This is a genomic window from Neisseria sp. 27098_8_139, from assembly GCF_041433195.1.
In the GTDB taxonomy this organism is placed as follows: Bacteria; Pseudomonadota; Gammaproteobacteria; order Burkholderiales; family Neisseriaceae; genus Neisseria; species Neisseria subflava.
Genome location: NZ_JAPWBA010000014.1, coordinates 1 through 40,523, shown reverse-complemented (window position 1 = coordinate 40,523; position 40,523 = coordinate 1). Strand labels below are relative to the sequence as shown.

Sequence of the window (40,523 nt, the reverse complement as noted above, 5' to 3'; positions counted from 1 at the left end):
ATTTTCTACACCTTAGCCGCATCGCTCAACATCAGCGTGCAGCGCAGAAACTACCGCGGCCCCGACATTTTCAATATCCAGCGCCGCGACACCGAATACTTCACCCGCCTGGCGCTGTCGCACAACCGCCTCTCCTGGAAAGGCTTCACCCCGCGCCTGAACTGGACCTGGTCGCACATCCGCAGCAACCATTTCTATTACCGCTATAACAACCATCGCGTGTTTTTGGATATATTCAAGCAGTTCTGATAAAAAAGCAGCCTGCACTTTGTCGGTTACAGTAAAATCAACAGGGTTGCAGGCTGGAAATATTAAGCGGCAGGTGGAAGATTTTGCCGAATGGGAAGTGTTAAAACGGTAGTTTCAGGTAGCCTGAAAAATTCAATCCTAAAAATTTTTGCTAGTAGAAAGCACCAAATGACCAAACAACCCAATGAAATCCGTAGTATTAGCGACTTAACTCAAATTCTTAAAGAATTGGGCGAGCCGACACATGGCACAACACGTTTCTTTCGCGGGCAAGCAAAAAATGGGAACTATTGCCCAGCATTTACCGCAAAGATAAACCTTATTTAATTGAAAACGAAGATAAAATTATTAAAGATGCGCTAACTAACTGCCCCGATGATTTTTCTCCCAATGACACTCTATTTGAGAAACTCGTTAAATTGCAGCATTATGGTTATGCTACGCGGCTTTTGGATTTGACAGCTAGCGCATTGGTTGCCTTGTATTTTGCTTGTTCTAATGAGAGCCATCATGATGAAAATGGCGAATTAATTATTTTGGATATTCCTGATACAGAAGTGAAATATTGGGATAGTGATACTGTGGCTATTTTGACTGCAATTAGTGCTCAAAATAAAAATTTTTCTTTATCCAATAGCTTAGATTCTGCTCAAACCAAATGCTCTTTAGCAAAAGCAAGCTATATATTAGAAAACTTGAATCAAGAAAAACTCAAATCAATTGAAAATTCCATAAATAATAAACTTCTTCCGTTTAAAAATATTGATGAATATGAAGAACTTATTAAAAAAGCAGCATCAGAAATTGGAGAATCTGCTTTCATATCATCATTTAATGAACAGCCACCTATTATTTCACTACTTCATGACATTCATACCGACAAACCCAGTTTCCGCCCGGTCATCAATCCAACAGACTTAGGCCGTGTCCTATGCGTTCGTGCCAAACTCAACAATGCTCGAATTTCTAGGCAACAAGGTTGCTTTTTGCTTTTCGGTATTAACAATGAAAAACGCAATCCTGCTGAAATTCCAGATGATTGGAAACGTCTTCCAACAAAAGGAAAAAGGTTTATCGTTAGAAATAAAAAACAAATCATACAGGAGCTCAAAGCATTCGGCATTAGCAGGCAAACCCTCTTCCCCGAACTGGAAAGCCAAGCTCAAGAAATCATGGCGCAATACAAGCCAAAAAAATAACTTTTCGGGCTACCTGAAAATTTAATTTCGTTCTAACCTGCGCCCCAAAAGCAGCCTGCACTTTTCAACTTCGTTAAAACTAACGCTTTCAGGCAGCCTGCACCCCATTCACACAAGGAACTTTATGAACATCACCCAAATCCTCTCTCAAGAACTCTCCGCCACCGCCGCCCAAATCACCGCCGCCGTCGAACTTTTGGACGACGGCGCGACCGTGCCGTTTATCGCCCGCTACCGCAAGGAGGCCACGGGCGGGCTGGATGATACGCAGCTGCGCCAGCTTGCCGAGCGGCTGCAATACCTGCGCGAGTTGGAAGAGCGCAAAGCCGTTGTTTTAAAAAGCATTGAAGAGCAAGGCAAGCTTTCAGACGACCTCAGGGCGCAAATCGAAGCCGCCGACAACAAAACTGCGCTGGAAGACCTGTATCTGCCCTACAAGCCCAAACGCCGCACCAAGGCGCAAATCGCGCGCGAACACGGTTTGCAGCCGCTGGCGGACGTGTTGCTTGCCGAGCAGCCGCAGGACGTTGAAGCCGCCGCGCAAGGCTACCTGAACGAAAACGTCCCCGACGCCAAAGCCGCGCTGGACGGCGCGCGCGCGATTCTGATGGAGCAATTTGCCGAAGACGCGGAACTCATCGGCACGCTGCGCGACAAGCTGTGGAACGAAGCCGAAATCCACGCGCAAGTCGTTGAAGGCAAAGAAACCGAAGGCGAAAAATTCAGCGATTATTTCGACCACCGCGAACCCGTGCGCGCCATGCCCAGCCACCGCGCGCTGGCGGTTTTGCGCGGCCGCAACGAAGGCGTGTTGAACATCGCGCTCAAATACCAGCCCGACGACACGCCGATTACGCAGCAAAGCGAATACGAGCAACTCATCGCCCGCCGCTTCAAGGTTTCAGACGACCACAAATGGCTGCGCGACACCGTGCGCCTGACTTGGCGCGCAAAAATCTTTTTGTCACTGGAACTCGAAGTCTTAGGTCGTCTGAAAGAAGCCGCCGATACCGATGCGATTACTGTGTTCGCCCGCAATCTCAAAGACTTGCTGCTCGCCGCGCCCGCCGGACGGCTGACCACTTTGGGTCTCGACCCCGGCTACCGCAACGGCGTGAAATGCGCCGTGGTGGACGACACGGGCAAGCTGCTGGATACCGTCATCGTCTATTTGCATCAAGAAAACAATATGTTGGCAACGCTATCGCGCCTGATTAAGCAGCACGGTGTGAAGCTCATCGCCATCGGCAACGGCACCGCCAGCCGCGAAACCGACAAAATCGCGGGCGAACTGGTGCGCGGAATGCCGGAAATGGGGCTGCACAAAATCGTCGTTTCCGAAGCCGGCGCGTCGATTTATTCCGCGTCCGAATTGGCGGCGCGCGAGTTCCCAGATTTGGACGTTTCCCTGCGCGGCGCGGTGTCCATCGCCCGCAGGCTGCAAGACCCGCTTGCCGAGTTGGTCAAAATCGACCCCAAATCTATCGGCGTGGGCCAGTATCAGCACGACGTGAACCAAAGCCAGCTCGCCAAATCGCTGGACGCGGTGGTCGAAGACTGCGTGAACGCCGTCGGCGTGGACGTGAATACCGCCTCCGCCCCGCTCTTGGCGCGGATTTCCGGTTTGAATCAAACCCTTGCCCAAAACATCGTCGCCTACCGCGATGAAAACGGCGCGTTCGACAGCCGCAAAAAATTGCTGAAAGTGCCGCGTTTGGGCGAAAAAACCTTCGAGCAGGCGGCGGGCTTTTTGCGGATTAACGGCGGCAAAGAGCCGCTGGACGCGAGCGCCGTCCACCCCGAAGCCTATCCCGTCGTCGCCAAAATGCTGGCGCAACAAGGCATTAGCGCCGCTGAACTCATCGGCAACCGCGAGCGCGTGAAGCAAATCAAAGCATCCGACTTCACCGACGAACGCTTCGGCCTGCCGACCATTCTGGACATCCTGTCCGAGCTGGAAAAACCCGGCCGCGACCCGCGCGGCGAGTTTCAGACGGCCTCATTCGCCGAAGGCATCCACGAAATCAGCGACTTGCAAGTCGGCATGATACTCGAAGGCGTGGTTTCCAACGTCGCCAACTTCGGCGCGTTCGTGGACATCGGCGTCCATCAAGACGGCTTGGTACACATCTCCGCCCTGTCCAACGAGTTCGTTCAAGACCCGCGCGAAGTGGTGAAAACCGGCGACGTGGTGAAAGTGAAAGTGCTGGAAGTCGATGCCGCCAGAAAACGCATCGCGCTCACCATGCGCTTGGATGACGAACCGGGCTGCGCAGCCAAAGGCAACAGGTCGTCTGAAACCCGACATCAGGAACGCCGCGACCGCAAACCCCAACGCAACGACCGCGCCCCAACCAATTCGGCGATGGCGGATGCGTTTGCGAAGTTGAAGCGGTAAGGTAGAAAACCAATTAAAGGCCGTCTGAAAAATGATGTTCAGACGGCCTTTATCGTATGGGGCGAATGAGATAATTGGTATTATGGATATAGTAATGCCCCGTTGAATGTTACCGATACATTTTGTAGTAGGTATATGCAAATAAGCGTATAGTTCCAAATATCACAAATCCATCATCACAACCTTAGGAGTTCAAACCATGAAACCTGTTTTGTTTGCCGCGCTGATTTCCTGTTTCTCCGTTGCTGCGTATGCGGCCTGTACCGACAGCCAGCAGCAGTGCGTGATTTATAAAAACGGCAATGTTGCGACAGAAGGCGGCTGTACGGTCAGCAAGTGTCAAAGTGCCGATGCACAAGTGTTGAAATGGAAGCTGAAAAACGGCAAAGGCGTAACCGTGGAAATCGGAAAAAACGGTAAGGTTTTGGTGAACAAGAAACCGGGTGCGAAAGCGAACAACAGCAATGCGTCAGGCATGGGTTTGACATGCTATGCCGCCGATGCGGACAAACGCGAACAGTTCTGCTCGACCAATTATTGATTGGATTGTTGCTTTGATTAAAGGCCGTCTGAAAAGTGTTTCAGACGGCCTTGATGTTTATCCTTCCGATATTTTTTCATTGAGAAAGTCGATAAAGCTGCGTACTTTCGCGCTGAGAAAGGCCCTGTCGACATAAGTGGCGTTCAGTTGGTCTGCCCAGATGGTGTAATCGGGCAGGAGTTGGATCAATGTGCCGTCCTTCAATTCCTGCTGAACTGCCCAAAGGGGCTGATAGCCTATGCCTGCGCCTGCTTTAATCAGCTCGCGGATCATCAATGTGTTGTCGCTGCGGATAACCGGGGAGAGATGGAGAATGGCTTTTTCTGCGGTAGCGCGGTGGGTAATTTCCTGGTCTTGTTGACTGGTATAGGAAGGCAGGATGGCTTGGTGCTGCATGACGGCTTCGGGTGTATCGGGTGTGCCGTGTCGGGCAAGATAGTCGGGGGCGGCAAGCAGAACGAACTCGATTTTGGCCAGCGGTTTGACGATCAGCGAAGGGGAGGGGGTTTTGGAAACGCGCAAGGCGAGATCGAAGCCTTCGGCGATAAGGTCGATATGGCGGTTGTCGAGGACGAGGTCGAGCGTGACTTTGGGATAACGCTGGCGGTATTCGGCCAACCATGCGCTCATATTACCGCCTGCAAACCACAGGGGCATGGTTACGCGCAACATACCTTGCGGCGTGTCGGCGCCGCCTGCCGCTTTTTGGGCGGCGGTGTCCAAGGTATCCAGCGCGTAGCTGCATTGGCGGTAGTATTCTTCGCCTGCCTCGGTCAGGTGGAGGTTGCGGCTGTTGCGGTGTAAGAGCTTGGCTTGAATGGTGTTTTCCAGATGGCTGACGTGTTTGCTGGCCATAGCGGTGGAGATGTCGAGCTGATCGGCGGCACGGGTAAAACTACCGCTTTGAACCACTTGGCGGAAAACTTTTAGGCTGAATAGGGTATCCATAATTTCTTATTAGGAAACGTTGTATCAATAATTTTAGTATATATCTCTTACTGGGAATTATCTATACTGCACTTATTGAAATTGCTCCCTACCTCTTTCAGGTAGCCATTAAAATAAGGATTATTAAGATGTCAGCCCTCAAATCATTCCAACCGGTTGTATTGTCTGTCTTGCGTATTGTTGCGGCGTATCTGTTTTTGCTGCATGGCACAGCCAAGTTTTTCAGTTTTCCGATGTCCATGGGCGGCGCACCTGAAGGCTTGATGCTGGTGGCCGGTATTTTGGAAATTGTCGGCGGTATCTTATTGATATTGGGCCTGTTCACCCGTCCGGCCGCGTTTATTTTGTCCGGTCAGATGGCTGCCGCCTATTTTATGGCACACGCGTCTTCTGGTAATGTTTTGTTCCCATTGGCCAATCAGGGCGAATCTGCCGTTTTGTTCTGCTTCGTATTCCTGTATCTGGCAGTAGCCGGTGGCGGAGCGTGGGCTTTGGATAATGTTTTTGGTAAAGATAAAGATTAATTTAAGGAAAAGATCATGACTTATTCTGTTTTGCAACAAGCTGCTGAAACCCGTCGTTCTATCTATGCATTGAACAACACCCTGCCTCTGTCCAATGAGGAAGTAACCAAAATCATCGAACACGCCGTTTTACATACGCCGTCTTCTTTCAATTCGCAATCTGCCCGAGTGGTCGTATTATTTGGCGAAGAACATGCCAAAGTGTGGCATTTTGTCGAAGAAGCGTTGCGTGCGGTTGTTCCTGCCGAGCAGTTTAAAGCCACCGCACAAAAACTGAACTTGTTTAAAGCAGGCGCGGCGACAGTTTTGTTCTTTGAAGATCAAGATGTTGTCAAAGGCTTGCAAGAGCAGTTCCCATCTTATGCGGCCAACTTCCCGATCTGGGCGGATCAGGCAAATGCCATGGTTCAATATGCTGTGTGGACAACATTGGCGGCTGCCGGTATCGGCGCCAATCTGCAACACTACAATCCGCTGCCTGATGCAGCCATTGCTAAAGAATGGAATCTGCCGGAAAGCTGGTTGTTGCGTGCGCAAATGGTGATTGGCGGTATCGCGGCTCCAGCCGGCGAAAAAGCCTTCCAACCAATCGAAGGCCGTCTGAAAGTATTCGGCGCATAAATGAAATGATGTTTTCAACCAAGGGCGCGATGTTTGCGCCCTTTTTGAAATAGCAAAATTAAAAAGGCCGTCTGAAAACAGTTTCAGACGGCCTTTTATCTATGCCATGAAATCAACCGCGGCGCCAGGTCGTGCCGCCGGCGTTGTCTTCCAGAATGATTTTGTGTTCGTTCAGAAGGTCGCGGATGCGGTCGGATTCCGCCCAGTTTTTATCCGCGCGCGCCTGTTTGCGGCGGGCGATCAAGTCGTCGATTTCCTCGTTGGACAGGCCGTCTGAAACGGCACCGCCTTGCAGGAACTCAATCGGATCACGTTGCAACAGGCCGATGATGCCGCCCAAAGCTTTCAGGCAGCCGGCGAGGTGCGCATCATTGGTTTTGTTCACTTCGCCTGCCAGTTCGAACAGTACGGCAACGGCTTCGACCGTACCGAAATCGTCGTTCATGGCGGCGTAGAAGCGGCTGGTGTAGTCGTTGGCATTTTCGGACAATTCGAACGCGGCGGCTGGGGTGTTTTTCAAAGTGGTGTACAGGCGGGTCAGTGCGCCTTTGGCGTCATCCAGATGCGCGTCGGAGTAGTTCAGCGGGCTGCGGTAGTGGGCGCGCAGGATGAAGAAACGCACGACTTCCGGGTCGTATTGTTTCAACACTTCGCGGATGGTGAAGAAGTTGCCCAACGATTTGGACATTTTTTCGCCGTCCACACGGATGAAGCCGTTGTGCAGCCAGTATTTGACATGGCTGGCAATGCTTTGACCGTGATGGGTTTGCGCGTGGTCATGGCCGCAGGTATGGCCTGTCGCGCCGACGCTTTGGGCAATTTCATTTTCATGGTGTGGGAACTGCAAGTCCGCACCGCCACCGTGAATATCGAAAGTATCGCCGAACAGGTTTTCACTCATTGCGGAGCATTCGATGTGCCAACCCGGACGGCCGTTGCCCCAAGGGCTTTCCCATGCCGGCTCGCCTGCTTTGGCCGCTTTCCACAATACAAAATCAAGCGGATCGCGTTTGAAACCATCGACTTGCACACGCTCCCCTGCGCGCAGGTCATCCAACGATTTGCCCGATAATTGTCCGTAAGCGGCAAACTCGCGCACGGCATAGTAAACGTCGCCGTTGGCGGCAAGATAAGCCTTGCCGTTTTGAATCAGGGTCTCAATCATGGCAATCATTTGCGGAATGTTTTCCGTTGCCTTCGGCTCAATATCCGGACGCAACACACCCAAGGCATCGGCATCTTCGTGCATAGCCTGAATGAAACGCGCAGTTAGCTCGCCGATGGTTTCGCCGTTTTCAGCCGCGCGGGCAATGATTTTGTCGTCGATGTCGGTAATATTGCGCACATAAGTGAGCGGATAACCGCACTCGCGCAACCAACGGGCAATCATGTCGAACACAACCATCACACGGGCATGACCTAAGTGGCAATAGTCGTAAACGGTCATACCGCAAACGTACATACGCACGTTTTTAGGATCGATGGGGGTGAAAGGTTCTTTTTGACGGGTAAGGGTGTTGTAGATGGTGGTCATGTTTAATTTTCTGTACTATTTAAATTAATGAATTTAGCCAAAAATGAAGGACGAGCATAAAATGCTCTGGATGTAGAACCATGTCCTGATCCTTTTGTTCTTGGTTGGATATATATACCCATCTTGCCTGTCAGGAAATTAAATCCTTTATTTGGGTCTAGAATGGTCTGACGTACTAAATTGTAATCAGCTTTTACTGATTCATATAAATCAGAACCTTCATTCAAATCAAATTCGACAATATCATAAACAAAACTAGGGTCATCAACAGTTCTCCCAACAGTTCTTGCAACAACGACTGCTTTTTTTAATTTTGATAGTAAGTGGCTATCTTCAAATTCTTTCTGACAAACATTGACAGGATCAATCATAGTAATAGCCATCGTTTCTTTGAATGCTAATCTACCATTTCTTAGGGTTTTTATTGGGATAGATTTTAATTCCCATGAACCGAAGTTGGGTGATTGGGCAGAATTTAACGGCAACTCCAAAAAACGTTCTACTACATGTCCCGCCCAACCTTTATTAACTTTTCCTGATGGAGCATAGACAGTAACATTATATTCTCTTGCTAAATCATGTAGGTTCTTTCCAAGTAAATCCTGCATTTTCACAATAGCCTCTCTACGTTCCATTAGTTATCCTTTTCTCTGCCAATTCAAAAAAATTTTGCTTCATCTCACATCCGCAAAATTTCCGTCCATTTTTTATAGCAGCAACGCCTGTTGTTCCACTGCCCATAAATGGGTCGAAAATCAAATCGCCAACATTAGATGCAGCTAATATACAGCGCTCTAGCAATGCTAGCGGTTTTTGCGTTGGGTGTTTACCGAACGTTTTTTCCGTTTTGTTTGGTGGCGGGAACACCCAGACACTTTTCATCTGTTTGCCATTGTTTTGTATTTTCATCATGTCGTAATGGAAAATATGCTTTGCCTTCTTATCTTTCTTTGCCCATAACAGTGTTTCGGTGGAATGGGTAAAAAATCGGCAGGACAAATTAGGTGGGGGATTAGGTTTTTCCCAGGTAATATTGTTCAGAATATGATACCCGATGGTCTGCATCAAGTAGCCGATCAGATAAATATTATGAAATGTGCCACATACCCAAATCGTGCCGTTCGGTTTTAGCAAGGCATAGCATAAGCGCAGCCATTCTTCGTAAAAAACTAAATCCGCCGCCATGCCTTTAGATTTATCCCAACTACCTTTATTGACGGAAACCATTTGCCCGTTTTGGCAGGTAAAGCCATCATTGGATAAAAAATAAGGAGGATCGGCAAAAATCATATCAAAACAGCCATCCGAGTGTTTGTCCAAGATACGGCGCATCACATGAAGAGAGTCTTCGTTATAAATAATGGAGTCGTCTGAAACCAGTTTTTTCAGACTGCGTCCATAATGTGCTACTTCTTCCGATAGTTTGTTAAATTCACTCATAAATTGCTAGTAATTCTCCGACTTTTTTCCTACTGCTTCCTTTGGCGGCAATACTGCGTTGAACTTCGACTGTTTTAATAACAGCACCACGGTAAATCTCACGGGTAAATGTGGTATCGTGATTGGAAATTAGAATACCGTGCGCCCGCCGTGCTGTTTGTTTGGCAGTTTCTGCCAAGCGTTTTTGTTCGTCCAAATCGAAACCGCTTTTGGAGTAGGAGGTAAAGGACGAGGTTTCGCTCAAAGGTGCATAAGGTGGGTCGCAATAAATGGTGTCGCCATCTTCCGCTGCATCTAATGCCGTCTGGAAATCGCTGCAGGTCAAATCTATCCGTTCGGATTTCTGTACAAAAGCCTGCATTTCGGTTTCGGGGAAATAAGGAGATTTGTAGCGTCCGAACGGTACGTTGAAACAGCCTTTGCTGTTGTAACGGCACAATCCGTTGAAGGCATGGCGGTTCAGATAAACAAACAGAGCTGCGCGCTCAATGGTGTCAGTACTGTGGTTAAATCTGTCACGTAAGTCATAATATTTTTTTTCGTTATTATTTTCAGGGATAAAGAAAGAATGTGCGTAGTCGATAAAACTATGTTTTTCTGTTTTTAAGTTTGAAAACAGAACAATCAAGTCAGTATTAATGTCATTGAGCAAATACCTCTCAAAATCCAAAGACAGTGATAAGGCAGCAGAGCCTGAAAACGGTTCAATCAGGCGTTTTCGTTTTTTTGTGGGGATGTGGGTTTCAATAAAGGGGACAAGTTTATACTTCCCTCCAGCCCATTTCAGAAAGGGTTTGGACATATCTTGCTCATAGCCGCCCGTAAGCGGCTATATCATATTTGGTTACTTAATAATCGCCCGTAGACGATTAGCTTGTTCGTGGTAGTTACGATTCTTTCTAAGAATACTTTGTTGAATTTCAGACGGCCTTTTACGTCATCAATAGGCCGTCTGAAATTTTTACTCCGGCTTAAATACGCCGGTATCCGTTTTAGGCTGCTGCTCGGCAATCTCGGTATTTACCGCTGCCTGCTCCGTTTCGGTTTTCTCGGCTTCGATGCGTTTTTTCTCGGTCAGGTATTGGTTGATTTGGTGTACCAATTCCTGTGTACCTTGATGAGTCAATGCGCTGATTTGGAAGAGGCGCGGGGTTTCCATATCGAATTGGAAGCGGTCGTCTGGTTTCGGATAGTCCCAGCCGATGGCTTCGAGGAAGGCGGCTGTACGCGCTTGGGCTTCTTCTTCATCGAGCATGTCGAGTTTGTTCAGCACCAGCCAGCGCGGTTTGTCGTAGAGCTCTTCATCGTATTTGCGCAATTCGTTGATGATGGCGAGGGCTTCTTCTGCTGGGTTGACGGCTTCGTCAAAGGGAGCCAAATCGACGACGTGCAACAGCAGGCCGGTGCGTGATAAGTGTTTAAGGAAGCGGTGGCCGAGGCCTGCGCCTTCTGCTGCGCCTTCAATCAGGCCGGGGATGTCGGCCATGACGAAGCTGTGGTTTTCATCGATGCGCACGACGCCCAAGTTTGGATGCAGGGTGGTGAAGGGGTAGTTGGCGATTTTGGGGCGTGCGGCGGATACGGCGGTAATCAGGGTGGATTTGCCGGCGTTGGGCATGCCTAATAAGCCGACATCGGCGAGGACTTTAAGCTCGAGTTGTAGGGAGCGGGTTTCGCCTTCTTCGCCGGGTGTGGATTGTTTCGGGGCGCGGTTGACGGACGATTTGAAGTGGATGTTTCCCAAGCCGCCTTTGCCGCCTTTGGCGAGGCAGACACGTTGGCCGTGATAAGTGAGGTCGGCAACGATTTCGTCAGTATCTAGGTCGCGGATAAGGGTGCCGACGGGCATTTTGAGGACGATGTCGTCTGCACCTGCGCCGTAGCGGTCGGAGCCGTGGCCTTTTTCGCCGTTTTTGGCTTGGTAGCGTTTGACGAAGCGGTATTCGACGAGGGTGTTGGTGTTTTCGTCGGCTTCTGCCCAAACGCTGCCACCTTTGCCACCATCGCCGCCGTCAGGGCCGCCGCGGGGTACGAATTTTTCGCGGCGGAAACTGGTTGCGCCATTACCGCCTTTGCCTGCGGCGACTTCGATTTTTGCTTCGTCGATAAATTTCATGATGTTCTCTTATGGGTATTCGGTTGTTTCAGACGGCCTTTGTTAATAGAGGAGCTTGGTGTCTGAACGGATAAAATGTTGCTTATTATAAAGGATATTTCGGTTTTAGGCCGTCTGAAATATGGTTTCAGACGGCCTTGGATTTATTGGGCGAGGGCTTGGTCGATTTCTTGATAAAGTTGGGAGAAATTGGGTTCGCCGACGTAGGTTTTGAGGATGTTACCGTTTTTGTCGATCAGGACGGAAGTAGGGTAAACCTGTGTGCCAAAGGCTTTTGCGGCAGTTTTGTCGGCATCGTACATGACGGTGAAGGGAATGCCGTATTCTTTGACGTACTGATGGACGCTCTCAATAGGGTCAATGGGCTGGGCAATGCCGAGGACTTGGAAGTTTTTGCCTTGATAGTCTTGGGCGGTTTTGATGATTTTAGGCATTTCGCTCACGCAACCGGGGCAGGAGGGAAACCAGAAGTTAATGAGGGTAACTTTGCCTTTCAAGTCGGCGTTGGTAATGGTTTTGCCTTGCAGATCGGGCAGGGCAAAATCAGGGGTGGCTTTGTTGCTGGGGATAAGGACAAAGGTAAGAAGCGCGCCAATCGTGGCAACGATGAGGAGTGTGAGTATTTTTTTCATGATGTGAGGTTTTGAATTGCGTGTGCTAAGGTTTGGGGAACGCTGATGCTGCGGCCGCTTTCGCTGCTGACGGGCATAAGGGTAACTTCGGCTTCGATGGCGGCTTTGCCGTTGGGCAGGGTCGCGGTTTGGCTGAGGATAATGTGGCGTGTGCCGATGTCTTTCAGACGGCCTGTAAAGGTCAAGACATCGCCTTCAAGCGACGGGCGGCGATAGCGGATATCAACGCGTGCAACAACGAGCATGATGCCTTTGAGTTCGGGCAGAAGGTCATGCTCTTGAAAAAACGTCCAGCGCGCTTCTTCGAGAAATTCGAGATAGCGCGCATTGTTGACGTGGCCGTAGCCGTCGAGATGGTAGTTGCGGACGGTCAGTTTCATTAGTTGAGATTGATGGGTTGGAACTCTTCGCGTGCGATTGGTTCGTGTTCGAGGTCGGTAATCACGGTGGAGAGCTGGATGTCGAACCATTCGTTGAAAATGTCGGCGTCCAAATCCGGCCATTCGCTTTCGTCTTCGCACCAGTCGGCCAATTCGGCAGCAAAAATGTCTTCAAAACGCGCTTCGATTTCGTCCCATACTTCGTCGGCGGTTTCACACGGGCGAACGAGGTAGGAATTGGCATCGGCTTGGATATCTTCAAGCGTCAGGCCGTCTAAGTGATTGCCGGGCAGGGATTTCAGCCAGTTCCAAAAAGGATCGAGGGGGATAAGCAGGAAGACGCTGCGGTTGACTTCGTACATGGTGTTTTCCTTGGTTTCTGTATAGTTGAATGATATAGCAAAGGTGGGGGACTGGCTATCTTTTGGGGGATAAAGGCCGTCTGAATTTCAGACGGCCTTTATTTTTTGGAACAATCAGGGATTTTCTGATGGTGTTTGATACAGGCTTTGGGGATTGGCTGTATCGGGGATTTCTGCCGGAGCGGATTGGGGTGCTACCGGTTCGGAAGTGGTGTTGCTGTCCACCAAGTCATCGATGTCGATGTTGTCGTCTTCGTTTTGAGGGAGCGTGCCGCCGGTTTGTTGGGTGCGGACTTTCATGTAAAGGTCGCGTGTGTAGCTGTATTTGTCGATGGCTGCACCTTCGAGGCTGTCGGTCAGGTCGAGCAGTTCTTCACGGGTGTTGATGGCTTGCTGGCCGGTTGTGCCCCAGCGTCCTGCTCTGGTGTGGAAGACGGCGTTTTTAACCGGATAGATGGTGGTGACGGCGTTGCCGACGGTATCGCGTACGGTAGACGGGCCGAGTAGGGGGACGACGAAGTAGTTGCTGTTTTTCCAGCCCCATGAGGCGAAGGTGTCGCCGAGGGTGTTTTTATTGCTGGGCACACCGCCTGCACCGGCTACGTCGATTAAACCGCCAAGGCCGAAGGTGGTGTTGATGCCGACGCGGACGAGGTCTTCGCTGGCGCGTTTGACGTCAAGGCGCAGAACGTTGCTGCCGAAGCTGACGACGTCGCGCAGGTTGTTGAAGAAGTTGCTCACGCCGGTGCGCACCGGTTTGGGCGTTACTTTGCGATAGCCGCGTGCGACGGGGGAAAGGACGTATTTGTCTGCTTTGTCGTTGAACTTGGAAACGGTACGGTTGTAGCCTTCGTAAGGGTCGGCCGGATTGCGTTCGGCAAGTGCGGGCGCGGAGGCTATGCTGATGAGGAGGCAGAGTGAAGCGGTGGTTTTTTTCATGATTGCAACCAGTCTTTGATTTCGTAAAGTTCGGCCAGTGCGCGGACGGAATCGGGAATGTTTTGAATGGTCGGTTTTTTGTCTGTCCGGCGCAGAGCGTTGAGCAGCAGGGAAACGCAGGCTGAATCTGCTTTGCCTACTTGGCTGAAGTCTATGCTGTCTGTTTCTTTCAGACGGCATTGTTGTTCGTAGCGCGCAAAGGCGGAGGCAGTCAGGGTTTTGACGGTAACGTCGCCGCTGATGTAGAGCGTGCCGTTGCGAATTTCTGTTTGCATGGTGTCTTGATGATGTAAGGCGCCATGCCGTCTGAACATCAGGCGGCATGGTGCGGGGGTGGATTATTTACCGCCGTTTTTGGCTTTCAAGTCGGCAATCAGGCCGTCGATGCCTTTGGCTTTGATGGTTTCGCCGAATTGGTTGCGGTATACAGTAACCAAGCTTGCGCCTTCTACTGCGACATTGTATGCGCGGTATTTGCTGCCGCTTTGGTAGGTGGTGAAGTCCATGTTGACCGGTTTTTGGCCAGAAACGTTGATTTCAGCGCGGACAACGATTTCTTTACCGCCTTTGTTTACGACAGGGTTGTCTTTGATGTTGACCTTGGCGTTTTTGAATTTCAGCATGGTGCCGGAGTAGGTGCGGATCAGCAGGGTTTGAAACTCTTTGGTCAACGCTTGTTTTTGTGCGTCAGTCGCAGTACGCCACGGATTGCCGATGGCCAAAGCAGTCATGCGTTGGAAGTCGAAGTAAGGGATGGCGTAAGCCTCGGCTTTTTTGCGTGCGGTATTGGCATCGCCGCTGTTGAGGATTTTCAGTACTTGAACGGAGTTTTCACGTACTTGGTTGACTGCGTCGGCAGGAGAGGCAAATGCCATGCTGATGCTTAATACGCCGATGCTCAATGCGCTGATGAAGGAAGTTTTTTTCATGGGAGTGTCCTGAATATTGAGTGGATATGTGTTTATTGTTTGTTTTGACCGGCAGATTCACCATCTGCGTTTTTCTCGGCAAAGCTGGTCATGAATTTGCCGATAAGGTTTTCCAAAACCATGGCGGAGCTGGTGACGGTAATGGTGTCGCCTGCTGCCAAAGAATCGGTATCGCCGCCTTGCTGCAGGCCGATGTATTGTTCGCCCAACAGGCCTGAAGTCAGGATTTGTGCGGAAACGTCGCTACTGAACTGATATTGGCTGTCCAGATTGAGGGCGACTTTTGCCTGATAGGATTTAGGGTCGAGCTGAATAGAGGCAACACGGCCCACCAGTACGCCTGCGGATTTAACCGGCGCGTTGGTTTTTAAGCCGCCGATGTCGCTGAAATCGGCATAGACGGTGTAGGTTTGAGAGGATTTGCCGAACGATTGTCCGCCGGCGGCGCGGAAGGCGAGAAAGCCGATAGCGGCCGCGCCCAGTAAGACAAACAGTCCTACCCAAAATTCCAAAGCATTTTTTTTCATGTGCTATTGTCCTTGTTTCATTCTTTTTAAGTGTCGTTTCAGACGGCCTTTAGTCGGTAAACATCCATGCGGTCAAGATGAAGTCGACGGCGAGGATGGTCAGGGCGGAAGACACTACCGTGCGTGTACTGGCGCGCAAAATACCTTCGGAAGTCGGTACGCAGTGGAAGCCCTGATGTACGGCGATCAACGTAACGGCCACGCCGAAAGCGGCGGATTTGATTAAGCCGTTGAGGACGTCGTAATGGAAGGTAATGTTGTTTTGCATTTGCGACCAGAAAATACCACCATCCAAACCCAGCCATTCGACGCCGACCAAATACGCGCCGTAAATGCCGGCAACGTTGAAAATCGATGCCAACAAAGGCATGGAAAACACACCCGCCCAAAAGCGCGGCGCAACCACGCGCGCCACGGGGTCGACCGCCATCACGTTCATCGCTTCAAGCTGCTCGGTGGTTTTCATCAAACCGATTTCGCTGGTCATGGCACCGCCCGCACTGCTGGCAAACAGAATGGCCGCCAATACGGGACCCAATTCGCGCAACAGGGAAGCGGCAACCATATAGCCCAAAATATCGGCGGATTTGAATTTTGCCAGCTGCGTATAGCCTTGCAAGCCCAACACCATGCCGACAAATAGGCCGGAGACGGCGACAATCAGGACGGACAACACGCCTGCAAAGTAAACTTGGCGGATGCTCAGGCGCGGACGGGCAAACGCCGTGCCTGATTTGGCCAGGATCTGCAGGAAAAACAGCGTAATGCTGCCCAGCGATTGGATGAAGCCGAGGGTTTTTGCCCCGACGGAACGGATAAAATTCATAGGTTTCAGTTGATTGGTTAAATGGTTTTCAGACGGCCTGGTTTAAGTTTCAGGCCGTCTGAACATCAGCCCAGCAAGTCTTGTTTTAAAGTCGTTTGCGCCGGATAGCGGTAGGCGACGGGGCCGTCTGCCAAGCCGCCGACAAACTGGCGCACCCAAGGCGAGTCGAGTTCGCGCATTTCTTTGGGCGAGCCGGAGAACATGATTTCGCCGTGTGCCAAGAAAATGACTTGATCGACGATTTCCAGCGATTTTTCGATGTCGTGCGTTACCATCACGCTGGTGGAGCGCAGGGCTTTGTTGGCGCGGCTGATGAGGTGGGCGATAACGCCCAGCGAAATCGGGTCGAGGCCGGTGAAAGGCTCGTCGTACAACATGATTTCAGGGTCGAGCGCAATCGTACGCGCGAGGGCGACGCGGCGCGACATACCGCCGGAAAGCTCGGAAGGCATCAGGTTTTCAATGCCGCGCAAACCGACTGCATTCAGTTTCAGCAATACTAAATCGCGGATGACCGCTTCGGGCAAATCCGTCAGCTCGCGCATGGGGAAGGCGATGTTGTCGAAGACGGATAAGTCGGTGAACAATGCGCCGTGCTGGAATAAAACGCCCATGCGGCGGCGGTGTTCGTACAGCTCCTGCGCCGAAAATGCGGCCAAATCACGCCCTTCAATCAGCACTTTGCCCGATTGCGGGCGGATTTGACCCGTAATCAGGCGCATCAGCGTGGTTTTACCGCTGCCCGAACCACCCATTACGGCGGCGAAATTGCCTTGTGGAATGCTGAAGTTGATGTTGTTCAGAATCGGACGGTCGCCATATGCGAAGGCAACGTCTTTCATTTCGATGAAGGGTGTGGAACTCATGCAGGAGGGGAGTGTCGAAAAATGTATTTTAATTACGGGTATTGTAAAGGGTATTGGATATTCGGGCAATTTTCAGACGACCTGCGTTTAGGAATAACGGGTAAAAACGTGTGAAAGAACGCAGAAGCGTTGGTGCTACGGTCGTTTGTTGTATGTTGTGTCAAACATACAGACAGTTGTGTAGGTAAGTAAAAAGGCGGGTAAATATGCCCGCCTTGTTTTTAATATTTCTGCAAACCTTCCACCTTGATTTCTTTGGCATTGGCATGGATGAAGGCTTGAGTCGCTTTCATTGTGGCTTGAATGCGCGGATCGTTCCAGCGCACGATTTGGTTGTTTTCATCGCGCTTGTCTGACCAGATAATCACGCCGTCGGTGTATTTTTTGCTGATTTCGAGCATTTGGCGCCAGCGGACGGGATCAATGAACTGTTTGAAATAAGGGCTGTTGGTGGCCGAATAATATTGCGGCCAGATATAGCCGATGATTTTTTTGTTGGGAAAGCGTTGATGGATGTCGTCAACGGCGGTTTTCACGTCTTTTTCCCATTGCACCAAATCGGGGGAAGTGATGTAGAACACAGGATTGGCATAGTCGCTGATGGCGGCGGTGGGCGCACGGCGTTTGCTGACTTGCCGCCATTTGGCTAAGATGGCTTCGTTGTCGACATTGGGGCGGTAGTGGCGGATGCCGTGCAAATGTTCGGAGGGCATGCCGTAGTTGCTGATGACGGCGCGCGGGTTTTCTTCTCTGAAGATTTGGTACATCCGCGCGAAGTCGGTTTTCAATTCGTCGGGTGTCAGCAGTTGGCCGTCTTTTTCGGCAAACCAGCTTTCGATGTCGGTAGAAATGGTGCGGTAGCCTTCGCGGCGCGATTGTTTGGCCAATTCGCGGATACGCTCTTCGTTGAGTACGCCGTGTTTGCGTTTGCCCGTCGGATCGGGTTTGACCAATTCGCTTTCGTAAACCAAGAACACTTTGGAGAGTTTGTCGGCGGTCAGGTCGGGTTTGCCGACGTAGTCCATGCGGTCGTAGATGATGAAATCTTTGGCATGAGCGGAGAGGGCGGTCAATAAGAGGACGAGAGGCAAAAGGCGGTTGGGCTTCATATTTTTAGGCAGATAAGGGAAAAGGGCCATTGTACGGGAAGCGGTGTTAAAGTGAGCCAAAGGCCGTCTGAAAGGATAAAAGTTCTTTCAGACGGCCTTTGTTGCACTGGGAATGTTCAGTTTTGAGGCTGGTGTGATTTATTGCGCCGCAGTTTTTTCCAGAAATAGGAAAGTCTCGGCTTTGTTGCGCGGTCTTGCGCCTTGCCACAAGGTTTGCCAGCCTAAAGGTGCGCCGATGTTGGCGGCTTGGCGGATGAGGCGGTAGCGGCAGGACGGGTTGTCGGTCGTGGTTTTAATATGGCTGTATTGTGTCCACGCGATTCGTGTGCGCTGGTCTTGGCCGTCGATGCTGATACATTCGAGGCCGTCTGAAAGTTTCTGTTTCAATTCGGAAGAAAGCGCGGCTTCCATTTGGTGTACCACCGGCGCATGGCTTTTGGCGGCGTTGAGCCACGGTAAAAATAGGGTCATCAGCAAGGCCCAGGCCAAGGTAACGCCGGCCGCCCAGTTGGTTACGGCTTGGCGGCCGCGGATGTTTTTACGCGTAATTGCCCAGAGCCACAATGGGGTAAACAGCAGGGCGACGGTCATCGGAATCGGATCGATGTCGGGGATGTAATATGGGCTGAAATAGGCGGCGCGTTCGGCCAGTTTGGCAGGCCAGCCGTAGTTCATGGCGAAGAAGCCCAGCCACAGGAAGGCGGCAATCAGACCAAATGCCATGATGCCGAACCAGTTGATAAATGCCACTGCACCGCGACGCAGGCCGTCCAGTTGTGCCGCACCGAGCAGGGCGAGCGGTGGCAACAGCCAAACGAGGTTGTCTTGCAGGCGTTGAGGGTTGATGGCGAGCAGGGCTGTCATGATAACCAGCCACGACAGGCTCAGAATGCCCCAGTTTTTATCGTGGATACGCGTGCGGCTGAGCGTCCATGCCGCCAGCGGCCAAGCAGGCAGGGTAAACCACAGCAGGTTTTTCAGATAATAGGGCAGGTTGAAGGCCGTCTGAATCTGATGGAAGCCGCCGAATACGCCTAAGGAATAATGGTTGAACCAAATATCAAACCATTCGGGATTGGTTTTGGATAAAACCAGCGGATACAGAATCAGCAGGGGCAGGGAAACGACGATGGCACCAATCAGGGTCAGCAGATAGCGTTTGCTCTGCCAAGTGGAATGGAACGACAGGGCAAGTGCCAAAAAAATCATGGCCGCGGTCAGCAGATAGCCTGAGGAAAGGGAGAGTAAAACCCAGCCGCCGCACAACAGCAAAATGGCGATAATGACGCGGCGGCGTGCCAGTGAAAAGCCGCACAGAATCAATCCAAACGCGGCAAAAGCGGCCGACATGGGATTGAGGAAGTGGGCGATGGGCAGCAAACCGATGCTGCCTATAAGGATTAAGACAACGCTACGGCCATGGTGTCTGCCGAGAAAATTGAAACCGGCAAAACCGCAGGCGGTCAGTCCGATGGCGGTGAATACCACGCCGGCAAAACGCGCGGCATCATAGGCATCGGCTGCCCAAGGCGAAAACAGGGTTTGGAATGCGGTTGCCGCCCACAAAAAAGCAGGGGAGATAGTAAAGTCGGGTTGGCCGAAGATTTGTGCAACCAGCAGGCTGCCGCCGTTTTTCATGGATTCGGAGGCGGTAAAGAGGGAGGGTTCGGCAGGGTTCCACAAGTCATGCGAGAACACGCCCGGCCACAGCCAGGCAAAAGCCATCAGCAGCAGTAGCCATGGTTTTTCATGGGTTTTTTGGGGGCGGCGCGGATCGGGCGGTGTGTAAGTCAGCATGGAAAGTCAAAAAACGGTTGGTTTGAATAGCAATGGTACAGGGTTTGACGGGTTTGCGCGATATGCCGGACCGGAGAGCTTTGTAAAATAATGCTTACGGCTCGTTTTTATCGGGTGTTTGGAATGATATGGCATTCGGTTGACGACAAAAAGCTCAGGCCGTCTGAAAGAAATGTTTCAGACGGCCTGAATGCAAAAAAGACTGCACGAAGCAGTCTTTTTGACAAAGCGGCAATTAGCGTTTGAACAGGTTGCCGAATTTGTTGTTGAATTTGTCCACACGACCGGTAGTGTCGACGATTTTTTGAGTACCGGTGTAGAAAGGGTGGCACAGAGAGCAAACCTCAACGTTGAAGCTGTCTTTTTCCATTGCGGATTTGGTCACGAATTTGTTGCCGCAAGAGCAGGTAACGTTGATTTCGTGGTAGTTCGGGTGAATACCTTGTTTCATTTGATTTCCTTTCGATTAAGCGGGCACAGGGGTTTTGCCTGTACTTCAGTTAAGCGTGGAATTTTCGCTATTTTTGGCTGTTTCGTCAAGAGGATATTTTGTATGCAGGGCAGTTTCGCAACAGACGAGAACAGTTTAGAATAGAATCTCAAACCAAATATTATGCGGTCAGATTGTAATCTAACTGAAAAGAGGATGTAAAACCTCTTCTAGATGTGAAACTTTAAGAAAAATAATAGTCTGATTAATATTTACGCTTGTACGAACAGGAGACGGAATCCATGCAAAAAAGGATATTGACGCGTATTTTGCGTGTCTGGGGAGGAATGTTGCCTCCGTCTTATTGCAAACCCTTCGGCCGGATTGCGCAAAAATTCCGCGCCGCTTTGGCTGCGTGCATTTCCCCAAACATCGGCAAAAACGTCAATATTGAAAAAGGCGGATATGTTTTTCCAGATACGGTAATCGGCGACAATTCGGGTATCGGCGTAAATTGCGAAATCTGCCGCGGTTTGACCCTCGGCAAGAACGTGATAATGGGGCCGGAATGCCTGTTTTATTCGACCAACCACAAATTCAACCCTGAAACCCGCCGCTTTGAAGGTTATACAGATATCAGCCCGATTGTGATTGAAGATGATGTCTGGATTGGTCGGCGTGCGATTATCATGGGCGGCGTTACCATCGGCAAGGGTGCGGTAATCGGTGCAGGGTCGGTGGTTACCAAAGATGTGCCGCCTTATTGCGTGGCTGCGGGTAATCCTGCGACTGTTCGGAAAAAACTGCTGGATGAGCAAGAGCTTGCAGCCGAATAGCGTGAACAAAATAGCAAAATAAAAGGCCGTCTGAAATTCAGACGGCCTTTTTTAATATTGATTAAGCGGCAATTTTTTCGCATTCTTTAATGCAAGCCAAGCAAGATTCGTAGCAGGCTTTGCATTCAGCGTGGTGGCCGGCGTGTTCTTTGCAGGCTGCAGAACATTGTTTGCAGGCTTCGATGCACACTTTTGCCAAAGACGGGGTCAGGCGTGAATTTTGGGCAGCGAGGTTTTGCAATGTGCCGCACAGTGCCAACATTTGGTTAACGCCGGTTGCGCAGTCTTTCATGGAAGTATCGCCGGAGCTCAACAGGGCGATGCAGTGCGCCAAACAGATTTGACCGGCTTCAACGCAATGTGCAGCCGCTTTGCGCGCAGCTTCATAGGCGCGCGGTGCAGAATGCGCGTGACCAGCATGACCAGCATGGTGTGCATGGCCTGCATGGTCGTGAGCGCGGGCGAAAGAAGCGGCGGCGGTGAGAGAAACAGCAGCAGCGCTGCCGATAAATTGACGACGGTTCATAAGATAGAGTCCTTTTTGCTTTGTGAAATGATATTACGAATAATTAAATCTATTCGATAACAATAGGTTAACATATTATTTGTTTATAAACAATAAAGGCTGCCTGAACTTTTAGGCAGCTTTTTTTAGATTTACGCGTTAGGTTGATAGAGTTTTCTTTTCCTGAATCAGCAGCTTCAACAAAGTTGCCGCGCTGTCCAAGACCGTATCAGCATATCCAGCAATAAAGGTTTTTGCCAATAAAAAAGAAAAGGCCGTCTGAAAAATATTCAGACGGCCTTTATTCAAACTAAATCCTACATCAGATGACTTCTAAAATGAAGTACTGACGCAGTTTTTCGTACACATTATTTTGTACGTTGATACAACCATTGGTTATGATGCGGTCGGCCACATGAGGGGAGACGATGCGTTCCATGCGTCTTTCTTGTGGCTTGAGCGTCCATACCCTATGTAACGCAAACAGAAAGTCATTTTCTTCTTTGAAGCCGATAACTTCGCCACCGTAACCCGGTTTGCTGGTCATCATCGGCGTCATATTGAATTTGCCTTTCGGCGTGGTCTTGCCAATCAGTACCGGATGGCACTGACCGTCATCGGCAAAGCAAAGCTCCGCCTTAGCTGTATTGACCACAACTTTTTTACGCTGGATATAGTCACTGACAGCATCGGCAGCGGCCAAAGAATTCAGACCTGCTGCCAAGGCTATACCCAATAGGATCCGTTTCAAATTTGTCCTTATTGACGGATGCGTTCAGGAGCTTCTTTAATGATCTCGCGGATGATCACTTGAGGCTCTTGTTTAGGTGTAGGTGCTGGAGGAGGACATACGGCATCTTTAGGGAATACTGGATTCCAGAAGAAGCTGCGTGCAAATTTGTCTTTGTCGAAGATCACTTTGTATTGGCAAGTAGTGATGCCTTCAACGCCGGAAGTGTTTTCAGGGTCAACACCTACGCCTGGGGTGTAGAAGTGGAACAGGTAGTCCCATTCACGCACGCCCATGCCTTCGTCGTAGTGAGGACGGCCGAGGATTTTGTAGATGTCGTCTTTGGTCAGGCCAGGACGCATTTGATCCAGCTCGTCAAAAGTCGGGAATGTACCGCGGCCTTTGTTGAAGGTCAGGGAGTAAGGTTTAGGAAAGCGTGGCTCGTCTGTAGTGCCTTCAGGAGTGATTTTGCTCTTAGTAGCACAGGCGGCCAGCAGGCCGGTAGCCAGTAGGACGAAGCCCACTTTTGCGATTTTTTTCATTTGATAATCCTTTTATTGATTTTACCGGCCGAACTTTTCAGACGGCCTGTTAGTGCCGGCAGCGAGTTTGCCGGTTGACCCAAATAATGTTGTGCTTCTTAAAGATGTCCCCGACGGTTTGACAAACAGAACATCGGCACATTCCGGCAGGGCATTGCACCTCATCTCCGTTGTATCCGCCTGAATCGGCAGAACCGTTCAGACGGCCTGACTGACATTTATTGTTACTTTGTAACAATTTCACTGCGAGTAAGGCTTGGGGTTTAGAGATTTCCGGTTTTCGATAAATCAGGTTGTATTGCGTAATACCTTGTTATCTTTGTGCTTTAGTTCTTTTTGGCATTTGCCGGAGATTAGGTACTTAATCTTTCGGGTGTTATTCCTGCAAATTGTATGTCAGTTTTCCTTTATACGCATAATCTGTGTATGCCAGAATGTTGGCTTTATACAATATTCATACTAACGAACCAGAAACGGATTGTACCTTTTCTCATGCCCGATACTGGTCATGCGGCCGTGTCCGGCTATAACTTGCGTGGTTTCGGGCAGAGTTAATAGTTTAGCGCAGATATTGTTTATGAGGTCATCATGATTGCCGCGCGGAAAATCTGTGCGACCAACGGTCTCATAAAATAAAACATCGCCTGCGACTAAAAGACCGTTTTCGGCGTTATAGAAAACGACTTGGCCGGGAGTGTGGCCGGGAATGTGGAGGACTTGGAAGCTGTGGTTGCCGACCTTGAGCGATTCTCCTTCTTCCAACCAGCGTGTCGGCGTGAATGACGGAGAAACGGGGAAGCCGTATTGCGCCGTCGTTTGCGGAAGGGCTTGGAGCAGGAATTCGTCGTCTTTGTGCGGGCCGAGAACGGGTATATCGCAGGTTTTCAAAAGTTCAACTACGCCGCCTGCGTGGTCAAGATGGCCGTGGGTCAGCCAAACGGCGGTCAGCTTGAGGCCTTTGTTTTGGACTTGTTGCAATAAATAGGGTACATCGCCGCCGACATCGGTCAAAACGGCTTCTTTGGTTTCATCGTCCCAAATCAGCGTGCAGTTTTGACGGAAGGGGGTAACGGCGTTGATTTCAAATTGGAGTGCCATGGGTGTTCCTAGGAAAGGTTTGTTTAATGTTGTTTACGTTTCAGACGGCCTTTTGCACATGGGTGCATACTTTCGGCTACAAGCGCAGCTTTTACGCAACAGAGGCCGTCTGAAAATGGAAAATACCTATTTTAACCTGTAGCAGACCATACGCAACGAAGCCGAGCAGTCGGCGGCGGAAGAACCTATGCTGGCCAGCTTCCTCCACATGACCGTGCTGCGGCACGACAGTTTGGAGCGGGTGCTGGCCTTCCACCTGTCGAGCAAGCTGGCAATCCGACCATGGATATGCGCACGCTGTACGAACTCTACCTGCACGCGCTGGAAAAAGAACCGTCCATCGGCGAAGCCGTCCGCGCCGACATCACCGCCTATTACGAACGCGACCCCGCTTGCGACCAATACTGCCTGCCGCTTTTGTATTTCAAAGGATACCACGCCATTCAGGCGCACCGCATCAACCACTGCCTGTGGAAGGAAGGGCGCAAAACGCTGGCCTATTTCCTGCAAAACCGCGCTTCCGAAGTGTTCGGCGTCGATATCCATCCGGCCGCCCGTTTCGGGCAGGGGATTATGATTGACCACGGCACCGGCGTCGTCATCGGCGAAACCGCCGTTTTGGGCAACGACATTCCATCCTTCACGGCGTAACCCTCGGCGGTTCGGGCAAAGAGGGCGGCGACCGCCATCCGAAAATCGGCGACGGCGTGATGATAGGCGCGAACGCTTCCGTGTTGGGCAACATCCGCGTGAACGAATGCGCGAAAATCGGCGCAGGCAGCGTGGTGGTGGCGGAAGTGCCCGCCTACAGCACCGTCGTCGGCGTGCCCGCCCGCGTGGTCGGCAACAAATCGCATGCCAAACCGGCGGAGGAAATGAATCAGAATTTTTATGAGGAAATGAATCAGGATTTCTATATCTGAACCTGTCCGTTCGGTAAGCGGTAAAACCTTGAGGCCGTCTGAAAGCAAAACATCTCTGTTTTTCAGACGGCCTCCCTGCCACCCTTAACTTTTTAAAAGTTTTGTCTGATTTCTTAAAATTTTGAAAACACACAAAATCCCGCATACCAAACTGCTATAATCGCGCCTCTTTCATAGTACCAACCAAGCTGCGGCGGACACCCGCCGCTTTTTTATAACCCAAATTTTATAACCTAAAAAGGGAAAACATGACTATGCGCAAATCATTTTCCGCACACCGCCTTTTAACCCTCGCCGCCCTGCTGGCCGCTCTGCCTACCGCCGCCGCGCCCAATAACATTACCGACCTCGGTACGTTGAAAAACGATAATTCGGGGAGTTCGGAAGCAAATGCTGTCAACAGCGACGGCTCGCAAGTGTTTGGACAGGCGGTCAACGACAATGGTGAAAACCGCGCCGTCGTTTGGTCGGGCAGCAACTGGGCCAACAAAACCGATCTCGGCACGCTGAAAGCCGATAACTCGGGAGATTCAGAGGCAACCGCCCTCAGCGGCGACGGCTTGGTGGTAGGTGGATCGGCGCGCAACGACAACGGCTACTCCCGTGGCATCATTTGGTCTGGCAGCAACTGGACCACCAAAACAGAACTCGGCACGCTGAAGGCGGACAATTCAGGGGGTGCGTCCGTATATGCCCTAAGTCGTGACGGATCGGTGGCGGTCGGAGGTGCATCAAACGACATCTACCCTCTGTTGCGTCCGATTGTCTGGTCGGGCAGCAATTGGGGCACCAAAACCGACCTCGGCACGTTGGAGTACTCTAATGTCTTACCGGGTATCGCATTCGCTGTCAGCGACGACGGATCGATTGTGGTTGGCGGCGCAGGCAGTGCCGACACCTCAGCATACACACACGCTATTGTTTGGTCGGGCAGCGGCTGGGCCACCAAAACCGACCTCGGCACGCTGAAAGCCGATAATACTGGGAATTCTAGTGCATCTGCCGTCAGCGGCGACGGCTCGGTGGTGGCCGGATATGCGGAAAAAGACAATGGCGAAACCCACGCCACCGTCTGGTCTGGCAGCGGCTGGGCCACCAAAACCGACCTCGGCACGCTGAAAGCCGATAATACTGGGAATTCTAGTGCATCTGCCGTCAGCGGCGACGGCTCGGTGGTCGGTGGATCTGCGGAAAAAGACAATGGCGAAACCCACGCCACCGTCTGGTCGGGCAACAACTGGGCCACCAAAACCGACCTCGGCACACTTAAAACCGACAATTCGGGAAGTTCGCAGGTAAATGCTATCAGCGCCGACGGCAAATTTGCGGTCGGACAGGCAGAAAACGACAACGGCAACACCCGCGCCGCCGTCTGGAACCTGCGCAATCTCAACAACGCCCGCCCCACGGATACCGCCAACACCCGCGCCTCCCTGTCGCTGCTTTCCGCCGACACCGCCTCCCTGCTCGCACAGCGCGCCCGCGCGGCTGAAAACCTGCTGGGCGGCTGCCGCACCGACGGCGGCAAATTCTGCTACAGCGCCGGATACCGCCGCGACATAGGACACGGCGCAAGCTCGCGCGGTGCAGACTTCGCCTTCGGCTACGGCATCTCCGACAACTTCGATGCCGCCGTCTCCCTGGCGGTTCCCGCCCGTGCCGAAGAAAACGGCAGCCACCGCCTGAAATCCGGCGTCGGCATCGGCCTGTCTGCACGCCTCCATAACGGTGCGGGCTGGTATGCCGTACCCGCCGCTGCCTTCGAAACGGACAAAACCCGCATCCGCCGCCCCCACCTGAACGGCACGGAAAGCCCCGAGAACACCGTCCGCACCAAAGGCCGCGCATACAGCCTGACGGCCGGCCGCGACTACGGCACGCCCGGAGAAAAAACCTTAGGCTGGTACGCCGCGCTGCGCCGCACCGAAGCCGAACGCCCGTCTTATAGCGAAGACGCGGGCCTGTCCTTCCCGTTTGCCTACGGCGCGGCCAAGCTGAAGGAAACCTCATTGGCGGCAGGCATAAAAGGCCGCCTGCCCCTGACCGGCAAGCTGGCATGGTACGGCAATGCGGAAGTTGCCCAGCGCGTGGGCGGAGGCAAAGCCCGCTTCACCGCCGAGGCTCCTTTCTTCGGCAAATATGAAACGGAGCGCGAAACCTCGCGTACCCGTCCGTCCGTACAGACCGGCGTAGACTACGCCTTCAGCCCCTCCGCCGTGCTGTCGCTGGGCGGCTATGTCGGCCGCAACGCCTTCTCCGGCACCGACAAAGGCATATTCCTGAAGCTGAACGGCAAGTTCTAACCGTTGTAAGCCGATAAGTAAGGCCGTCTGAAACTCGAAAACGGCTTGAACTGCACCCCAAAAGTTGGACATCCCCCCCTCCAACTCACAAGGTGCAGTTTTTTTATGAGCAAATATACATTACACTTCAAATACCAAGCCGTACTCCACTACCTGCACATACGCAGCCAACAGCGTACCGCAGATCATTACGGCATCTCCCGAACCCACCTGCGACGATGGATACACGCCTATCAGGAAGGCGGTATCGGTGCACTCGAACATCCCCAATCCAAAACCATGACCGACCACCGCAAAAATCCCTTCATCGCCGACAAACCCGACCACGAAAAAACACAGGCAGAGCTTATCGAAGAGTTGTGCTATATGCGCGCAAAGGTTGCCTACCTATAGGGAATTGCTTGCGGAGCATTCCATGGTTCAAAGCATGTCGCGAAAGGCGAATTGTTGGGACAATGCGCCGATGGAAAGCTTCTTTGCGGTGTTGAAGACGGAGTGTTTCTATAACGCAGGAGAATTGACAGCGGACGAATTGATGAAACAGATAGATGACTATATGGATTACTACAACCGCGAGCGTTGCAGTCTGAAATTGAAAAAGCTGAGTCCTGTCGCATACAGAACCCAGCTTACACAGAGCGCCTGAATAGGCTTTTATGAGTGTCCAAGATTTGGGGGCCAGTTCATTTTTTGCTATTATGTATATATAATAAAAAGCAAGTCTGGAAAAATGTCTTATGAATAATGTAATGCGGATCATGATACCGATTTTTGCGGCTTCTTTCATCTCTGCGGCGTTTGGTGCAGATTTGTTGTTGGCGCAGGAATATAAAAATCAAGATATTGCCGGTTGGGCCATGAGTGAAAAGTTGGATGGCGTACGCGCGTATTGGGACGGCAGGCGGCTGGTCAGTCGTCAGGGTTATGCGTTTACACCGCCCAAAGGTTTTACAGCAGGTTTTCCGCCGTTTCCGATGGATGGTGAGTTGTACAGCGGACGAGGGCGGTTTGAGCAAATTTCCGCGACGGTGCGTTCTGCCTCGGGAAATTGGGACGGCATCCGTTTGCATGTTTTTGATGTGCCACAGGCGCAGGGTAATCTGTATCAGCGGCTGGAAACGGCTTCGAAATGGCTGAAATCACACCCGTCGGCACGGTTTACGGTCATTCCGCAAGTCAAGGTGCGCGACAAACAGCATGCTTTGGATTTTTTGAAACAAGTTGAAGCGTTGGGTGGGGAAGGGGTGATGCTGCGTCAACCTGAAGCCCGTTATGCAAGCGGTAGAAATGGGCAGCTGTTGAAGCTGAAAAGTGAATATGATGATGAATGTACGGTAACGCGTCATTATGAGGGCAAAGGGCGCAATGTCGGGCGTTTGGGTGCGGTAGGATGCAAAAACCAATATGGCGAGTTTCGTATCGGCAGCGGTTTTAAGGATAAAGACCGCGACCATCCGCCGAAAATCGGTGCACTGATTACTTACCGTTATCGTGGTTTTACGCAAAAGGGAACGCCGAAATTTGCAACATTTGTCAGGGTGCGCTCGGATCGATAAAACAAATGAAAGGCCGTCTGAAAATAGGTTTCAGACGGCCTTTAATATAGATGTTGCATAGCCTTTAGGGCTAATCTACGTCAGCCCCTAGCCTTTTATAAGGTTTCCAATACATCAGGCAATTCGGCCAAGCTGTTGAGTATGGCGACATGGGGCAGGGCGGAAAGCTGTTGGGCGGTATGTGCGCCGGTGGCAACTGCGATGGCGCGGATTTTGGCATTGGCGGCCATTTCTAGGTCGTGGGTGGTGTCGCCGACGACGACGGCCTCTTCTGGTTCAACACCCAGTCGGTCGCAGAGGGCAAGTACCATGTCGGGCGCGGGTTTGGACGGATATTCGCTAGCGCAGGCAGTTTCCAGCCAAAAGGCTTGGGTGTCGGTTTGTGCAATGGCTTTGTCCAAGCCGCTTCGGCCTTTGCCGGTGGCGATGGCAAGCCAATAACCTTGTTGTTGCAAGCGTTGCAGGCAGGACAGGGCTTCGGGGAACAGGGTCATATTGTGATTGTTGGGATTGAGGTAGTGCGCGGCATAGGTCTCAATCAGTGTTTCCTGAACGTGTTCGCTGACGTTGTGGGCAAGGCGGCGGATGATGCCGGAGAGGCTGTATCCGATGAGTGGACGGATTTGGTCGGCTTCGGGAACGGGCAGGCCGCAATCGGCAAAGCTCTGTTGAAAGGTGTGGATGATGGGGTTGGTGGTGTCGGCAAGCGTGCCGTCCCAGTCGAAAATAATGAGTTTGGGTTTCATGGGTTTCCTTTCAGACGGCCTTTTCCTGATTTTCCAACATTACAATGAATTGCGCCAATTCTTGCGGCAGGGGGGCTTTCAGGATCAGTTTTTCGCCGGTCAGCGGATGGGCGAGGTGCAGCTCGGAGGCGTGCAGGAACATTCTTTTTAAACCGAGTTTTTGCAGGCGTTTGTTGGCCTGATAGTCGCCGTAGCGTTCGTCGCCGGCAATAGGGCAGTCTTGCGATTGCAGGTGGACGCGGATTTGGTGGGTGCGGCCGGTTTTCAGGGTGGCTTCGACAAAGGTCAGGTCGGATAGGCCGACTTGGTGCAAAAGGCCGTCTGAAAAACGGTTTAACACACGGAAGATGGTGTGGGCGGATTGGCCGTCTTCGCTGACGCGCACCATTTTTTCGCCTTGTGCTCCGGTGTATTTGAACAGGGGGAGCTTGACGTGGAAGTGGTCGTTCGGCAGCTTTCCGACACCCAGCGCAAGATAGATTTTTTTCGGATGGTCGTTGCGGATGGCTTCGTGCAGTTTCACCAAGGCGCTGCGTTTTTTGGCAATCATCAAAAGGCCGCTGGTGTCTTTGTCGAGGCGGTGGACGAGTTCGAGATAACGCGCTTCGGGACGGGCGCGGCGGATTTGTTCGATGACGCCGAAGCTCACGCCGCTACCGCCGTGGACGGCAACGCCGGAAGGTTTGTTGATGACCAAAAGCGCATCGTCTTCGTAAACGATGTCAAACTCGCGCGCAGGCACGGCCTGGTTTTCAGACGGCCTTTGTTTTTCGGCGATGCGTATCGGCGGAATGCGGACGGTATCGCCTGCCTGAATGCGGTTGTCGGGTTTGCAGCGTTTTTTGTTCAGCCGCACTTCGCCGGCGCGGATAATGCGGTGGATATGGCTTTTCGGGACGCCTTTGAGGATTTTTATCAGATAGTTATCAAGGCGTTGGCCTTCCTCGTGTTCGGCAACGGCAATCAGGCTGACTGAATCTTTGCGTATTGCGTGCATTTTCTCTATAATCCCAAACGTCCGTTTCGGGACCCGAACCTGCCGTCGCAGGCCGTCTGAAACGGATTTATTGTTAAAACGAGATTTTATATTAAAAACGCACTCCGCAAAGCATTTCCTTGTGTTTGTTCAAAGCCGGCAAACGCAATCCCGTAATTAAGTTTGAATTGAACCTGCCGTCCGGCCGGGCGTAAGACGCAGTCCGCGCAGCACCGTCCGAAATCACCGGCGCTACGATAATAAGAAGATGTAGGCTGCCTTAATTTTGTCCGAAGCTTCAGCATTCGGACGGTAGCGGAACCATCAACCTTTCCGCCGCATTGTTCTTTATTTCCTTCTTTATCCGAATCCGTCCGCACATGGCTTGAGCTCAAGCATGCAACCTTGCGGATTTCAAATCAAATACTGGTTACACGGGGATTTTCCCATCTTGCCTTTGAAGAGTGCCAACCGGACAGACAGGCCGTCTGAAAAAGATATTCACAAATCAAACGGCCGCTGTTCACGAGGTGACTATGAAAAGAATGTTATTCAACGCAACGCAGGCCGAAGAGCTGCGCGTTGCCATTGTCGATGGCCAAAACCTTTTGGACTTGGACATCGAAACGCTGGGCAAAGAACAGCGTAAAGGCAATATCTACAAAGGTATCATTACCCGCATCGAGCCGTCGCTGGAAGCGTGTTTCGTCGATTACGGAACCGACCGCCACGGCTTTTTGCCGTTTAAGGAAGTATCGCGTTCGTATTTCCGCGACTACGAAGGCGGCAGGGCGCGTATTCAGGACGTGCTCAAAGAGGGCATGGAAGTCATCGTCCAAGTCGAAAAAGACGAGCGCGGCAACAAAGGCGCGGCACTGACCACTTTCATCAGCCTGGCCGGCCGCTATTTGGTATTGATGCCGAACAATCCGCGCGGCGGCGGCGTATCCCGCCGTATCGAAGGCGAAGAGCGTCAAGAGTTGAAAGCCGCTATGGCCGAACTCGACATTCCGAACGGCATGAGCATTATTGCCCGTACTGCCGGCATCGGCCGCAGCGCGGAAGAGTTGGAATGGGACTTGAATTATCTCAAGCAACTTTGGCAAGCCATTGAAGAAGCAGGCAAAGCACACCATGACCCTTACCTGCTCTTTATGGAAAGCTCGCTGCTGATTCGTGCGATTCGAGACTATTTCCGTCCCGATATCGGCGAGATTTTGGTGGATAATCAAGAAGTTTATGACCAAGTTGCCGAGTTCATGAGCTACGTCATGCCGAGCAATGTAGGCCGTCTGAAACTCTATCAAGACCACACGCCACTGTTCTCCCGTTTCCAAATCGAACACCAAATCGAAAGTGCGTTCTCACGCAGCGTCAGCCTGCCTTCCGGCGGCGCGATTGTGATCGACCACACCGAAGCACTGGTTTCCATCGACGTCAACTCTGCGCGCGCTACACGCGGCTCTGACATTGAAGACACTGCGTTCAAAACCAATATGGAAGCCGCCGAAGAGGTTGCCCGTCAAATGCGCCTGCGCGACTTGGGCGGTTTGGTCGTCATCGACTTCATCGACATGGAAAATCCGAAACATCAGCGCGATGTTGAAAACGTTCTGCGCGATGCGCTCAAAAAAGACCGCGCCCGCGTGCAAATGGGCAAACTTTCGCGTTTCGGCCTTTTGGAATTGAGCCGCCAACGTTTGAAACCGGCTTTGGGCGAAAGCAGCCATGTTGCGTGTCCGCGCTGCGCCGGTACCGGCGTCATCCGCGGTATCGAATCCACCGCCCTGCACGTTTTGCGCATCATTCAAGAAGAAGCAATGAAAGACAACACCGGCGAAGTGCACGCACAAGTTCCTGTCGATGTTGCCACCTTCCTGTTGAACGAAAAACGCGCCGAGCTGTTTGCGATGGAAGAGCGCTTGGATGTGAACGTCGTCCTGATTCCAAACATTCACTTGGAAAATCCGCACTACGAAATCAACCGCATCCGCATTGACGACGTAGAAGAAGACGGCGAACCGAGCTACAAACGCGTTGCCGAGCCGGAAGAAGACGAATCCGCCAAACCTTTCGGCAGCGAAAGAGCCAAAGCCGCCCGCCCCGAACCCGCCGTCAAAGGCGTGCGCCATACCCAACCCGCCCCGACCATATCCGAGCAGAAAAGCGGTTCATGGTGGGATACCTTCAAAGCATGGCTCAAACGCATTTTCGGCGGCAATACCGCAGCCGAAACCGTGCCTGTTGCCGAAGTGGCAGAAAAACGCACTTCAAACGGCAACAACCGCAACGGCAATTCCGGCAACCGCCGCGCAAACAACCGCCGCCAAAACCCGCGCCGCAACAATAGGCACGACGGCAGCAAGGTAGAAGTGCGCGAAGTGAATGCCGAAGCTGTTGACAGCAAGTTTGAAGAAAACAAATCAAACGAAAGCCGCAACGGCGAGCGTAAAGACAATCGTCGCAACCGCAACCGTAACAACCGCCGCGATGATCGCAACAACGAGCGCAACCGTGTTGAGGAAGTGGTTGAAGACGTAAACGTTCAAGAAGTAGCTGCACTGGTTGAGATGCCGTCTGAAAACCAAGCGGAACAAAACGGCAATAAACGCCGCCGCAACAACGGCCGTAACGAGCGCAACCGTCATCAATCTGCGGAAAACCGTGTTGAGGACGTGAACGTTCAAGCCGATGGCGAACAGGCGCAAGTTGAAGCGGACGACAACGCCCGCAGCGAAGAGGGTGTGAAAAACAACGGCCGTCAAGGACGCGACCGCAACAACCGTCAGCGCAACAACCGTAACGACCGCCGTTCCAACAGCAAAAAACGCAATATTCCGTCTTCGGCAAAAATCGAGCAATACCTGAACATTACCGATACCGCTGACAAAGTCCTCTTTGCCGTAGCGCATGTTTTAGGTTTGAACGAAACGGTTGAAGCTGCAAATGCAACATTGTCTTCTGAAAGCGACCAAGCCGAGCCGCTGGTGATTGTGGTATCCGAGCCTGAAGTTACCAGCGCAGAGCCATTCGTATTTGCGATTGAAAGCGAAGACGAGCCTGCCGTAGCGCAAACTGAAGGCGCTGATGCCGAACAAGCCCTGCTTGCTTCTGCCGTCAGCAACGTTAAAAAAGCCATTTCTGCAGTATTGTCTCTGAATGCAACGACTACTATTGCACCGGTTGAAGCACCAGCCGAAACTGTTGCCACACCAGCTGAAGCCGTAGCTCAAGCAGCGCCTGTCGCAATCGTTGTGCCTGAGAGCTTAGGCGATTTGATCTTCGTTGAAACCGATCCGCAAGCCGTTGCCGCTTTAGCCGCGCAGCCACAACCTGAACCGGTTGCTAAAACACGCCGTTCGGATGTGCCTAAAGTAGAAGTGGAAGACGTAGCAGTCGAAATGATTTTGGTGGAAACACGCAAAGACTAAGATTGGTTTTCCAGTTAAAAGCCCGATGTTGAACGCATCGGGCTTTTTTATTGGCAAGGAGATGCGCTGCTCATTTTCTTTGTGTTTACCATGAGCGTTAATTCATGGTTGAAAAAGCAGGATAGCTTGCTGAGAAAGGGAAGGGCGTGATTCTTTCAATAGGAAGGACTTAACGAAATAGATTGGTATGAGAAAAGGCCGTCTGAAACGGTTTCAGACGGCCTTGGTTTGTGTGTATGTTTAGGTATTGTGATTATTTTTTGTTCAGAGAGTCACGGATTTCGCGCAACAACAGAACTTCTTCGCTAGGCTCTGCTGGTGCTTCTTCAGCAGGAGCTTCGGTTTTTTTCACGGAGTTGATGGCTTTAACCACGCAGAAGATGGCAGCGGCGATGATCAGGAAGCTGATCACAGTGTTGATAAACAGACCGATGTTCAAAGTAACGGCACCGGCTGCTTGAGCGGCTGCCAGGTTGGCGTAACCTTCTGCAGGAGCGGCTTGTGTGCCGTCTTTCAGTGTAATGAACAGGTTGGAGAAATCAACGCCGCCGATCAACAGACCGATAGGAGGCATGATTACATCGTCAACCAATGATTTGACGATGGCGCTGAATGCTGTACCGACAACCATACCGACTGCGAGGTCGATAACGTTGCCACGCATAATAAATTCTTTAAATTCTGAAGCGATTGACATAATTAATCTCCTGTATGTGTTTGAGTCAAAATCAGATGTAGTTCAATAAAACGGCAGGCATATTAACGCTTTATCGGTTAAGAAAAATTCATTAATGTTAAATTTTGTATTTCATGCTAAAAATGCCCGGCTTCTATGCCTTCTGTATGAAAAAACAGGCCGTCTGAATTTTTTCTGTTACTTTTTTACACCACTTTTTATCAGCGGCTAAGTATCAGATAACATGAATGTTATCTTTAGAATCAATGCTCTATCGGAATTTCAGATTAAGGTGGAATGATAATATAATAATGTTGAAAACATAATCATTAAAAACCTGTAAAGGTAATGTTTCGTATCCGTATTTGACTTTCAGACGGCCTTTTTGGTTATGCAGTTATTCAAGCCATAATGTAATAGTCATAAAAAACGCACTTTCATCATGAAAGTGCGTTTTGCGTGTAAACCGTTTAGTTCTCTTCGTCGTTCAGTGCGTTGATGCTGTAACCGCCGTCAACGTACGTAATCTCGCCGGTGATGCCGGAAGCGAGGTCGGACAGCAGGAAGGCGGCTGTGTTACCGACTTCTTCAGTGGTAACGTTGCGACCCAATGGGTTGTGGGAAGCGACGTGGCCCAAGAGTTTGCTTAAATCGGCGATGCCGGAAGCGGCCAGGGTTTTGATCGGGCCTGCGGAGATGCCGTTGCAGCGGATGCCTTCTTTGCCCAGGCAGGCGGCAGTGAAGCGGATGCCGGCTTCGAGGCTGGCTTTGGCCATGCCCATAACGTTGTAGTTAGGAATGGCACGAACGGCGCCCAAGTAGCTCAGTGCAACGATTGCGGCGTTGCGGCCCTGCATCATCGGACGGGCGGCTTTTGCCAGCGCAGGCAGGCTGTATGCGGAGATTTCGTGAGCGGTGTTGAATGCTTCGCGGCTGATGCTGTCGAGGAAGTCGCCGCTCAAAGCTTCTTTAGGGGCGAAGCCGATGGAGTGAACCAAGCCGTCCAAGCCGTCCCAGTGTTTGCCCAAGTCAACGAAAACTTGGTTGATTTCGTCGTCGCTGGCAACGTCGCAGCGGAACACGAGTTCGGAGCCGAGTTCGGCCGCCATTTTACGGACGCGCTCTTCCAGTTTGTCGACAACATAAGTAAATGCCAATTCCGCGCCTTGTTCGCGGCAGGCTTTGGCGATGCCGTAAGCGATGGAACGCTCGGAGATCATGCCGGTAATCAGAATTTTTTTGCCTTGCAAAAAGCCCATTTTCTTATCCTTTAGCAGTGGTATTGCGGTTGCATTAAACGGCGCATTATAGCAAAAACCGCTGTTTCGGTATAGAAAAAAACGGATAACCCTTTGTCTTGCCTCAAATAGGGATAAGGTTTTCTGTCAAGGCCGTCTGAAACCTGACGGAACGTCGGCAAAACGTTATACTTGATGGTGTTAATGACTGATGTTTCAGGAGTAAACCATGCCCGAGCAAAACCGCATTCTTTGCCGAGAACTCAGCCTGTTGGCGTTCAACCGCCGTGTACTGGCTCAGGCGCAGGATACGAAAGTTCCTTTGTTGGAACGTTTGCGTTTCCTGTGCATCGTGTCTTCCAATTTGGACGAATTTTTTGAAGTGCGCATGGCGTGGTTGAAACGCGAAAACAAATTGCGCCCGCATCAGCCGCTCGACAACGGCAAAACCGCAGCCGAAACCATCGAAGCAGTGGCGAAAGAGGCGCAGGCCTTGATTCGCGAGCAGTACGATTTGTTTAACAAAGTATTGCAGCCTGCACTCAGCCGCGCCGGCATTCATTTCTATCGCCGCCACAAATGGACGGCTGCGCAGAAAAAATGGATCGAAAACTATTTCGACAACGAGCTGCTGCCCATTCTCACGCCCATCGGTCTTGATCCGTCACACCCGTTCCCGCGCCCGTTAAACAAATCGCTCAACTTTGCCGTCGAACTCGAAGGCACGGATGCGTTCGGCCGTCCGTCAGGAATGGCGATTGTACAGGCTCCGCGCATTTTGCCGCGTGTCGTCCCTATGCCGTCTGAAATTTGCGGCGGCGATGCAGGTTTTGTGTTCTTGTCTTCGATTTTGCACGCCCATGTCGGCAAACTCTTTCCCGGCATGAAGGTTAAAGACTGCCATCAGTTCCGCCTCACGCGCGACAGCGATTTGACGGTTGATGAAGAAGATTTGAAAAACCTGCGTGCCGCGATTCAAAACGAGTTGCACGACCGCGAATACGGCGACGGCGTGCGCTTGGAAGTGGCGGATACTTGTCCGGCGCATATTCACGACTTTCTGCTTGCCCAGTTTAAACTGACTTCTGCCGAGCTGTATCAGGTCAAAGGGCCGGTCAATTTGGTGCGCCTCAATGCCGTTCCCGATTTGGTGGACAGGCCGGATTTGAAGTTTCCGCCGCGCAATGCAGGCCGTCTGAAAGCCTTGCGCAAAAACGGCTCCGTGTTCAAACTGGTCAAACAGTCGCCGATTTTGCTGCACCACCCGTATCAGCCTTTCGATCCGGTTGTCCAAATGATACGCGAAGCCGCGGCCGATCCGGATGTATTGGCTGTCAAAATGACCATCTACCGCACCGGTAGCAATTCCGAGCTTGTGCGCGCATTGATGAAGGCTGCGCTGGCAGGTAAACAGGTTACTGTCGTGGTCGAACTGATGGCACGTTTTGACGAAGCCAACAACGTCAACTGGGCGAAGCAGCTGGAAGAGGCGGGTGCGCACGTCGTGTACGGCGTATTCGGCTACAAAGTCCATGCCAAAATGGCTTTGGTTATCCGTCGCGAAGACGGTGTGCTTAAGCGTTATGCCCACCTCGGTACCGGCAACTACCACCAAGGCACATCGCGCATCTACACCGACTTCGGCATTATCACCGCCGACGAACAAATCACTGCCGATGTGAACACTTTGTTTATGGAAATCACAGGCTTGGGCAAGCCGGGCCGTCTGAACAAGCTCTATCAAAGCCCGTTTACCCTGCACAAAATGGTCATCGACCGCATCAAGCAGGAAACCGAACACGCCAAAGCAGGCAAACCGGCGCGGATTACCGCCAAGATGAACTCCCTTATCGAGCCGAGTGTGATTGATGCGCTGTATCAGGCCAGCGCGGCAGGCGTGCAAATTGATCTGATTGTGCGCGGTATGTGTACTTTACGCCCGGGTGTAAAAGGCTTGTCCGAGAACATCCGCGTCCGCTCTATTATCGGCCGCCAACTCGAACACTCGCGCGTGTATTGTTTCCATAACAACGGCGCAGACGATACCTTTATCTCCAGCGCCGACTGGATGGGTCGCAATTTCTTCCGCCGCATTGAGGTTGCCACGCCGATTACCACGCCCGAACTCAAAGAACGTGTGATCCGCGAAGGTTTGGAAATGGCCTTGGAAGACAATACCCAAGCTTGGCTGATGCAGCCTGACGGTAGCTACGTCCGTATCCAGCCGCAAGACGGCGAGCCTGCATTTGGTTTGCAGGAAGGTTTGTGGAAAATATACGGACGTTGAGTTGAATAATGTCTCAGGCCGTCTGAAACGCAGGTTTCAGACGGCCTTTTTTGATTTTGCCGTTATAATTCCGTTTCCCAATCTTTCAGACGGCCTTTTCCTATGAAATCTTACCCCGATTCCTATCTCCATTTTGAAAACCTCGAATCTCCCGAAACGCAAGAGTTTGCCGCTGCGGCGCATATCGAAACGCGCGCCCGTTTTTTAGAAAACGACAAAGCGCGCGCATTGTCCGACGGCATTTTGGCGCAGTTGCAGGACACGCGGCAGATTCCGTTTTGTCAGGAACACCGCGCGCGGATGTACCATTTCCATCAGGACGCGGAATATCCTAAGGGCGTGTACCGCGTATGTACCGCAGCGACTTACCGTTCCGGCTATCCTGAGTGGAAAATCCTGTTTTCGGTGGCGGATTTTGACGAGCTGCTCGGCGACGATGTGTATTTGGGCGGCGTGTCGCACTTGGTGGAAAAGCCCAACCGCGCGTTGTTAACACTGAGCAAATCGGGCGGCGATACGGCGTACACGCTGGAAGTGGATTTGGAAGCAGGGGAGTTGGTAGAAGGCGGTTTTCACTTTCCGGCAGGCAAAAACCATGTGTCGTGGCGCGATGAAAACAGCGTGTGGGTGTGCCCGGCTTGGGACGAACGCCAGTTGACCGAATCGGGCTATCCGCGCGAAGTATGGCTGGTGGAGCGCGGCAAGAGTTTCGAGGAAAGCCTGCCGGTGTATCAAATTGCCGAAGACGGCATGATGGTGAACGCGTGGTGTTACCTTGATCCGCAAGGTTCGCCGATTGATTTGATTGAAGCGTCGGACGGTTTTTACACCAAAACCTATTTGCAGGTGTCGGCCGAAGGCGAGGCGAAACCGTTGAACCTGCCTAACGATTGCGACGTAGTCGGCTATCTGGCCGGACATCTTTTGCTGACGCTGCGCAAAGACTGGAACCGCGCGAACCAAAGCTATCCGAGCGGCGCATTGGTGGCAGTAAAATTGAACCGCGGCGAATTGGGCGCGGCGCAGCTTTTGTTTGCGCCCGATGAAACGCAGGCATTGGAAAGCGTGGAAACGACCAAGCGTTTTGTGGTGGCGAGCCTGCTGGAAAACGTACAGGGTCGTCTGAAAGCTTGGCGTTTTACTGATGGCAAATGGCAGGAAGCTGAACTACCGCGCCTGCCTTCGGGCGCGCTGGAAATGACCGACCAGCCTTGGGGCGGCGACGTGATTTACCTTGCCGCCAGCGATTTCACCACGCCGCTGACGCTGTTTGCGCTGGATTTGAACGTGATGGAACTGACCGTCATGCGCCGCCAGCCGCAGCAGTTTGTTTCAGACGGCATCGAAGTGCGGCAGTTCTGGGCGGTTTCGTCCGACGGCGAACGCATCCCTTATTTCCATGTCGGCAAAAACGCCGCGCCCGACACGCCGACGCTGGTCTATGCCTACGGCGGTTTCGGCGTGCCCGAGCTACCGCATTATCTGGGCAGCATCGGCAAATATTGGCTGGAAGAGGGCAATGCCTTCGTATTGGCGAACATCCGCGGCGGCGGCGAATTTGGTCCGCGTTGGCATCAGGCGGCGCAGGGAATCAGCAAACACAAAAGCGTTGATGATTTATTGGCAGTCGTGCGCGATTTGTCCGAACGCGGCATGAGTTCGCCCAAACACATCGGTTTGCAGGGTGGTAGCAACGGCGGCCTGATTACCGCCGCCGCCTTCGTGCTCGAGCCGCAAAGTATCGGCGCACTGGTGTGCGAAGTGCCGCTGACCGACATGATCCGTTATCCGCTGCTGTCCGCCGGTTCAAGCTGGACGGACGAATACGGCAATCCGCAAAAATACGAAGTCTGCAAACGCTGGCTGGGCGAATTGTCGCCGTATCACAATCTTTCAGACGGCATCGATTATCCGCCTGCGCTCATTACCACCAGCCTCAGCGACGACCGCGTCCATCCTGCCCACGCGCTCAAGTTCTACGCCAAACTGCGCGAAACCTCCGCGCAATCTTGGCTCTACTCGCCTGACGGCGGCGGCCATACCGGCAACGGCACCCAACGCGAATCCGCCGACGAACTCGCCTGCGTCTTGCTGTTTTTGAAAGAGTTTTTGGGGTAGAAGCAAGCAACAGGACTGACCGTTTTGTAAAGTTGAGAAACAAAATACTCTTGTTTCGGCAAGTGAAAAGAAGGCCGTCTGAAAAACGAATATTAAAGTTTTTCAGACGGCCTTCTTTTCTTTTAACTTTCAACATATCCCGATAAAATGGACACTTTGTAAGTAATCATTGATGGAAGACGCAATTATGG

At 51.7% G+C, this 40,523-nt stretch carries 41 protein-coding genes and 1 pseudogene; 16 read left to right on the top strand and 26 right to left on the bottom strand.

Translation table 11 applies throughout. The features are described from left to right. The 5 genes from O3660_RS10210 to O3660_RS10190 all read left to right on the top strand — a co-directional run. Positions 1 to 249: surface lipoprotein assembly modifier (locus O3660_RS10210; RefSeq protein ID WP_371464937.1), on the top strand; the 249-nt coding region annotated here is incomplete at its 5' end. 168 nt (positions 250 to 417) lie between these two features. Further along, the gene (locus O3660_RS10205) at positions 418 to 576 is read left to right on the top strand and encodes a hypothetical protein (RefSeq protein ID WP_318251842.1); all 159 of its coding nucleotides are present in this window, start codon (positions 418 to 420) and stop codon (positions 574 to 576) included. Next, positions 540 to 1,448, top strand: coding sequence for an FRG domain-containing protein (locus tag O3660_RS10200; protein ID WP_371464936.1), 909 nt, complete (start codon positions 540 to 542; stop codon positions 1,446 to 1,448). The genes O3660_RS10205 and O3660_RS10200 overlap by 37 nt, the downstream gene beginning before the upstream one ends. 124 nt (positions 1,449 to 1,572) lie before the next feature. Then, positions 1,573 to 3,846: a Tex family protein gene (locus tag O3660_RS10195; protein ID WP_371464935.1), complete on the top strand. Its 2,274-nt coding sequence runs from the start codon at positions 1,573 to 1,575 to the stop codon at positions 3,844 to 3,846. Between the two features lie 199 nt (positions 3,847 to 4,045). Beyond that, positions 4,046 to 4,387 (top strand): hypothetical protein, encoded by a 342-nt coding sequence (locus O3660_RS10190; protein WP_003683849.1) that lies wholly within the window; start codon positions 4,046 to 4,048, stop codon positions 4,385 to 4,387. A gap of 57 nt (positions 4,388 to 4,444) precedes the next feature. Here O3660_RS10190 and O3660_RS10185 read toward each other — a convergent pair whose 3' ends face one another. Beyond that, the gene (locus tag O3660_RS10185; protein ID WP_049350927.1) at positions 4,445 to 5,335 is read right to left on the bottom strand and encodes a LysR family transcriptional regulator; all 891 of its coding nucleotides are present in this window, start codon (positions 5,333 to 5,335) and stop codon (positions 4,445 to 4,447) included. 128 nt (positions 5,336 to 5,463) lie between these two features. Between O3660_RS10185 and O3660_RS10180 the strand changes: the two genes are divergently transcribed. Beyond that, positions 5,464 to 5,859: a DoxX family protein gene (locus O3660_RS10180; protein WP_049350928.1), complete on the top strand. Its 396-nt coding sequence runs from the start codon at positions 5,464 to 5,466 to the stop codon at positions 5,857 to 5,859. A 15-nt stretch (positions 5,860 to 5,874) separates the two neighbouring features. Beyond that, the gene (locus O3660_RS10175; protein ID WP_049350929.1) at positions 5,875 to 6,480 is read left to right on the top strand and encodes a nitroreductase family protein; all 606 of its coding nucleotides are present in this window, start codon (positions 5,875 to 5,877) and stop codon (positions 6,478 to 6,480) included. Between the two features lie 112 nt (positions 6,481 to 6,592). Here the strand turns inward: O3660_RS10175 and cysS are convergent, their stop codons facing one another. The 17 genes from cysS to rpmE form a co-directional block, all read right to left on the bottom strand. Next, complete coding sequence (gene cysS / locus O3660_RS10170; RefSeq protein ID WP_049350930.1) at positions 6,593 to 8,014, bottom strand: cysteine--tRNA ligase; 1,422 nt, start codon at positions 8,012 to 8,014, stop codon at positions 6,593 to 6,595. A gap of 2 nt (positions 8,015 to 8,016) precedes the next feature. Further along, positions 8,017 to 8,649, bottom strand: coding sequence for a MutH/Sau3AI family endonuclease (locus O3660_RS10165; protein WP_079454083.1), 633 nt, complete (start codon positions 8,647 to 8,649; stop codon positions 8,017 to 8,019). Then, positions 8,639 to 9,454 carry a site-specific DNA-methyltransferase gene (locus tag O3660_RS10160; protein ID WP_049329460.1) on the bottom strand — a complete coding sequence of 272 codons (816 nt, stop codon included), beginning with the start codon at positions 9,452 to 9,454 and terminating at the stop codon, positions 8,639 to 8,641. The genes O3660_RS10165 and O3660_RS10160 overlap by 11 nt, the downstream gene beginning before the upstream one ends. After that, positions 9,447 to 10,256 carry a Dam family site-specific DNA-(adenine-N6)-methyltransferase gene (locus O3660_RS10155; protein WP_049350931.1) on the bottom strand — a complete coding sequence of 270 codons (810 nt, stop codon included), beginning with the start codon at positions 10,254 to 10,256 and terminating at the stop codon, positions 9,447 to 9,449. Before O3660_RS10155 ends, O3660_RS10160 begins: the two co-directional genes overlap by 8 nt. Before the next feature lie 159 nt (positions 10,257 to 10,415). Beyond that, the gene (obgE, locus tag O3660_RS10150) at positions 10,416 to 11,570 is read right to left on the bottom strand and encodes a GTPase ObgE (protein WP_049329458.1); all 1,155 of its coding nucleotides are present in this window, start codon (positions 11,568 to 11,570) and stop codon (positions 10,416 to 10,418) included. Between the two features lie 143 nt (positions 11,571 to 11,713). Further along, the gene (locus O3660_RS10145; protein WP_049350932.1) at positions 11,714 to 12,202 is read right to left on the bottom strand and encodes a TlpA disulfide reductase family protein; all 489 of its coding nucleotides are present in this window, start codon (positions 12,200 to 12,202) and stop codon (positions 11,714 to 11,716) included. After that, positions 12,199 to 12,582, bottom strand: coding sequence for a thioesterase family protein (locus tag O3660_RS10140; protein ID WP_049350933.1), 384 nt, complete (start codon positions 12,580 to 12,582; stop codon positions 12,199 to 12,201). Before O3660_RS10140 ends, O3660_RS10145 begins: the two co-directional genes overlap by 4 nt. Continuing rightward, a complete protein-coding gene (locus O3660_RS10135) occupies positions 12,582 to 12,944 on the bottom strand; it encodes a hypothetical protein (protein ID WP_003681812.1) in 363 nt (120 codons plus the stop codon). The genes O3660_RS10140 and O3660_RS10135 overlap by 1 nt, the downstream gene beginning before the upstream one ends. Before the next feature lie 114 nt (positions 12,945 to 13,058). After that, positions 13,059 to 13,883 (bottom strand): VacJ family lipoprotein, encoded by an 825-nt coding sequence (locus tag O3660_RS10130; protein WP_371464933.1) that lies wholly within the window; start codon positions 13,881 to 13,883, stop codon positions 13,059 to 13,061. Then, entirely contained in the window at positions 13,880 to 14,158 is a 279-nt protein-coding gene (locus tag O3660_RS10125) for a lipid asymmetry maintenance protein MlaB (protein WP_036493932.1), read from the bottom strand. The genes O3660_RS10130 and O3660_RS10125 overlap by 4 nt, the downstream gene beginning before the upstream one ends. Before the next feature lie 63 nt (positions 14,159 to 14,221). Next, the gene (locus O3660_RS10120) at positions 14,222 to 14,812 is read right to left on the bottom strand and encodes a phospholipid-binding protein MlaC (RefSeq protein WP_114926495.1); all 591 of its coding nucleotides are present in this window, start codon (positions 14,810 to 14,812) and stop codon (positions 14,222 to 14,224) included. Between the two features lie 32 nt (positions 14,813 to 14,844). Next, a complete protein-coding gene (mlaD, locus tag O3660_RS10115; RefSeq protein WP_003748012.1) occupies positions 14,845 to 15,339 on the bottom strand; it encodes an outer membrane lipid asymmetry maintenance protein MlaD in 495 nt (164 codons plus the stop codon). Positions 15,340 to 15,388: 49 nt separating this feature from the next. Then, complete coding sequence (gene mlaE / locus O3660_RS10110) at positions 15,389 to 16,165, bottom strand: lipid asymmetry maintenance ABC transporter permease subunit MlaE (RefSeq protein WP_049332872.1); 777 nt, start codon at positions 16,163 to 16,165, stop codon at positions 15,389 to 15,391. Positions 16,166 to 16,230: 65 nt separating this feature from the next. Beyond that, positions 16,231 to 17,031: an ABC transporter ATP-binding protein gene (locus tag O3660_RS10105; RefSeq protein WP_003748015.1), complete on the bottom strand. Its 801-nt coding sequence runs from the start codon at positions 17,029 to 17,031 to the stop codon at positions 16,231 to 16,233. Positions 17,032 to 17,252: 221 nt separating this feature from the next. After that, positions 17,253 to 18,140, bottom strand: a complete 888-nt coding sequence (locus O3660_RS10100) for a hypothetical protein (protein WP_371464939.1) — start codon at positions 18,138 to 18,140, stop codon at positions 17,253 to 17,255. Positions 18,141 to 18,278: 138 nt separating this feature from the next. Further along, positions 18,279 to 19,937 carry a membrane protein gene (locus O3660_RS10095; RefSeq protein ID WP_049350938.1) on the bottom strand — a complete coding sequence of 553 codons (1,659 nt, stop codon included), beginning with the start codon at positions 19,935 to 19,937 and terminating at the stop codon, positions 18,279 to 18,281. A 235-nt stretch (positions 19,938 to 20,172) separates the two neighbouring features. Continuing rightward, the gene (gene rpmE, locus O3660_RS10090; RefSeq protein ID WP_003681847.1) at positions 20,173 to 20,388 is read right to left on the bottom strand and encodes a 50S ribosomal protein L31; all 216 of its coding nucleotides are present in this window, start codon (positions 20,386 to 20,388) and stop codon (positions 20,173 to 20,175) included. Between the two features lie 281 nt (positions 20,389 to 20,669). Between rpmE and O3660_RS10085 the strand changes: the two genes are divergently transcribed. Then, the gene (locus O3660_RS10085) at positions 20,670 to 21,203 is read left to right on the top strand and encodes a DapH/DapD/GlmU-related protein (RefSeq protein WP_049350939.1); all 534 of its coding nucleotides are present in this window, start codon (positions 20,670 to 20,672) and stop codon (positions 21,201 to 21,203) included. Between the two features lie 61 nt (positions 21,204 to 21,264). Here the strand turns inward: O3660_RS10085 and O3660_RS10080 are convergent, their stop codons facing one another. The 4 genes from O3660_RS10080 to O3660_RS10065 form a co-directional block, all read right to left on the bottom strand. Beyond that, positions 21,265 to 21,729 carry a four-helix bundle copper-binding protein gene (locus O3660_RS10080; RefSeq protein WP_049350940.1) on the bottom strand — a complete coding sequence of 155 codons (465 nt, stop codon included), beginning with the start codon at positions 21,727 to 21,729 and terminating at the stop codon, positions 21,265 to 21,267. 301 nt (positions 21,730 to 22,030) lie between these two features. After that, on the bottom strand, positions 22,031 to 22,459 hold the full coding sequence (locus O3660_RS10075) for a hypothetical protein (protein WP_049329449.1): 429 nt from the start codon (positions 22,457 to 22,459) through the stop codon (positions 22,031 to 22,033). An 8-nt stretch (positions 22,460 to 22,467) separates the two neighbouring features. Further along, complete coding sequence (locus O3660_RS10070) at positions 22,468 to 22,980, bottom strand: outer membrane protein assembly factor BamE (protein WP_049329448.1); 513 nt, start codon at positions 22,978 to 22,980, stop codon at positions 22,468 to 22,470. A gap of 459 nt (positions 22,981 to 23,439) precedes the next feature. Further along, a complete protein-coding gene (locus O3660_RS10065; protein ID WP_049350941.1) occupies positions 23,440 to 24,078 on the bottom strand; it encodes an MBL fold metallo-hydrolase in 639 nt (212 codons plus the stop codon). 148 nt (positions 24,079 to 24,226) lie between these two features. Between O3660_RS10065 and cysE the strand changes: the two are divergent. The 5 genes and pseudogenes from cysE (at position 24,227) to O3660_RS10040 (ending at position 28,860) form a co-directional block, all read left to right on the top strand. After that, positions 24,227 to 25,001: pseudogene (gene cysE / locus O3660_RS10060) on the top strand (serine O-acetyltransferase). A gap of 248 nt (positions 25,002 to 25,249) precedes the next feature. After that, positions 25,250 to 27,304 (top strand): hypothetical protein, encoded by a 2,055-nt coding sequence (locus O3660_RS10055; RefSeq protein ID WP_371464932.1) that lies wholly within the window; start codon positions 25,250 to 25,252, stop codon positions 27,302 to 27,304. A gap of 105 nt (positions 27,305 to 27,409) precedes the next feature. Further along, positions 27,410 to 27,697, top strand: coding sequence for a helix-turn-helix domain-containing protein (locus O3660_RS10050; RefSeq protein WP_371464931.1), 288 nt, complete (start codon positions 27,410 to 27,412; stop codon positions 27,695 to 27,697). Positions 27,698 to 27,731: 34 nt separating this feature from the next. Beyond that, complete coding sequence (locus tag O3660_RS10045; RefSeq protein ID WP_371464930.1) at positions 27,732 to 27,950, top strand: IS3 family transposase; 219 nt, start codon at positions 27,732 to 27,734, stop codon at positions 27,948 to 27,950. A gap of 103 nt (positions 27,951 to 28,053) precedes the next feature. Then, positions 28,054 to 28,860, top strand: a complete 807-nt coding sequence (locus tag O3660_RS10040; protein ID WP_036472495.1) for a DNA ligase — start codon at positions 28,054 to 28,056, stop codon at positions 28,858 to 28,860. A gap of 95 nt (positions 28,861 to 28,955) precedes the next feature. Here O3660_RS10040 and O3660_RS10035 read toward each other — a convergent pair whose 3' ends face one another. Next, positions 28,956 to 29,606 (bottom strand): HAD-IA family hydrolase, encoded by a 651-nt coding sequence (locus tag O3660_RS10035; protein ID WP_049351310.1) that lies wholly within the window; start codon positions 29,604 to 29,606, stop codon positions 28,956 to 28,958. Positions 29,607 to 29,616: 10 nt separating this feature from the next. Continuing rightward, on the bottom strand, positions 29,617 to 30,603 hold the full coding sequence (locus tag O3660_RS10030) for an RluA family pseudouridine synthase (RefSeq protein ID WP_049351309.1): 987 nt from the start codon (positions 30,601 to 30,603) through the stop codon (positions 29,617 to 29,619). Between the two features lie 515 nt (positions 30,604 to 31,118). Between O3660_RS10030 and O3660_RS10025 the strand changes: the two genes are divergently transcribed. Beyond that, positions 31,119 to 34,013, top strand: coding sequence for an Rne/Rng family ribonuclease (locus O3660_RS10025; RefSeq protein WP_049351308.1), 2,895 nt, complete (start codon positions 31,119 to 31,121; stop codon positions 34,011 to 34,013). Between the two features lie 253 nt (positions 34,014 to 34,266). Here O3660_RS10025 and mscL read toward each other — a convergent pair whose 3' ends face one another. After that, positions 34,267 to 34,710 (bottom strand): large conductance mechanosensitive channel protein MscL, encoded by a 444-nt coding sequence (mscL, locus tag O3660_RS10020; RefSeq protein ID WP_371464929.1) that lies wholly within the window; start codon positions 34,708 to 34,710, stop codon positions 34,267 to 34,269. Between the two features lie 449 nt (positions 34,711 to 35,159). Then, positions 35,160 to 35,948 carry an enoyl-ACP reductase FabI gene (fabI, locus tag O3660_RS10015; RefSeq protein ID WP_003748060.1) on the bottom strand — a complete coding sequence of 263 codons (789 nt, stop codon included), beginning with the start codon at positions 35,946 to 35,948 and terminating at the stop codon, positions 35,160 to 35,162. 208 nt (positions 35,949 to 36,156) lie between these two features. On the opposite strand from fabI, the gene ppk1 reads away from it, so the two are divergent. Then, entirely contained in the window at positions 36,157 to 38,214 is a 2,058-nt protein-coding gene (gene ppk1, locus O3660_RS10010) for a polyphosphate kinase 1 (protein WP_371464928.1), read from the top strand. A gap of 102 nt (positions 38,215 to 38,316) precedes the next feature. Continuing rightward, positions 38,317 to 40,332 (top strand): prolyl oligopeptidase family protein, encoded by a 2,016-nt coding sequence (locus O3660_RS10005; protein WP_371464927.1) that lies wholly within the window; start codon positions 38,317 to 38,319, stop codon positions 40,330 to 40,332. Positions 40,333 to 40,523: the final 191 nt, after the last annotated feature.

Bases quoted from the DNA above. Each gene is read 5' to 3' on its own strand.
- O3660_RS10205 (WP_318251842.1), top strand. From the start codon at position 418: ATGACCAAACAACCCAATGAAATCCGTAGTATTAGCGACTTAACTCAA.
- O3660_RS10195 (WP_371464935.1), top strand. From the start codon at position 1,573: ATGAACATCACCCAAATCCTCTCTCAAGAACTCTCCGCCACCGCCGCC.
- O3660_RS10190 (WP_003683849.1), top strand. From the start codon at position 4,046: ATGAAACCTGTTTTGTTTGCCGCGCTGATTTCCTGTTTCTCCGTTGCT.
- O3660_RS10185 (WP_049350927.1), bottom strand. From the start codon at position 5,335: ATGGATACCCTATTCAGCCTAAAAGTTTTCCGCCAAGTGGTTCAAAGC.
- O3660_RS10180 (WP_049350928.1), top strand. From the start codon at position 5,464: ATGTCAGCCCTCAAATCATTCCAACCGGTTGTATTGTCTGTCTTGCGT.
- O3660_RS10175 (WP_049350929.1), top strand. From the start codon at position 5,875: ATGACTTATTCTGTTTTGCAACAAGCTGCTGAAACCCGTCGTTCTATC.
- cysS (WP_049350930.1), bottom strand. From the start codon at position 8,014: ATGACCACCATCTACAACACCCTTACCCGTCAAAAAGAACCTTTCACC.
- O3660_RS10165 (WP_079454083.1), bottom strand. From the start codon at position 8,649: ATGGAACGTAGAGAGGCTATTGTGAAAATGCAGGATTTACTTGGAAAG.
- O3660_RS10160 (WP_049329460.1), bottom strand. From the start codon at position 9,454: ATGAGTGAATTTAACAAACTATCGGAAGAAGTAGCACATTATGGACGC.
- O3660_RS10155 (WP_049350931.1), bottom strand. From the start codon at position 10,256: ATGTCCAAACCCTTTCTGAAATGGGCTGGAGGGAAGTATAAACTTGTC.
- obgE (WP_049329458.1), bottom strand. From the start codon at position 11,570: ATGAAATTTATCGACGAAGCAAAAATCGAAGTCGCCGCAGGCAAAGGC.
- O3660_RS10145 (WP_049350932.1), bottom strand. From the start codon at position 12,202: ATGAAAAAAATACTCACACTCCTCATCGTTGCCACGATTGGCGCGCTT.
- O3660_RS10140 (WP_049350933.1), bottom strand. From the start codon at position 12,582: ATGAAACTGACCGTCCGCAACTACCATCTCGACGGCTACGGCCACGTC.
- O3660_RS10135 (WP_003681812.1), bottom strand. From the start codon at position 12,944: ATGTACGAAGTCAACCGCAGCGTCTTCCTGCTTATCCCCCTCGATCCT.
- O3660_RS10130 (WP_371464933.1), bottom strand. From the start codon at position 13,883: ATGAAAAAAACCACCGCTTCACTCTGCCTCCTCATCAGCATAGCCTCC.
- O3660_RS10125 (WP_036493932.1), bottom strand. From the start codon at position 14,158: ATGCAAACAGAAATTCGCAACGGCACGCTCTACATCAGCGGCGACGTT.
- O3660_RS10120 (WP_114926495.1), bottom strand. From the start codon at position 14,812: ATGAAAAAAACTTCCTTCATCAGCGCATTGAGCATCGGCGTATTAAGC.
- mlaD (WP_003748012.1), bottom strand. From the start codon at position 15,339: ATGAAAAAAAATGCTTTGGAATTTTGGGTAGGACTGTTTGTCTTACTG.
- mlaE (WP_049332872.1), bottom strand. From the start codon at position 16,165: ATGAATTTTATCCGTTCCGTCGGGGCAAAAACCCTCGGCTTCATCCAA.
- O3660_RS10105 (WP_003748015.1), bottom strand. From the start codon at position 17,031: ATGAGTTCCACACCCTTCATCGAAATGAAAGACGTTGCCTTCGCATAT.
- O3660_RS10100 (WP_371464939.1), bottom strand. From the start codon at position 18,140: ATGAAGCCCAACCGCCTTTTGCCTCTCGTCCTCTTATTGACCGCCCTC.
- O3660_RS10095 (WP_049350938.1), bottom strand. From the start codon at position 19,937: ATGCTGACTTACACACCGCCCGATCCGCGCCGCCCCCAAAAAACCCAT.
- rpmE (WP_003681847.1), bottom strand. From the start codon at position 20,388: ATGAAACAAGGTATTCACCCGAACTACCACGAAATCAACGTTACCTGC.
- O3660_RS10085 (WP_049350939.1), top strand. From the start codon at position 20,670: ATGCAAAAAAGGATATTGACGCGTATTTTGCGTGTCTGGGGAGGAATG.
- O3660_RS10080 (WP_049350940.1), bottom strand. From the start codon at position 21,729: ATGAACCGTCGTCAATTTATCGGCAGCGCTGCTGCTGTTTCTCTCACC.
- O3660_RS10070 (WP_049329448.1), bottom strand. From the start codon at position 22,980: ATGAAAAAAATCGCAAAAGTGGGCTTCGTCCTACTGGCTACCGGCCTG.
- O3660_RS10065 (WP_049350941.1), bottom strand. From the start codon at position 24,078: ATGGCACTCCAATTTGAAATCAACGCCGTTACCCCCTTCCGTCAAAAC.
- O3660_RS10055 (WP_371464932.1), top strand. From the start codon at position 25,250: ATGACTATGCGCAAATCATTTTCCGCACACCGCCTTTTAACCCTCGCC.
- O3660_RS10050 (WP_371464931.1), top strand. From the start codon at position 27,410: ATGAGCAAATATACATTACACTTCAAATACCAAGCCGTACTCCACTAC.
- O3660_RS10045 (WP_371464930.1), top strand. From the start codon at position 27,732: ATGTCGCGAAAGGCGAATTGTTGGGACAATGCGCCGATGGAAAGCTTC.
- O3660_RS10040 (WP_036472495.1), top strand. From the start codon at position 28,054: ATGCGGATCATGATACCGATTTTTGCGGCTTCTTTCATCTCTGCGGCG.
- O3660_RS10035 (WP_049351310.1), bottom strand. From the start codon at position 29,606: ATGAAACCCAAACTCATTATTTTCGACTGGGACGGCACGCTTGCCGAC.
- O3660_RS10030 (WP_049351309.1), bottom strand. From the start codon at position 30,603: ATGCACGCAATACGCAAAGATTCAGTCAGCCTGATTGCCGTTGCCGAA.
- O3660_RS10025 (WP_049351308.1), top strand. From the start codon at position 31,119: ATGAAAAGAATGTTATTCAACGCAACGCAGGCCGAAGAGCTGCGCGTT.
- mscL (WP_371464929.1), bottom strand. From the start codon at position 34,710: ATGTCAATCGCTTCAGAATTTAAAGAATTTATTATGCGTGGCAACGTT.
- fabI (WP_003748060.1), bottom strand. From the start codon at position 35,948: ATGGGCTTTTTGCAAGGCAAAAAAATTCTGATTACCGGCATGATCTCC.
- ppk1 (WP_371464928.1), top strand. From the start codon at position 36,157: ATGCCCGAGCAAAACCGCATTCTTTGCCGAGAACTCAGCCTGTTGGCG.
- O3660_RS10005 (WP_371464927.1), top strand. From the start codon at position 38,317: ATGAAATCTTACCCCGATTCCTATCTCCATTTTGAAAACCTCGAATCT.